This window comes from Klebsiella sp. Ech2A (genome assembly GCF_030078455.1).
In the GTDB taxonomy this organism is placed as follows: domain Bacteria; phylum Pseudomonadota; class Gammaproteobacteria; order Enterobacterales; family Enterobacteriaceae; genus Klebsiella; species Klebsiella terrigena.
The window spans coordinates 1-54,381 of the sequence record NZ_JAQGFU010000016.1 but is presented as its reverse complement, the minus strand read 5'-3'; the positions used below and the strand labels follow the sequence as shown (position 1 = coordinate 54,381).

Sequence of the window (54,381 nt, the reverse complement as noted above, 5' to 3'; positions counted from 1 at the left end):
GACCACTGATGGTCGAAGGTGACCGGCAGCGCATCGTAAATCCTGCGCGCGAAGGTAAATGCGGCGGGGAAGAAGCGGGTCAGGGCCGGGTCGTGCTGGCTGAGCAAAGGATACAGGGCTCCCTGACGGTTGCCGGATGCGCCTTTGGCGGGGGCATCGTCGGCGCAATAGAGCGTCACCTGCCAGCCGCGGCGCAGCAGCGCGAGCGACAGCAGGGCGCTGGCAATCCCGCCGCCGATAATCGCCACCTCGCGTTTTTCGCTGGCGGTGCGGGCAAACCACGGCGCGCGCGCGAGCAGGTTCAGCTCGCGGCTCATCTCGCCGATCAGCATCTCTCGCTTGCGGCCGAAGCCTTTATGCTTATGCATGGTGAAGCCGGCTTCCTGCAGGCCGCGACGCACGAAGCCCGCGGAGGTAAAGGTCGCCAGGGTCCCGCCCGGTTTTGCCAGCCGGGCCATGGCCGCGAAGAGCTCTGGCGTCCACATATCCGGGTTTTTTGCCGGCGCAAACCCGTCGAGAAACCAGGCGTCGACCTGCTGGTTGAGGGAGTCATCAAGCTCAAGGGTCAGCTCGTTGATATCGCCGAACCATAAATCGAGGGTCACGCGTCCGTCGTCAAGCAGCAGCCGGTGGCAGCCGGCAACGGGCAGCGGCCACTGGGCCTGCAGCTGCTCCGCCCACGGAGCCAGCTCCGGCCAGTGCCGGTGGGAGAGGGCCAGATCGGCGGCGGTGAGCGGAAATTTTTCGAAACTGATGAAATGTAATCTTTGCAGGGTAGCTTCGGGGTAGTCACGGTGAAAAACGTCGAACGCCTGCCACAGCGTAAGGAAGTTGAGGCCGGTGCCGAATCCGCTCTCCGCCACCACAAACAGCGGCTGGGAATGAACGGGAAAGCGTTCACCGAGGCGGTTGCCGCCGAGAAAAACGTAGCGGGTCTCTTCCAGACCGTTGTCATTGGAAAAGTACACGTCGCCGAAATCTCGGGAAACAGGTGTACCCTCAGCGTTGAATTCCAGGTTGGCAGGTTGTATGGCGTTTTGTTTCACGTAAGTTACTCGAATCTCAAGGCGTAGAACGATCTTAACGATGTGTGCCGGGAGGCGCAAATTTATACACAAAATGGCTGATCGGACTTGTTCGGCGTACAAGTGTACGCTATTGTGCGACTCGAAACTTAAAATAGTGCGACTTACAGAGGTATTGAATGAAACGTGCAGTTATTACTGGCTTGGGCATCGTTTCCAGCATCGGTAACAACCAGCAGGAAGTCCTGGCATCTCTGCGTGAAGGACGTTCAGGGATCACTTTCTCTCAGGAATTTCAAGATTCAGGTATGCGCAGCCACGTATGGGGCAACGTTAAGCTGGATACCACCGGTCTGATCGACCGTAAAGTGGTTCGCTTTATGAACGATGCCTCCATCTACGCCTATCTCTCAATGCAGCAGGCTGTAGAAGATGCTGGATTGAAAGAAGAAGTTTATCAAAATAACCCGCGCGTCGGTCTGATCGCCGGTTCCGGCGGCTCTTCAAAATACCAGGTGTTTGGCGCAGATGCGATGCGTAGCCCGCGCGGCCTGAAGGCCGTTGGCCCGTACGTGGTGACCAAAGCGATGGCCTCTGCCGTTTCTGCCTGCCTGGCCACGCCGTTCAAAATCCACGGCGTCAACTACTCTATCAGCTCCGCCTGTGCGACTTCCGCACACTGTATCGGCAATGCCGTAGAGCAGATTCAGCTGGGCAAACAGGATATCGTTTTTGCCGGCGGCGGCGAAGAGCTGTGCTGGGAAATGGCCTGCGAATTCGACGCAATGGGCGCGTTGTCCACCAAATACAACGAAACTCCGGACAAAGCGTCCCGTACCTATGATACGCACCGCGACGGTTTCGTTATCGCTGGCGGCGGCGGTATGGTTGTCGTTGAAGAGCTGGAGCACGCTCTGGCGCGCGGCGCACACATTTATGCGGAAATCGTCGGCTACGGCGCAACGTCCGATGGCGCCGACATGGTTGCCCCGTCTGGCGAAGGCGCAGTCCGCTGCATGCACATGGCGATGCAGGGCGTTGACACCCCGATTGATTACCTGAACTCCCACGGTACCTCAACGCCGGTTGGCGACGTGAAAGAGCTGGGCGCAATCCGTGAAGTCTTCGGCGATAACAGCCCGGCAATCTCCGCAACGAAAGCGATGACCGGCCACTCGCTGGGCGCCGCTGGCGTACAGGAAGCGATCTACTCTCTGCTGATGCTGGAACACGGCTTTATCGCCCCAAGCATCAACATCGACGAGATGGACGAGCAGGCCGCAGGCCTGAACATCGTGACTAAGCCGACCGAACGTGCGCTGACCACCGTGATGTCCAACAGCTTCGGTTTTGGCGGCACCAACGCCACCCTGGTGATGCGTAAACACGACGCATAGTCAGTCAGTAATTGAAAAGGGAGCCAGCAGGCTCCCTTTTTGCATTATTGAGAGAGCCTGGCGCAGGGAGGTACACTCACCTCGTCTTATTCTGCGAACTGGAGTAAAGCATGTCCGCAGCGACAAAAACAACGAATCTCTCTTCGGCGAATATTTCGCTATTTCGCATTACGTTCTCCGTCTTTCTGACCTACATGACCGTCGGCCTTCCGCTGCCGGTGATCCCTCTTTTTGTGCACCACGAGCTCGGTTTTGGCAACACGATGGTTGGCATCGCCGTTGGAATACAGTTTCTGGCGACGGTTCTGACGCGAGGCTACGCCGGTCGCCTCGCCGACCAGTACGGGGCGAAACGCTCGGTGCTGCAGGGGATGCTCGCCTGCGCGCTGGCCGGCGCCGCGTGGCTGCTGGCGGCGCTCCTGCCGGTATCGATTGTGGCGAAATTTGCGCTGCTGGTGCTGGGCCGGCTGATCCTTGGCTTTGGCGAAAGCCAGCTGCTAACCGGTAACCTGAGCTGGGGGCTGGGCCTCGTCGGGCCGACGCGCTCGGGGAAAGTCATGTCATGGAACGGAATGGCCATCTACGGATCGCTGGCGGCCGGCGCCCCGCTGGGGCTGCTGATTTACACGCAGTACGGCGTTGCCGTGCTGGCCTGCGTCACCATGGCGCTGCCGCTCCTTGCCCTCGCCATTAACGGCACGGTCCGCAAGGTTCCGGCGCACGGCGGCGAACGTCCGTCGCTGTGGAGCGTTGTCGGTATGATCTGGCGTCCGGGGATTGGCCTTGGCCTGCAGGGCGTCGGATTTGCGGTGATTGGTACCTTCGTCTCGCTCTATTTTGCCAGCAACGGCTGGGCGATGGCCGGCTTTACGTTGACCGCTTTTGGCGGCGCCTTCGTGCTGATGCGCATCCTGTTTGGCTGGATGCCCGATCGCTTCGGCGGGGTGAAGGTGGCGACGGTCTCGCTGCTGATTGAGGCCGCTGGCCTGACGCTGCTGTGGCTGGCGCCGGATGCCTGGACCGCCTTAGCCGGCGCCGCGCTGACCGGCTGCGGCTGCTCGCTTATCTTCCCGTCGCTGGGCGTGGAGGTGGTGAAGCGCGTTCCGCCACAGGTGCGGGGCACCGCGCTGGGGGGCTATGCGGCGTTCCAGGATATTTCATACGGTATTAGCGGCCCGCTGGCCGGACTGCTGGCGACGTCTCTGGGCTACTCGTCCGTCTTCCTGGCGGCGGCGGTCTGCGCCGCGCTGGGTATCGTCGTCACCCTGGTATCACTACGCAAGTAGGCCTATGGCTCGGCCCTCGGTGAGTGAGGGCCGGCCGCCTTGCGCGGGCGTTACCGTAACGGTGACATTAGCCGCCCCGTTTCTCTGGCGGCAGGCGCTACGCAACCATCAGCCATATCAGCGCCAGCGCGGCCAGCGCCAGCAGGATAAGCCACGGCTTTTTGAGCCGCACGCAGAGCGGGGTGGCCTCCGTTTGCAGCGAGGGGATCGCCAGGGTTTCCTGGGCGCGCGCCACCCGCAGCACGAAAACTTTGTTTAACAGCGTCAGTACCTGGCTGGAGCTCAGCGCCGACTGCGGCGTCACCTGCCAGCTATTGCGGGCAAAATCGGCGATCTTCTGCCACTCCTGCGCTTCAAGCGGCTGCTTCAGCGCGGCCTGCAGCGAGTTGAGCGTCGGGCTGGCCTGGGTGCTTAGCGTTTGCCGCGCCTGAAGCCAGTAGGAGAGCGGGGTAAAATGCGTTGCCGGGATCAGCTCGCCGGTTTTCACGCCGCACAGCTCCAGCATCGATTGCCAGATAAGCTTGCCGGGCTCGCCGGTTGCGGCGGCAAGGCGGGTCACCAGCTGATTCAGCGTGTTGTGTTCCGCCGGCAGCAGCGGGCGCAGCGTAGGCTGACGCTGTTGGGGCGCCGGAATCGACAGCCGGCCGTTTTGCAGCAGCTGCAGCACGTTCTCAAGCTGCTGCTGGGTCAGCGCGTGTAGCGTAGTTTGCCCATAATTCTGGCGAATATAATCGCTCACCGCCTGACGGTTGTTGCCCTGGCTCAGCAGCTCGCCGAGCTGCGCCAGAGTCTGACGGTGGCGATGGTTTTGCTGCGCAACGGTCAGGCGCTGGTTCAGGTGACTTTCGGCGGCGGCAAAGTGGCATGCCAGCAGCGGCGCATCGCCTTTCAGTCCCAGATCGTGCTTGATTCCGGCCCACACTTCCGCGTTCTGCTGCGATGTTAGCGCCACCAGGCGGGTGATCAGTCGCTCGAGAACGGTGCGTTGTTGGGTGGTCAGCGAAAGCTCCCCGGCGACGGGCGCACCGGAGGGAGCCGTCCCCGGAGGGCGATCGGACATACCTGAAACGGGTTGTGTCATGATTAATCCTTTCCGTATTACTGTACTGAGGCCCGGTGATGATGTTCCTGGCGGCGAGATTATGGCACACTTCCCCGGTTTACTCTCGTTCTCAGACAGGTACTGAACCGTGAAAATCCTCGTTGATGAAAATATGCCCTATGCCCGTGAGCTTTTTAGCCGTTTGGGCGAGGTGAGGGCGGTCCCCGGCCGCCCAATTCCGGCTGAAGCGCTGACCGATGCCGACGCGCTGATGGTCCGCTCCGTCACTAAAGTCAATGAAGCGCTGCTTGCCGGTAAGGCTATTCAGTTCGTCGGCACCGCGACCGCGGGCACCGATCATGTCGATCAGGCGTGGCTCCAGCAGGCGGGGATCGGATTTTCCGCCGCGCCGGGCTGCAACGCGATTGCGGTAGTTGAGTATGTTTTCTCGGCGCTGCTGATGCTGGCCGAGCGCGACGGCTTTGCGCTGACCGATCGTACCGTTGGGATCGTCGGGGTGGGCAACGTCGGCGGACGGCTGCAAAAACGTCTTGAAGCGCTGGGGATTAAAACGCTGCTTTGCGATCCGCCGCGCGCGGATCGCGGTGATGAGGGCGATTTCCGCAGCCTCGACGAGCTGGTTCAGCAGGCCGATGTGCTGACGTTCCACACGCCTTTATATAAAGAAGGGCAGTACAAGACGCTGCACCTCGCGGATGAGGCGCTGATTAGCCGCCTGAAGCCGGGAACGGTGTTAATTAACGCCTGCCGTGGTCCGGTGGTGGATAACGGCGCGCTGCTGAAGTGCCTGCAGGCCGGGCAGCCGCTGAGCGTGGTGCTGGACGTCTGGGAGCCGGAGCCGGATCTTAACCTTGAGCTGCTGGATCGCGTGGATATCGGTACCGCGCATATCGCGGGCTATACCCTTGAAGGGAAAGCGCGCGGGACGACCCAGGTGTTTGAAGCCTACAGCGCGTTTATCGGTCATCCGCAGCAGGTTGCGCTGGATACCCTGCTGCCGGCGCCGGAGTTTGGCCGTATCACCCTCCACGGCGCGCTCGATCAGGCAACCCTGAAAAGGCTGGTCCATTTGGTGTATGATGTGCGTCGCGACGATGCGCCGCTGCGAAAAGTGGCCGGTGCTGCGGGTGAATTTGACAAGCTGCGCAAAAATTACCAGGAACGCCGTGAATGGTCTTCGCTGTACGTACAGTGCAGCGATGAGCAGGCGGCGACGCTGTTGCGACAGCTCGGCTTTAATGCCATACATCATCCTGTTCGTTAATATCTTCTTAATGACCCTGTTGGATACTCCTGCAGGGTCGCTTTTTTCCGGAGTAAACCACCATGTCTGAAGGCTGGAATATTGCCATACTGGGCGCAACGGGCGCCGTTGGCGAAGCCCTGCTCGAAACCCTTGCTGAACGTCAGTTCCCGGTGGGTGATATTTACGCCCTGGCGCGTAACGAAAGCGCGGGCGAACATTTGCGCTTCAACGGTAAGTCGGTCATCGTACAGGACGCCGCGGAGTTTGACTGGACCCAGGCCCAGCTGGCCTTTTTCGCCGCCGGCGTCGAAGCTACGGCGGCCTATGTTGATGAGGCGACTAACGCTGGCTGTCTGGTTATCGACCTCAGCGGCCTGTTCGCGCTGGAGCCGGACGTTCCGCTGGTCGTGCCGGACGTCAACCCATTCGTACTGGCTGATTACCGCAATCGTAATGTTATTGCCGTGGCCAACAGCCTGACCAGCCAGCTGCTGGCCGCGCTGAAGCCGCTGATTGACGAAGGCGGCCTGTCGCGTATTCAGGTCACCAGCCTGCTCTCCGTTTCAGCCCGCGGTAAAAAAGCGGTTAGCGCGCTGGCAGGGCAGAGCGCTAAGCTGCTCAACGGCATGCCGATTGATGAAGATGATTACTTTGGCCGCCAGCTGGCGTTCAATATGCTGCCGCTGCTGCCCGATCGCGAAGGCAGCGTGCTGGAAGAGCGCCGTATCGTCGATGAAGTGCGGAAGATCCTCCAGGACGAAGGGCTGATGATCTCCGCAAGCGTGGTCCAGTCGCCGGTATTCTACGGCCATGCGCAGATGGTTAATTTCGAAGCCATGCGCCCGCTGGCCGCAGAAGAGGCGCGCGATGCCTTTGCGCGCGGGGAAGATATCGAGCTGTCCGAAGCGCACGAGTTCCCGACTCAGGTTGGCGACGCCTCCGGCACCACCCAGCTCTCCGTCGGCTGCGTACGCAACGATTACGGGATGCCGGAGCAGATTCAGTTCTGGTCCGTTGCCGACAACGTCCGCTTCGGCGGCGCGCTGATGGCGGTCAAAATCGCCGAGAAGCTGGTGCAGGAGTATTTTTACTGATGTCTGAGATGGAGCAGCTGCCGGTCTATAAAATCGCGCTGGGCATCGAGTACGACGGCAGTAAATATTACGGCTGGCAGCGGCAGAACGAAGTACGCAGCGTGCAGGAGAAGCTGGAAAAGGCGCTCTCGCAGGTGGCGAATGAACCGATTAACGTCTTCTGCGCGGGCCGCACCGACGCCGGCGTTCACGGCACCGGCCAGGTGGTGCATTTTGAAACGCGCGCGCTGCGTAAAGACGCGGCCTGGACGCTGGGCGTGAATGCGAATCTGCCTGGTGACATTGCCGTGCGTTGGGTGAAACATGTGCCGGACGCGTTCCACGCGCGCTTCAGCGCAACGGCGCGCCGCTACCGTTACGTTATCTATAACCACCGGCTGCGCCCGGGGGTATTAAGCCAGGGGGTGACCCATTATCACCAGCCCCTGGACGCCGAGCGGATGCAGCGCGCGGCGCAGTGCCTGCTGGGCGAGAATGATTTTACCTCGTTTCGCGCGCAGCAGTGCCAGTCGCGTACGCCCTGGCGCAACGTGAAGCATATTAGCGTTACGCGTTACGGCGCATATGTGGTGGTCGATATCAAAGCAAACGCCTTTGTACATCATATGGTAAGGAACATTGTCGGCAGCCTGATGGAAGTAGGGGCCGGTAACCAGCCAGAGAGCTGGATTGCAGAACTTCTGGCGGCAAAAGACAGGAAGCTAGCCGCCGCGACGGCCAAAGCCGAGGGATTGTATCTGGTGTCGGTTGATTATCCGGCCCATTTCGATCTGCCGGTGATGCCGATGGGCCCGCTGTTTCTGGCGGACTGACGTATACGCCTCATCCTTCAGGCCGCCGCTTTGCCGGCCGCGCTGGTTTTCCCGGGCCCGCTTTTTTGCGCGCGCTCCGGGAGCCGTCGCTCGGCCGCCTGGCTGCGCCGCGAAGGATTTTACGTATTGCTATTAAGGACTAAAACGGTATGGACCTGATCCGCTTTTTAATTGATTTCATCCTGCATATAGATGTACACCTGGCCGAACTGGTTGCCGAGTACGGTATCTGGGTTTATGCCATTCTGTTTTTGATTTTGTTTTGCGAAACGGGTCTGGTGGTGACACCGTTCCTGCCGGGAGATTCGCTGCTGTTTGTTGCCGGGGCGCTGTCTGCGCTGCCGACTAACGATCTGAACGTGCATCTGATGGTGGTGCTGATGGTTATCGCGGCGATTGTCGGCGATGCCCTGAACTACACGATCGGCCGGCTGTTCGGGGAAAAGCTCTTCAGTAATCCTGACTCAAAAATCTTCCGCCGCAGCTATCTGGACAAGACCCACGCGTTCTACGAGCGTCACGGCGGCAAAACCATTATCCTCGCTCGCTTCGTGCCGATTGTCAGAACCTTTGCGCCATTTGTGGCGGGAATGGGCCACATGTCCTATCGTCATTTTGCGGCCTATAACGTTGTTGGCGCGCTGCTGTGGGTGCTGCTGTTCACCTACGCGGGCTACCTGTTTGGCGATTTACCGATCGTCCAGGAAAACCTGAAGCTGCTGATTGTGGCTATTATTCTCCTGTCCGTGCTGCCGGGAGTGATTGAAATCATTCGCCACAAGCGCGCGGCGGCGAAGCAGTCAAAATAACTTCTGTAGCGTCATCTTCTTCGGGCAGAGCGCCGCCGCCCGAAGAGTGAAGTGTGAGCGGTACGACCACTTTTTTATCCCATGTGACGGGATGTTATGATTTAATGTGCAACATTCATGGTCTGTAAGGGTCAAAAATGGCATTATGCGCCCCTTACGACAAAACTGGCATCGACCAGGTTCAGGCAGAAAGGTTATCAATGAGCTGGATTGAACGAATTAAAAGCAATATAACTCCCACCCGCAAGGCAAGCATTCCTGAGGGTGTATGGACCAAGTGCGACAGTTGCGGTCAGGTATTGTACCGCGCAGAACTGGAGCGCAACCTGGAGGTTTGCCCTAAGTGCGATCACCATATGCGTATGTCGGCGCGTAATCGCCTGCATAGCCTGTTGGACGAAGGTTCCCTCGTGGAGCTGGGAAGCGAGCTCGAGCCGAAAGATGTGCTGAAGTTCCGCGATTCGAAAAAATACAAAGACCGCCTGGCGTCGGCTCAAAAAGAGACCGGCGAGAAAGATGCGCTGGTGGTCATGAAGGGCACCCTGTACGACATGCCGGTTGTCGCCGTTGCTTTTGAATTCGCCTTTATGGGCGGTTCGATGGGCTCGGTGGTAGGTGCGCGCTTCGTACGTGCCGTTGAGCAGGCGTTGGAAGACAACTGCCCGCTGGTTTGCTTCTCAGCGTCCGGCGGCGCGCGTATGCAGGAAGCGCTGATGTCGCTGATGCAGATGGCGAAAACGTCAGCCGCGCTGGCGAAAATGCAGGAGCGCGGTTTACCGTATATCTCGGTGCTGACCGACCCGACGATGGGCGGCGTATCGGCGAGCTTTGCGATGCTCGGCGATCTCAACATCGCGGAGCCGAAAGCGCTGATCGGCTTTGCCGGTCCTCGCGTTATCGAGCAAACCGTACGCGAAAAGCTGCCGCCAGGATTCCAGCGCAGCGAGTTCCTGATTGAAAAAGGGGCGATCGACATGATCGTACGTCGCCCTGAAATGCGCCTGAAGCTGGCCAGTATTCTGGCGAAGCTGATGAATCTCCCGGCACCGTGCCCGGAGGTTCCTCATGAAGGCGACGCGGTGCCGCCGGTACCGGATCAGGAACCAGAGGCCTGATAATGCAGAGGGCAGGCCTGACGGTGCTGCCCTTTTTTTATATTCAAATAGCTACGCGACATCATCCTGACCTGACCGCTTTGCGGCACGCTGAAGGATGAGCGTATTTACCGTTAACTCTTGCGGACATCATGGAAAAAGAACCTATTCCTCAGGCCACGTCGCCCCTGGCTACGTGGCTTTCTTATCTGGAGCATCTGCACAGCAAAACTATCGATCTCGGGCTGATGCGGGTGAACGAAGTTGCCGGACGGATGGCGGTAGTGAAACCCGCACCGTTCGTCTTTACGGTGGCGGGAACCAACGGTAAGGGGACCACCTGCCGTACGCTGGAGTCGGTGCTGATGGCGGCGGGCTATAGGGTCGGCGTCTACAGTTCCCCGCATCTGGTGCGCTATACCGAACGCGTTCGCGTGCAGGGAGAGGAGCTGCCGGAAGCGGCGCATACCGCCTCTTTCGCCGAAATCGAAGCCGCGCGCGGTGAAATCTCCCTGAGCTATTTTGAGTTCGGTACGCTCTCCGCGCTGTGGCTGTTTAAGCAGGCGCAGCTGGATGTCGTTATCCTTGAGGTCGGGCTCGGCGGTCGCCTTGATGCGACAAATATCGTTGATGCCGACGTGGCGGTGGTGACCAGCATTGCGCTCGATCATACCGACTGGCTGGGGCCGGATCGCGAAAGCATTGGTCGCGAAAAGGCCGGTATTTTCCGCTCAGGCCGGCCGGCCATCGTCGGTGAGCCGGATATGCCCCATACCATCGCCGACGTTGCGGCCGAAAAAGGCGCGGTGCTGCGGCGTCGCGGCGTCGACTGGCGCTACGCGAGCGGCGAGCAGGGGTGGGGTTTCAGCGACCAGCAGGGGACGCTGGCGGTACTGCCGCTGCCTCAGGTACCCATGCCGAATGCGGCTACGGCGCTTGCCGCACTGCGCGCCAGCGGGCTGACGGTGAGCGAGCAGGCGATTCGCGACGGCATTAGGCAGGCGATGCTGCCCGGGCGTTTCCAGATAATTGGCGAGGCGCCGCGCGTGATCCTCGACGTTGCCCATAATCCGCACGCGGCGGCGTATCTGGCCGGGCGTCTCAAAAGCCTGCCGAAAACGGGGCGCGTGCTGGCGGTTATTGGTATGCTGCATGATAAGGATATTGCCGGTACGCTGGCAAACCTGATGGCTGAGATTGATTGCTGGTACTGCGCGCCGCTGGAAGGGCCGCGTGGAGCTACGGCGGAGCAGCTGCTGGAGCATTTGCGTACGGGGAGAGCCTGCGCAGACGTCGCTCAAGCATGGCATGCGGCCATGGCCGATGCCGGACCTGAAGATACGGTGCTGGTGTGTGGCTCATTCCACACGGTAGCGCACGTAATGGAAGAAATAGACGCGGGGAGAATCGGTGGCGAGTAAGTTTCAGAACCGTTTAGTCGGGACGATTGTGCTGGTGGCGCTGGGGGTCATTATTCTCCCGGGGCTGCTTGACGGTCAGAAAAAACACTATCAGGATGAGTTTGCGGCGATCCCGCTGGTGCCAAAACCGGGCGATCGCGATGAGCCTGATATGCTACCGGCGGCAACGCAGGCCTTGCCTGCCCAGCCTCCGGAAGGGGCGGCAGAAGAGGTGAGGGCCGGAAATGCGGCGGCGCCGTCGCTGGATCCGTCGCGCATCCCGGTAAACAATAACAGCTTTGACGATGTCCAGGAGCCGGTTGTCGCGCCCAAGCCGCAGCCGAAACCTCAGGCCCAGCCGAAGCCGCAACCTCAGCCGCAGCCTAAGCCGGTCGAGAAGCCTCAGCAGCCGCAGCAGCAGCAGCAAACTGTCGCCCAGACGCCGGCGCCGAAGCCAGCTGAAATTCCTGCGCCGACCGGCAGAGCCTACGTGGTGCAGCTGGGCGCGTTGAAAAATGCGGACAAGGTCAACGAAATCGTCGGTAAGCTGCGCTCCTCCGGGTTCAAGGTTTACACGTCGCCTTCAACGCCGGTGCAGGGGAAAATCACCCGTATTCTGGTTGGCCCTGATGCGTCGAAAGATAAGCTGAAAGGCCAGCTTGGGGATCTGAAGCAGCTGTCGGGTCTGAGCGGCGTGGTGATGGGATACACGCCAAACTAGCCTTGCTATTCAGTCTGATAGCGTTGAGAACGCCGAGGCTTGTGCCGGGCAATGAGGCATTCTTCCTTGTGCGGTCAGGGGCAGGCAGAACGGTGGGCCGTCGGGCCCTCCACCCCGCTTGCTGTCGGCGAGCGAAGGGGCTGAATCCCTTACCTGACGCGCCCTGCAGAGGCGAAAGGCAGTATGGCGTTGAATGTTTTTTCAGCGCCATTTTTATTTCTGTAGGGCACGGAAATCCCTACGCAAACGTTTTCTTTTTCTGTTAGAATGCGCCCCGAACCGGACGACAGGGCGTAAAATCGTAGGATGTATATGGTCTGGATTGATTACGCCATTATTGCGGTGATTGGTTTTTCCTGTCTGGTAAGCCTGATCCGCGGCTTTGTTCGTGAAGCGTTATCGCTGGTAACCTGGGGATGTGCTTTCTTTGTTGCCAGTCATTACTACACTTACCTGGCTGTCTGGTTCACGGGCTTTGAAGACGAAATGGTCCGCAATGGGATTGCTATCGCGATACTGTTTATCGCAACGCTTATCGTCGGCGCTATCGTTAACTATGTGATTAGCGCACTGGTAGAGAAAACCGGCCTGTCGGGTACCGACAGGGTGTTGGGGATCTGTTTTGGCGCCCTCCGCGGCGTGCTGATTGTCTCAGCGATCCTGTTCTTTCTCGATAGTTTTACCGGTATGGCGAAGAGCGAAGACTGGCAAAAGTCGGAGCTTATCCCGCAGTTCAGTTTCGTTATCAGATGGTTTTTTGACTATCTGCAGAGCTCGTCAAGTTTCTTGCCCAAAGCATAAGCGTTGGGATGTAGCTGAACGAGGAAAAGACGTATGTGCGGTATTGTCGGTATCGCCGGTGTTATGCCGGTCAACCAGTCGATTTATGACGCGTTAACGGTGCTCCAGCATCGTGGCCAGGATGCCGCAGGCATCATCACCATTGATGCAAATAATTGCTTCCGCTTGCGTAAGGCAAACGGGCTGGTGAGCGATATTTTTGAGGCTCGCCACATGCAGCGTATGCAGGGCAACATGGGGATCGGCCACGTCCGTTACCCTACGGCTGGCAGCTCCAGCGCCTCCGAGGCTCAGCCTTTCTACGTTAACTCGCCGTATGGCATTACGTTGGCGCATAACGGTAACCTGACCAACGCGCACGAGCTGCGTAAAAAGCTGTTTGAAGAAAAACGCCGCCACATCAACACCACCTCCGATTCTGAAATTCTGCTCAATATTTTCGCCAGCGAGCTGGATAACTTCCGCCATTATCCGCTGGAAGCCGACAATATCTTTGCGGCAATTGCGGCGACCAATCGGCAGATTCGCGGCGCCTATGCCTGCGTGGCGATGATTATCGGCCACGGTATGGTGGCGTTTCGCGATCCGAACGGTATTCGCCCGCTGGTGCTGGGCAAGCGCGATATTGGCGACGGCCGTACCGAATACATGGTGGCCTCCGAAAGCGTGGCGCTGGATACGCTGGGCTTCGAGTTCCTGCGCGACGTTGCGCCGGGTGAAGCGGTGTACATCACCGAAAAAGGCCAGCTGTTTACCCGCCAGTGCGCGGAGAACCCGGTCAGCAACCCGTGCCTCTTTGAGTACGTCTATTTTGCCCGTCCGGACTCCTTCATCGATAAGATCTCCGTCTACAGCGCGCGCGTGAATATGGGGACCAAGCTGGGCGAGAAGATTGCCCGCGAATGGGAAGATCTGGACATTGACGTGGTCATCCCGATTCCGGAAACCTCCTGCGACATCGCGCTGGAAATTGCCCGTATTCTCGACAAGCCTTATCGTCAGGGCTTCGTCAAAAACCGCTACGTCGGCCGTACTTTTATCATGCCGGGCCAGCAGCTGCGTCGTAAATCAGTACGTCGTAAGCTCAACGCTAACCGCGCCGAGTTCCGTGATAAAAACGTCCTGCTGGTCGATGACTCCATCGTTCGCGGCACCACCTCGGAACAGATTATCGAGATGGCGCGCGAAGCGGGCGCGAAGAAGGTCTATCTGGCCTCCGCTGCGCCGGAGATTCGCTTCCCGAACGTCTACGGCATCGATATGCCGACGGCCACCGAGCTGATTGCCCACGGTCGTGAAGTTGATGAAATTCGGCAGATCATCGGCGCTGACGGCCTAATCTTCCAGGATCTGAACGATCTGATCGACGCCGTGCGGGCCGAGAATCCCGATATTCAGCAGTTTGAGTGTTCGGTATTTAACGGCGTGTACGTCACTAAGGACGTCGATCAGCAGTACCTGGATTATCTCGACTCCCTGCGTAACGACGATGCCAAAGCGGTGCAGCGTCAGAACGAAGTGGAAAACTTAGAGATGCATAACGAAGGCTAAACCACGCCTTTGTTGTCAAAGCCCGCCGTCGTCAGACTGCGGGCTTTTTGTTTTTCGGGCCCCGGTTAGCGGGCCACCGGACTTGCGTCCGGTGCTATAATCCGGCAAAGTCTGCGACTCTAAGCAGAAGGGGCAACCATCGTGAAACGACTTATCATTGGAATTTCTGGCGCCAGCGGTGCCGTTTACGGCGTGCGGCTGCTCCAGATATTGCGCGATGTCGCGGATGTTGAAACCCATCTGATCATGAGCCAGGCGGCGCGGCAGACTCTGGCGCTGGAGACCGACTACTCGCTGCGTGAAGTTCAGGGGCTGGCCGACGTCGTCCACGATGCCCGCGATATCGCCGCCAGCATCTCTTCCGGCTCGTTTAAAACCGCCGGGATGGTGATACTACCCTGCTCGATGAAAACGCTTTCAGGCATTGTTCATAGCTATACCGATGGTCTGCTGACCCGCGCGGCGGACGTGGTGCTGAAAGAGCGTCGTCCGCTGGTGCTCTGCGTGCGCGAAACGCCGTTCCACCTCGGACACCTGCGTCTGCTGGTCCAGGCGGCGGAAATGGGCGCGGTTATCATGCCCCCGGTTCCGGCCTTCTATCATCGTCCGCAAACCCTGGACGACGTGATCAACCAGACGGTCAATCGCGTTATCGATCAGTTCGATATCACGCTGCCGCAGGACCTGTATGTCCGCTGGCAGGGGGCCTGATCGCGCACTAAAATAGTGCGCTTTATGATTCTTTGCGCCCCGATGGTGCAATTTTGTCGCCCCGATCAAATCCTCAACATTTAATTTGTTTTTTTGCGTTTCGACGCTGCGGTTTCTCCGTTAATACTGGTATCTTCCCTTTCAAGACAATCCTGCAACTTTATATTAACAAATTTAACGCTGTTTCCAGCACGCACTGAGAAAATGGCACAAAAACTGCAGGATACGTCGGCACTACACATAACTAACAACGCACCGCATAACAACATCACGACACTTAAGGGTATTGTATGAAGAAGACGATCCTGGCCCTCTCTTTAATTATGGGAATTAGCAGTGCTTCCAGCGTCTTTGCAGCTCTGCCGCAAAGCATCCGCATCGGTACCGATGCCACCTACGCGCCATTCTCCTCTAAGGACGCCAAAGGTGATTTCGTCGGCTTTGACATCGATTTGGGTAACGAACTCTGTTCGCGTATCAAGGTAAAATGTACCTGGGTAGGGAGTGATTTTGATTCACTGATCCCTTCGCTGAAGGCGAAGAAAATTGACGCCATCATCTCTTCATTATCGATTACCGAAAAACGTCAGCAGGAGATAGCCTTCTCTGACAAGCTGTATGCCGCAGACTCCCGTCTGATTGCGCCGAAAGGCTCCCCCATCCAGCCGACCCTGGAGTCGCTGAAGGGCAAGCACGTTGGCGTACTGCAGGGCTCTACTCAGGAGTCTTACGGTAACGAACGCTGGCGCAGTAAAGGCGTAGACGTGGTGGCCTATCAGAACCAGGACCTGATCTATTCTGACCTCGCCGCCGGCCGCCTTGACGCCGCGCTGCAGGATGAAGTAGCCGCCAGCGAAGGGTTCCTCAAACAGCCTGCAGGTAAAGATTTCGCCTTTGCCGGTCCCTCAGTCAAAGACAAACAGTTCTTCGGTGATGGCACCGGCATTGGCCTGCGTAAGACGGACGGCGAGCTGAAGGCCGCCTTCGACAAAGCGTTGGGCGAAATGCGTAAAGACGGCACCTACGACAAGATGGCGAAGAAGTACTTCGACTTTAACGTTTACGGTGACTAAGCATGCCGCGGGCCCGGTATACCGGGCCCTTTAGCGTGGCGATAGCTATCGATGCCCCCTATTGGTGCATTCGTCGTGTCGGCGTCTCCTTTTGGTGCAAAAAATGCATAGTTAAGCGTTTCTGATGCGAAAAAATTTGCTCCCCGGCGCAGAAAGTTTTGCCATATCGGGGAGAAAAGTGGCACGATAACTGGCTTAAGTACTTCTAATAAACCCATTAGAATGACAGTTTGTTGAGGATAGTTATGAAAAAACTGGCGTTGTCTCTTTCCTTAGCGCTGGCCCTTTCCAGCGTTTCCACGGTATTCGCAGCAATTCCGCAAAAGGTTCGTATCGGTACAGATCCCACTTATGCCCCGTTTGAATCGAAAAATGCGCAGGGTGAGTTGATTGGTTTTGACATCGATCTGGCCAAAGAGCTGTGTAAGCGCATCAATACGCAATGTACCTTCGTTGAAAACCCGCTGGATGCGCTGATCCCCTCTTTAAAAGCGAAGAAAATCGATGCGATTATGTCTTCGCTTTCTATTACTGAAAAACGCCAGCAGGAAATTGCTTTCACCGACAAACTTTATGCTGCGGATTCCCGCCTGGTGGTGAAAAAGGGCAGCGATATCACGCCGGATCTGACTCGCCTGAAGGGCAAGCGTATTGGCGTGCTGCAGGGCACCACCCAGGAAACTTACGGCAACGAGCACTGGGCGCCAAAAGGGATTGAGATTGTCTCCTATCAGGGCCAGGACAATATCTATTCCGACCTGACCGCTGGCCGCATTGACGCTGCGTTCCAGGATGAAGTGGCCGCAAGCGAAGGCTTCCTCAAGCAGCCGGTAGGTAAAGACTATCAGTTCGGCGGCCCGTCCATTAAGGACGAGAAGCTGTTTGGCGTCGGCACCGGCATGGGCCTGCGTAAAGACGACAACGAGCTGCGTGAAGCGCTGAACAAAGCCTTCGCTGAAATGCGCAAAGATGGCACCTACGACAAGCTGGCGAAAAAATATTTCGATTTTAACGTGTACGGCGACTAACCATCACGCGTACGCCACCGCGCGTCTCTTTGCGCGCGGTGGTCGATGATAGACAGGGCAGACAGCATGCTGTACGGGTTTTCACAGGTAATATTGCAGGGCGCTCTTGTCACGCTGGAGCTGGCCCTTAGTTCGGTTGTGCTGGCGGTCCTGATTGGTCTGGCCGGCGCCGGCGCGAAGCTATCGAGCAATCGACCGCTGGCGCTGGTATTTGAAGGCTACACCACTTTAATTCGCGGCGTGCCGGATCTGGTGCTGATGCTGCTGATTTTCTACGGGCTGCAGATTGCGCTCAACACGCTCACCGATGCGCTGGGGATGTCGCAGTTTGATATCGACCCGATGATTGCAGGCATCATCACGCTGGGCTTTATCTACGGCGCGTACTTTACGGAAACCTTCCGTGGCGCCTTCCTCGCGGTACCGAAAGGACATATCGAAGCGGCGACCGCCTTTGGTTTCAGCGGCGGACAGACGTTTCGGCGCATTCTGTTCCCGGCGATGATGCGCTATGCGCTGCCGGGGATCGGCAACAACTGGCAGGTTATCCTGAAAGCCACGGCGCTGGTTTCGCTGCTGGGGCTGGAAGATGTGGTGAAAGCGACGCAGCTGGCGGGGAAAAGCACCTGGCAGCCGTTCTATTTTGCCATCGTCTGTGGCCTGATTTATCTCGTATTTACAACGATTTCCAATGGTGTGCTGCTGCTGCTTGAACGCCGTTATACCGTGGGCGTGAAGAGGGCTGACCTGTGATTGAGATTATTCAGGAGTACTGGAAATCCCTGCTGTGGACCGACGGCTACCGCTTTACCGGCGTCGCCATCACCCTGTGGCTGTTAATCTCCTCGGTGGTGATGGGCGGCGTGCTGGCGATTTTTCTCGCCATCGGGCGCGTCTCCAGCAATAAGTACATTCAGTTTCCGATCTGGCTTTTTACCTATATTTTCCGCGGTACGCCGCTCTACGTGCAGCTGCTGGTGTTTTACTCCGGTATGTATACGCTGGAAATTGTCAAAGGTACCGAGCTGCTGAACGCCTTCTTCCGCAGCGGCCTCAACTGTACGGTGCTGGCGCTGACGCTGAATACCTGTGCCTATACGACGGAGATTTTTGCCGGGGCGATTCGTTCGGTTCCCGCCGGTGAAATTGAAGCGGCGCGGGCGTATGGTTTTTCATCGGTCAAGCTGTATCGCTGCATTATTCTCCCCTCCGCGCTGCGCATCGCGCTGCCGGCGTACAGTAATGAAGTGATTCTGATGCTGCACTCCACCGCGCTGGCCTTTACCGCTACGGTGCCGGATCTGCTGAAAATTGCCCGTGATATTAACTCGGCGACCTATCAGCCGTTTACCGCCTTCGGCATTGCCGCGGTGCTGTACTTAATTATCTCGTATGTGCTGATTAGCCTGTTCCGCAAGGCGGAAAAGCGCTGGCTACAGCATATAAAACCTTCTTCGACGCACTGAGAACGCCATGTCCGACAATAAATTAAACGTTATCGATCTCCATAAACGTTACGGCGAGCATGAGGTGCTGAAAGGTGTCTCGATGCGGGCAGAAGCCGGGGACGTTATCAGCATCATCGGCTCATCGGGTTCCGGTAAAAGTACCTTTTTGCGCTGCATTAACTTCCTTGAGAAACCGAGTGAAGGCACGATCGTTGTTAGCGGGCAGAATATTGGCCTGGTGCGCGATAAGGATGGTCAGCTCAAGGTTGCGGATAAAAACCAGCTGCGCCTGCTGCGCACCCGTCTGACGATGGTATTCCAGCATTTCAACCTGTGGAGCCACATGACGGTGCTGGAAAACGTCATGGAAGCGCCCATTCAGGTGCTGGGGCTGAGCAAGCAGGAAGCGCGAGTGCGGGCAGAGAAGTACCTGGCGAAAGTCGGTATTGACGAGCGTCAGCAGATCAAATATCCGGTGCATCTCTCCGGCGGTCAGCAGCAGCGCGTTTCCATTGCGCGGGCGCTGGCGATGGAGCCTGAAGTCCTTCTGTTCGACGAACCGACCTCCGCGCTTGACCCTGAGCTGGTGGGGGAAGTGCTGCGCATTATGCAGCAGCTGGCGGAAGAGGGAAAAACGATGGTGGTGGTGACCCACGAAATGGGCTTCGCCCGCCACGTTTCCTCGCACGTTATTTTCCTCCATCAGGGGAAAATTGAAGAGGAAGGCCATCCTGACGAGCTTTTCGGTAATCCGAAAAGCCCGCGTCTGCAGCAGTTCCTCAAGGGTTCGTTGAAGTAAATTTCACGTTCTCCCCGGCGGGGTTAACCCTGCCGGGACAGGATCGGCGCTCCAGGCGATAGATCCAGTCATCGTAGTCAACGCCGTCCAGATGCCAGGCCTTCTCGAGGATCTGGATCCGCCGGAAACCGTGCTTTTCCAGCAGCCGCGAAGAACCTGAATTATCCCCGATGACCCACGCATTAATCGCGTTAACGCCGAGCCGGGCAAATCCATAGCGGCAAATTTCCTCCAGCGCTTCGCTGGCATAGCCATGACCCTGAGCCTCAGGCAGCAGGGCGTAGCCGACGTCGGCTTCGTGCGGATTTTTACTGCTGATGCGCAGGCCGATGTCGCCAAGGGCCTTGCCGCAGCCATCGCGAAGTACGAATACGCCGGATGCTTCGCGCCGCGCATTGAAGACGTTTCGCAGCGCCTCCTCGTCAAGGATCGGCCCCATAAAGCGCATCACCTGAGGGTCGCTGCGCAGGCGCAGGAAAAAGGGCCAGTCGGATTCGGTGAACGGGGAGAGCACCAGGCGCGAGGTGGTTAGCGTAATCATAAGCGGGCCATGACGGGGGATCGTCCGTTAACCTTAACACCAGAAAGTCCCGGATAACACGATCCTGTCCCGATCGTTGCGGCGGTTACTCGGCACTCGGAGAGGCTGGCTGCGGCTTGTCGAGCCCGTGAAAATAGTGCATCACGGTTTCGCTCTGCTGAGAGGCCCGCAGCTGCAGGGCCAGATTCAGGCTGTCGAGGACCTCCGCGTGTACCACCAGCGGTGAGTCTGCCGCAATTCTCGCTTCCGCGACCAGCCAGCTGACAATGGTTTTCCAGCGCCACAGCGGCGAGTTGCCTTTTACGCGCTGTACGGGACCGGGGAATTTGCCGGAGCCGCGCGCCCCGTCTTTCAGCAGGGCAACGGCCTGTCGTGAAAGACCGGTGAGTTCGGCGATATCGCTTAGGCCCACCAGCGTGGCGTCAACGGACTCGACCCGGGCGTTCAGCTTCGATGCGGATTCGATGTTATCGATGGCAGACAGAATCGCCCGTTCGAGCGATTCGCTTTCGCGATCGAACTCCAGATACACCGCCGTTCCGTAAAAACAAACCAGCGCGTCGGCACAGCCGGCGCGATACAGCGCGTCCTCGAGATCCGGCGTGTGGGCGCTAACGCCTGATAGCGTCAGGGTAAAATTATAGAGGGTCATAGTTTGCGATCCTTATGATTAAACCAGGCCGTCGACGTTGAACGACAGCGGTCGACGATCCTGATAATTTGCCTCGCGTGGTTCTCGGGAACGGCAGGAGTTGACCAGATGCTCATCATGTGTTCGCGATGATTGGCCGTACCGCACATGAGCCGTCCGAAGCAGTGCGCGCTTTTCCCGCCAGCAATAAAAATCCACCCCCGGGCGCGAGCATAGTCGATGGCTGCCCTAATGTGCTTATCCGGATGTTCCTTCATCAATGTGTCCTCTGATACTGAGCGTTATGTTGACGGATGTCAACAGTGTTGTGCTGAAAAAACAAACACCGGGACGTTATGACAGAGAGCAGGAAAGGACGCTGGAACGAGCTTCACGGCGATAAGTGAACGGCGGCGGGAGATTGGATTACTGCGAGAGAGCTTCCACGGGCGGCAGGCGAGGAGGAGAGTCCGGGAGAGCGGTAAATCTCCCGGGATTAAATTGGGTTAGCCAAGGACGTCTTTTAGCGCTTCTTCTAAATCGTACCAGCGAAAGCCAAAGCCCGCGGCTTCCAGGCGTTTTGGCAACGCGCGCTGGCCGCCGAGCACCAGTACCGAAGATTCCCCCATAAGCAGGCGTATTGCCGCCGCCGGGACGCGAAAAATGGCCGGGCGATTGAGCGCGTGGCCAAGCGCGTGGGCGAACTGTTCGTTGCGTACCGGATAAGGCGAAACCATGTTAAAGGGGCCGCGCAGGTCGTTATCCAACAGCCACAGAATAGCGTTAACCATATCGTCGATGTGGATCCACGCCAGATACTGCCTGCCGCTGCCGATAGGGCCGCCAAGGCCGAGCTTAAAGGCAGGGGTCATTTTGGCAAGGATGCCGCCTCTCGATGCCAGCACAACGCCGGTTCGCAGCAGGCAGACGCGGGTGCGGTCGCTTTGCGCTTCGCAGGCCAGCTGTTCCCAGCGGGCGCAGAGTTTGTGGGTGAACTCATTGTGCGGCGGCTCTTCTTCGGTGACAACAACCTCCCCCAGGTCGCCATAATAACCTGCCGCAGAGCCGCTAATCAGCACCGCAGGCGGGGTGTCGCTGGCGTTGATGAGCGCCACCAGCTTTTGCGTGATATCCCAGCGGCTGTGGCACAGGCGCTGCTTTTGCTCCGCCGTCCAGCGCTTGTCGGCGATAGGCTCGCCCGCCAGATTGATAACGGCGTCAATGTCGTTGAGGTGCTGGTGATTGTCAAAGCCGCGCCACAGCGTGACGCGGGGATCGAGCCGGGCACGGGCTTTTTCCGGGCTGCGCGTGGATACCGTTACGTTATGCCCCAGCTCAAGCAGCCGGGGGATGAGATGCCGGCCAATCAGGCCGGTACCGCCGGTAAGCAGAATCTTCATAGCGCCTCCCTAAGAAGCCTACCGCCGCCAGCTCATAGTCATGGATACCGAGTCGGCGTAGCGTAGTGCATAAAGTTTATCGATCTCAACTTCAGCATAAGTGACCCAGTGATGTTCGCATGCGATGTCGAGCACATCCTGAGTTAATTTTTCCAGTAAGGAGAAGCGGTTATTCTCAATATGGCTGATGATACGCTTGGTGATGGTGCGGTAATTCAGCGCATCGTTGATATCTTCGCTGTTGCGGGATTGATCCGCCGGGTAGTGGATGGCGACGTTAACCACCACATCCTGACGGTTAGCGATCTCTTCCTCTTTAATACCAATAAAAGTACGCAAGCGTAGGTTCTTTATACGAATAATGGCGTCTGGCTGAGACATTGCAGGCTTCCTTCGTGTTGTCATTTCCGCAATCATACATGAAAGCAGGTCGTGCGAGCAGGGGGTTAATATTGTTGAATTTTCAGCAACGCCTGGGCGGTTGCAGGGCGCTGGCGAATACGCTCGAACCAGTTATGCACCGCCGGGAAGTTTGCCAGATCGATACGCTGGCGCTGATGCGCGCTAATCCACGGCCAGCAGGCGATATCGGCAATGCTGTAGCGTTCGCCGCCGAGCCACGGGCTGACCTCCAGGCGTCGGTTGAGCACGCTATATAGGCGCTGCGTTTCCACCTGATAGCGCTCAATGGCGTAGGGAACCGTCTGCGGCGCCGAATGATTAAAATGCTGATTTTGCCCAAGCATCGGCCCCAGTCCGCCCACCTGCCAGAACAGCCACTGCAGCGTAACGTGGCGCTCGCGCAGCTCGCCGCTCAGCAGCTTTGCCGATTTCTCGGCGAGGTAGAGCAGAATGGCCCCGGATTCGAACAGGCTCAGCGGCGCTCCGCCGTCAGCGGGAACGTGGTCAACTATCGCCGGGATTTTATTGTTGGGTGAAAGGCTGAGAAACTGCGGGCGGAACTGTTCGCCCTTGTTGATATCGACCCGAATCAGCCGATAGGCCAGCTCAGCCTCTTCGAGGAACAGAACGATTTTTTGGCCGTTTGGAGTGGGTGCGTAGTAAAGATCGATCATGATGTCTCCCGCCGTCGTGGGTCGCCAGTTTTCGAGTATAGGTGACCTGGCGTATTACGGGAGCGCAGGGGGGAAATTCAGCGCGCCGCGGTGGAAGGTGCCCGCATTTCGCGCACCAGGGCGATAAACGCCTGCAGCCCCGGCGGGATATGGCGGCGGCCAGGGTAGTAGAGGGAGAGGCCGCCAAAAGAAGGGCACCAGTCGTCCATCACGCTGACGAGCCTGCCGCCGGCAAGATCGTCCTGGATAAACCAGTCAGAAATAAACGCCAGCCCGATCCCCGCCAGCGCCGCGCGGTGAATGGCCTGCATCTCGCTAAGAATAATGCGCGGCGGGACGTTAAGCGCCATTTTTTGCCCATCCCGCTCGAGCTCCCAGCGATAAATTCCGCCGTGCGACATACGCATGCCGATCCCCTGATGATGCATAAGATCGTCCGGGCCTTGCGGAACGCCGTGCCGGGCAAAATAGTCCGGGGTGCCGACGATCAGCATCCGCGCGTCGGGCGTCAGGGCGACGGCAATCATGTCCTGCGGCAGCGACTCCACCAGGCGGATCCCCGCGTCGTAGCCTTCGGCAACGATATCCACCAGCCGGGATTCGGTGGTGATATCCAGGCGCATGGACGGATAGCGCTTGAGGAAGGTCTCGAAAATATCAAACAGCAGGGCAACGCTTTCGCGCGGCGCGTTGATCCGCAGCGTTCCGCTCGGCATTTCAGGCCGGGTGGCGACCTCCTCTGAGGCGCGCTGGATTTCGGCTACGGCGGGCGCGATGCGCTCAACGTAACGCTGTCCGGCTTCGGTCAGCGCGACGCTGCGGGTCGTACGATTGAACAGGCGCACGTTCAGGCGGGCCTCCAGTCCGGCAACGGCGTTGCTGACGGCGGTCGCCGACATACCCAGCTCCCGGGCCGCTGCCCGAAAGCTTTGCCGGTGCGCGACGGCGAGGAGGACTTCGAGTTCGGTAATACCGCTACGCTGCATAATTATCCCGATTTTCGTAACAGACTGTGTTGATTATACCCACTTATCGCGGCAATACGACGACCCTATACTGCCGGGTATCCAACAAGGTGGGGAGAGCGTTATGCAGAACATCAACCAAATTTATATCAACGGCCAGTTTGTCACGCCGCACGGTAGCGAAGAGTTTGCGCTGTTTAATCCGACGACCGAAGCGACGATTGGCCGGGTCCGACTGGCTGACGAACGGGACGCGGAGCGGGCGATTGCTGCGGCAAAGGCGGCGTTTCCGGCGTGGTCGCGAACGACGAAAGAGGAGCGCCTGGCGGTGCTGGAACGCATGTATCTTGCCGTTCAGGTGCGGGAGGCCGACCTGCTGGAAGCGATTGTCACTGAATACGGCGCACCGGCTTCCCGCTCGCAGTGGATGGCGGCGTGGCCGGCGCAAACCATCAGGCAGGCGATGGCGGCGCTGGAGCGCTTTGAGTTCGTTGAGCAGGCCGGGCGTGCCCGGGTGGTGATGACGCCGGTCGGCGTCGCGGGATTGATTACGCCGTGGAACAGCGATGCCGGTTTTATTTGCAGCAAGCTGGCGACGGCGATGGCGGCGGGCTGTACGGCGGTGATTAAGCCGAGCGAGATGAGCGCCTGGCAGACGCAAATTATTAGCGAAGCGCTGCACGCGGCCGGGATCCCGGCGGGCGTATTTAATCTCGTCACCGGTCGCGGCGAGGTCGTGGGGGATGTGATTAACCATCACCCCGATATCGCAAAAATTTCGTTTACCGGCTCCACCGCCGTCGGCAAACATATTATCGAAAGCGGGGCGCAAACGCTCAAGCGCGTGACGCTGGAGCTGGGGGGCAAGTCGCCCACCGTGATTCTTGATGATGCGGATATCGAGCAGGCGGTTCCGCTGGCGCTGGCGGCCGGGTTTATGAACAGCGGGCAGGCGTGCGTTGCCGGCACGCGTATTTTGGTTCCCGCCCGGCGCCAGGCCGAGTTTGAGCAGGCTATCGTGCAGGCCGTGGAAGCCGACTATACGTCTGGCGACCCACGCGATCCGCGGACCGCGATAGGCCCGATGGTCAGCCATAAGCAGTGGCAGCGGGTGCAGGATTATATCCGCCTTGGCCAGCAGGAGGGCGCCCGGGTGCTGACGGGAGGCGTTGGCCGGCCGCAGGGCATGGAAAAAGGCTGGTGCGTTAAACCGACGGTGTTCAGCGATGCGCATAATCAGATGCGTATCGCGCGGGAAGAGATTTTTGGTCCGGTGCTGGTCATTATCCCTTATCAGGACGAGGCTGAAGCGATTGCGATCGCTAACGACACCGCGTACGGACTGAGCGCGCTGGTATTATGCGGCGATCGCCAGCGCGGGACGGAGGTGGCGCTGGCGATTGAGTCCGGGCGCGTGCTGGTCAATACCCTCGAACATGAGCCGCAGGCGCCGTTTGGCGGGTTCAAGCAATCCGGGGTGGGGCGTGAAATGGGGAGATGGGGAATGCAGGCCTATCTGGAGCCGAAAACGCTGCTCGTTGGCTAGTGCAAAATCCTCATGGTGCGGTAAGTGACATCCCTCAGAAGACAGGATATGTTGCTTTATCGCCCCATTATTAATTGAGGATGCCATGAGCCAGCCGGTCATTACCCTGTGGTCCGATTCCGATTTTTTCTCTCCGTACGTGATGTCAGTCTACGTTTCCCTGCAGGAGAAGAGCCTGCCTTTTACGCTTAAAACCGTCAATCTGGACAGCGGCGAACACCTGCAGGCGGGCTGGAAGGGATACTCCGCCACCCGGCGCGTGCCGCTGCTGGAGGTCGACGATTTCTCCCTCAGCGAATCATCCGCGATTAGCGAATATCTCGACGAGCGCTTTGCCCCGCCGGAGTGGGAGCGGCTCTATCCCCACGATCTGCAAAAGAGGGCCCGCGCCCGCCAGGTTCAGGCCTGGCTGCGCAGCGATCTGCTGCCCATTCGCGAAGAGCGCTCTACCGACGTTATCTTCGCCGGACAAAAGAAACCGGCCCTTAGCGCGGCGGGGCGCAGGAGCGCGGAAAAACTCTTCGAGACCGCTTCCGGGCTGCTGGCCCACGGCGGTACCAATCTGTTCGGCGAATGGTCAATTGCCGATACCGATCTCGCGCTAATGCTCAACCGGCTGGTGCTTAACGGCGATGAGGTGCCGGAGCGGCTGGCAGATTACGCCGCCTTCCAGTGGCAGCGGGCGTCCGTTCAGCGCTATGCCGCACTGTCGGCCAAACGCGCCGGCTGATTCGCCTTCGCGGTTCCGCTATCATGGGGCATCGTAATGCGTGGAGATGAAAAAATGCGGCTGATGTTTGCATCGGATATTCATGGCTCTCTGCCCGCCGCCGAGCGCGTGCTGGAACGGTTCGCGCAGAGCGGGGCGCAGTGGCTAATTATTCTGGGTGATGTGCTCAACCACGGGCCGCGTAACGCTCTCCCTGAGGGCTACGCGCCGGCAGAAGTTGCCGGGAAGCTCAATGGCGCCGCGGCGCGCATTATTGCCGTACGCGGCAACTGCGACAGCGAAGTCGATCAGATGCTGCTGGACTTTCCCATCACCGCGCCCTGGCAGCAGGTTCTGACTGAACGGTGTCGGCTATTTCTGACTCACGGGCATCTGTACCGCCCCGAAAAATTGCCGCCGCTCTGCGCTGGCGATGTCCTGGTTTATGGTCATACTCATATTCCGGTAGCCGAGAAGCGCGGCGATATTTTTCTCTTTAACCCCGGTTCCGTGAGCATCCCCAAAGGGGGATTTCCCGCCAGCTATGGCCTCCTTGAAGGGGATCGGCTGCAGGTTTTAGCACTCGATGATCATCAGGTTATTGCAGAGGTGGCAATTAACCCGTAATTTACCCCCAACCGTAAAGACGCGCCGCAAGAGCGCTTTAAAAAGTAAGGTTTCCTGATGGCGGAACAGAACGATTTGGCAAGCACAGAATGGGTAGATATCGTTAATGAAAACAATGAGGTGATAGCGCAATCCAGCCGCGAGCAGATGCGCGCGCAGTGCCTGCGCCATCGTGCAACCTACATTGTCGTGCATGATGGGATGGGCAAAATTCTGGTGCAGCGTCGTACCGAGATAAAAGATTTTCAGCCGGGCATGCTGGACGCCACCGCCGGTGGCGTGGTGCAGGCCGACGAGCAGCTGCTGGATTCAGCGCGTCGCGAGGCCGAAGAGGAGCTGGGCATTGCCGGCGTACCCTTTGCCGACCACGGCCAGTTCTACTACGAAGATAAGCACTGCCGCGTCTGGGGAAGCCTGTTTAGCTGCGTGTCGCACGGTCCCTTTGCTTTGCAGGAAGAGGAGGTCAGCGAAGTGTGCTGGCTGACGCCGGAAGAGATCACCGCCCGCTGCGATGAGTTCACCCCGGATTCGTTAAAAGCGCTGGCGCTGTGGATGACCCGCAATGCCAACAACGAGTCGGCAAAACCGGAAAAGCAGGAAGAGGCCGAGTAGCCCCCTAGCAGCTATCCCGCAGGCATAAACTGGAGACGATGGGTTTTCTGCCGCTCCAGTTTCCTTCATTAAGGCGCTCCAGAAGCGCGCGTCCAGCTTCAATACCAATCTTGTGATGCGGTACCGCCATCGTGGTTAGCGGCGGCTGGCAAACCCGGCTGACATCGCTATCGCCGAAGCCGACGACCGCCAAATCGTCCGGGACTTTAATACGCCGACGCTGGCATTCGTACAGCGCGCCGCACGCCAGCTCGTCGGAGACGCAGACCAGCGCATCCAGCTCCGGCCACGCCAGCAAAAATTCCGGTAGCTGCGAAGCGCCGGTGGAAAAACTGGGGGGAAGCGCGGCGTTAATCACCCTATTCGGCGACATATGGTGGCGCAGCATCGCTTTGTACCACCCCTGCAGATGCTGCTGAAAAATCCACTGCTCCTGGTTGGCGCACAGCAGGCCGATATTCTGATAGCCGCGATGGATAAGCATTTCGGTGAGCTCGAACATGGCGGCAACGTTATCAATGCCGATGTTCATGTCAATCGGGTCGGCGCGCATGGCGCCCATCTCCATCACCGGAATCGACGCATTATTCAGCCAGTGGCGTACGGTATCGCTATGTTCAACGCTGAGCAGAATGGCGGCCGCAATGTTCGACGCCAGCAGCGTTTCCAGCAGCTTCTCTTCCTGTTCAAGACGATGCTGCGACTCCGCCAGCATGATCTGATAACCCGCCGGCTGCAGCACCTGCTGAAGCCCGGCAAACATCGCGGAGCAGCCCGCTTCGGCAAGATTTGGCACCACCATGGCTATCGTTCTTGAGGAGGCGGAAGCCAGCGCGCTGGCGGCCAGATTGGGCATATATCCCAGCTCCTGCACCGCGGCTTCGATTTTTTCACGAAGCTTGTCGGAAACCTGCTCCGGCGTGCGCAGCGCACGCGAGACGGTCATCGTGCCCACGCCGGCAAGCTGGGCAACATCGGCGATCGTCACCTTACCGGTACTACGCCGTTTTCGGGTTAGAGACATACACATTCCTGCTGAACAGACGCTTTTCATTAGCATCCATCACTTTACGTTTCAGGGAGTATACGCCTTAAATCCACATTTTTGCTGCGTTTTCATATGATGATTGCGAATTGATAGCGCTATCACAATTTTGAATGTTATCTGTTGGTAGCGCTATCTTTGTGATCGCTGTCGCAGCTAACTGCTGTGCGCTTGAATAAAGTTTGCCCATCTTTTGCTAAAAGACGGGGAAGATAAAATGCTCAGTAAATGGATCTTTGATGCCACTATCACGCTCCGGCAGAGCGTAGAAGAGTGGCCTCAGGCTCTTGAGGTGTGTGCCAGGCCGCTGCTCGAGGCCGGCGTGATTGCGCCCGAGTACGTGACCGCGATTGTGGAACAACATGTGAAGCTGGGACCCTACTATGTGCTGGCGCCGGGGCTGGCAATGCCGCATGCGCGGCCGGAAGAGGGGGCCAGAGGCCTCGGCCTTTCGCTGCTGAAGCTGGAGCAGGGCGTGTCGTTTGGTTCAGAAGAGTTCGACCCGGTCGATATTATTATTATGCTGGCGGCACCCGACAAGCATAGTCATATCGAGATGATTTCCGCGCTGGCTGAATTATTTTCCAGCGACGAAGATATGGAGCAATTACATCAGGCGAAAACCCTGGAGGAAATTAAAACGATAATCGCGCGATTCTGAACTTATTCATAACCTGATTTATAACCCATTACGCCCGGCGTGATGCGGACCAACTGTACCCTAAAAGGTGATAACAATGAAAATTATGGCGATTTGTGGTTCTGGCCTGGGCAGTAGTTTTATGGTTGAAATGAATATTAAAAAAGTGCTTAAAAAGCTCGAAATTGAAGCGGAAGTTGAACACTCCGATCTCTCATCGGCAACGCCGGGAGCGGCAGATTTATTCGTGATGGCTAAAGACATCGCCGCCAGCGCCAGCGTGCCGGAAAGCCAGCTGGTGGTGATTACCAACATCATCGACATCAATGAACTCGAAGCGCAGCTGCGCGCGTGGTTCGCCAAACAATAACTATTTGTAGCGAGGCGGATATGTTTATCCTTGAAACGCTGAATTTTGTTGTTGATATTCTGAAGGTGCCCTCGGTGCTGGTGGGGTTAATTGCGCTGATCGGCCTGGTGGCACAAAAAAAATCATTTTCTGACGTCGTCAAAGGAACGATTAAAACCATTCTGGGCTTTATTGTTTTGGGCGGTGGGGCGACGGTATTAGTCGGCTCACTGAATCCGCTGGGAGGCATGTTTGAACACGCCTTTAATATCCAGGGGATTATTCCAAATAACGAGGCGATTGTTTCTATTGCCCTCGAAAAATACGGTGCATCAACCGCGCTAATTATGGCCTTTGGGATGGTCGCGAATATTATCGTCGCCCGCTTTACGCGGCTGAAGTATATCTTTCTGACCGGGCATCATACCTTTTATATGGCCTGTATGATCGGCGTGATCCTTACCGTGGCGGGCTTCGAAGGCGTGGGGCTGGTGTTTACCGGCTCGCTGATCTTAGGCCTGGTGATGGCGTTCTTTCCGGCGCTGGCGCAGCGCTATATGAAGCGAATTACCGGAACCGATGATATTGCCTTCGGCCACTTCGGGACCCTGGGCTACGTGCTTTCGGGCTGGATTGGCAGCGTCTGCGGAAAAGGCTCCCGTTCCACCGAAGAGATGAATCTGCCGAAGAACCTCAGCTTCCTGCGCGACAGCTCCATCTCTATCTCCCTGACGATGATGATTATCTACCTGATCATGGCCGTGAGCGCGGGACGTGAGTATGTGGAAAGCACCTTCAGCGGCGGCCAGAACTATCTGGTCTACGCCATCATCATGGCGATTACCTTCGCCGCCGGGGTGTTCATCATCCTGCAGGGGGTGCGTCTGATCCTCGCGGAAATCGTGCCGGCGTTTACCGGCTTCTCAGAAAAACTGGTGCCGAACGCGCGTCCTGCGCTGGACTGCCCGGTGGTTTACCCGTATGCGCCCAACGCGGTGCTGATCGGCTTCCTGTTCAGCTTCCTCGGTGGTCTGGTAGGGCTGTTCCTGCTCGGACAAATGAATCTGGTGCTGATTCTACCGGGCGTCGTGCCGCACTTTTTCACCGGCGCGACGGCGGGAGTCTTCGGCAACGCCACCGGCGGTCGTCGGGGGGCAATGATTGGCGCCTTTGCCAACGGCCTGCTGATCCCCTTCCTGCCGGTGCTGCTGCTGCCGGTTCTGGGGGCGATTGGTTTTGCCAATACCACCTTCTCTGACGCCGACTTCGGCGCAATCGGCATCGTGCTTGGCAACCTGGCGCGCTATCTGTCGCCGTTTGCGATTACGGGTCTTGTTGTGGCGCTGTTCGCTCTGCTGGTTGCGTACAACGTCTTTGCGAAGAAGAAATCTGCGGGCAATGGCGCGCAGGAGAATACCGGAGCCAAATCATGAATGTGCAAGAAGTGACCCAACTGGCGCGCGACATTCGCGTCGCCACGCTTAAATCGTTGACCAAACTGGGTTTTGGCCACTATGGCGGCAGCATGTCGGTGGTCGAAACGCTGGCGGTGCTGTACGGCGCTGTGATGAAAATCGACCCCGCCGACCCGGACTGGCCGGAGCGCGACTACTTTGTGCTGTCAAAAGGCCACGCCGGTCCGGCGCTCTACAGCACCTTAGCCATCAAGGGCTATTTCCCGATGGAAGAGCTCAGCACGCTGAACCATAACGGTACCCGTCTGCCAAGTCACCCGGACCGCCTGAAAACGCGGGGAGTCGATGCGACCACCGGTTCGCTGGGGCAGGGGATTTCCATCGCCGGCGGCATGGCGCTCTCGCATAAGCTGGCCGGGCGCCCGAATCGGGTATTCTGCATTGTCGGCGACGGCGAGCTCAACGAGGGGCAGTGCTGGGAGGCGTTTCAGTTTATCGCCCACCATCGCCTGAATAACCTGACGGTGTTTGTTGACTGGAACAAGCTGCAGCTTGACGGCACGCTCGACGAAATTATCCGCGCCTTCAACCTCGAGGAGAAGTTCCGCGCCTTCGGTTTTGACGCCATCACCGTGAAGGGGGACGATATCGTCGGGCTGCTGGAGGCGGTACAGCCCGTTCCGGCCGCCGATGCCCGTCCGCGGGTGGTGATCCTTGACAGCATAAAGGGGCAGGGCGTGCCGTATCTCGAGCAGCTCAGCAACTCCCATCACCTGCGCCTGACGGATGAGATGACTGCGGCGCTGAACGAGACGATTCGTCAACTGGAGGCCGCACATGATTAACGTCGCACCCGCAGGACAAAAAGACGCCGTGGAAATGCGTAAAGTGTACGCCGGATTTGTTGCCCGGCAGATTGAGGCCGGAAGCGATATTATCGCCCTCGAGGCCGACCTGATGAGCTCGATGGCAATGGACGGCGTGGCGCGGGATTATCCGCAGCACGTGATCAACTGCGGCATTATGGAAGCCAACGTTATCGGGACCGCCGCCGGCCTGTCGCTGACCGGACGCCAGCCGTTTGTTCATACCTTTACCGCGTTTGCCAGCCGCCGCTGCTTCGACCAGCTGTTTATGGCTCTGGATTATCAGCGTAACAACGTCAAGGTGATTGCCTCCGACGCCGGCGTTACCGCCTGCCATAACGGCGGCACCCATATGTCGTTTGAAGATATGGGGATCGTTCGCGGCCTGGCGCACTCGGTGGTGCTGGAGGTCACCGATGCGGTGATGTTCGACGATATCCTGCGCCAGCTGATGACGCTCAACGGTTTCTACTGGGTACGCACCATCCGCAAGCAGGCGCCGAGCGTTTACGCCCCGGGCTCAACGTTTACCATCGGCAAGGGCAACGTGCTGCGGGAAGGCGAAGATATTACCCTGATTGCCAACGGCATTATGGTGGCCGAGGCGCTGGAGGCGGCGCGACAGCTTGAGCAGGAGGGCGTCAGCGCGGCGGTAATCGATATGTTTACCCTCAAGCCTATCGACCGCATGCTGGTGAAAAATTATGCCGAGAAAACCGGGCGCATCGTGACCTGCGAAAACCACAGCATTCACAACGGGCTGGGCTCTGCCGTCGCCGAGGTGTTGGTGGAAACCTGTCCGGTGCCGATGCGCCGCGTGGGGGTGAAGGAGCGCTACGGTCAGGTCGGTACCCAGGATTTCCTGCAGAAGGAGTATGGCCTGACGGCCCATGACATAGTGTCGGCGGCGAGAGAGCTGCTGTAAATAAAAAAGGCGACCACGTGGTCGCCTTTGTTTTTACCGACCGGCGCAGGCGCCGGCGGAGAGTATTACTGCTGCTGCTGAGACGACTGAATCGCGGTCAGCGCGATGGTGTAGACGATATCGTCTACCAGCGCGCCGCGGGACAGGTCGTTCACCGGCTTACGCATACCCTGCAGCATCGGCCCGATGGAGATCAGGTCGGCAGAACGCTGTACGGCTTTGTAAGTGGTGTTACCGGTGTTCAGATCCGGGAAGATGAACACGGTCGCGCGGCCGGCAACCGGAGAGTTCGGCGCCTTGGATTTTGCCACGTCAGCCATAACGGCGGCATCGTACTGCAGCGGGCCGTCGATCATCAGGTCAGGACGTTTTTCCTGCGCCAGACGCGTCGCTTCACGCACTTTTTCGACGTCGCTACCGGCGCCGGAGGTGCCGGTGGAGTAGGAGAGCATCGCCACGCGCGGTTCAATGCCAAAGGCAATTGCGGAGTCTGCGGACTGAATCGCGATCTCTGCCAGCTGTTCTGCGGTTGGGTCCGGGTTAATCGCGCAGTCGCCGTACACGTAAACCTGTTCCGGCAGCAGCATGAAGAACACGGAGGAGACCAGAGAGCTGCCCGGAGCGGTTTTGATCAGCTGCAGCGGCGGACGGATGGTGTTGGCGGTGGTGTGTACCGCGCCGGATACCAGGCCGTCGACTTCGTCCTGTTCCAGCATCAGGGTGCCGAGAACCACGTTATCTTCCAGCTGCTCGCGGGCAACCGCTTCGGTCATCCCCTTGCTCTTACGCAGTTCGACCAGGCGAGCCACGTAGCTTTCACGAACCACTTCCGGATCGACGATTTCGATACCAGAACCCAGCTCTACGCCCTGAGCGGCGGCAACGCGGTTGATCTCATCCGGGTTACCCAGCAGCACGCAGGTCGCGATACCGCGTTCTGCGCAGATTGCCGCGGCTTTAACGGTACGCGGCTCGTCGCCTTCCGGCAGAACGACGCGTTTGCCCGCTTTGCGCGCCAGCTCGGTGAGCTGGTAGCGGAAGGCCGGCGGAGAGAGGCGACGGCTGCGCTCGGAGGTCGCAGTCAGGGACTCGATCCAGTCGGCGTTGATGTAGCTTGCCACGTATTCCTGAACTTTCTCGATGCGCTCGTGATCGTCAACCGGCACTTCCAGGTTGAAGCTCTGCAGGCTCAGAGAGGTCTGCCAGGTGTTGGTGTTAACCATGAATACCGGCAGGCCGGTGGCAAACGCGCGTTCGCACAGCTTGCTCACGCGGGCGTCCATTTCGTAGGCGCCGGTCAGCAGCAGGGCGCCGATTTCCACGCCGTTCATTGCCGCCAGGCAGGCCGCAACCAGGACGTCAGGACGGTCGGCGGAGGTCACCAGCAGGGAACCCGCGCGGAAGTGTTCCAGCATGTGCGGAATGCTGCGCGCGCAGAAGGTTACCGATTTCACGCGACGGGTGTTGATGTCACCTTCGTTGACGATGGTGGCATTCAGGTGGTGCGCCATGTCGATTGCGCGGGTGGCAATCAGATCGAAACTCCACGGCACCGCGCCGAGGATCGGCAGCGCGCTGCCGGTCGCCAGCTGAGCCGGGTCGATTTTGACCACTTTGGCTTTGGAAGAGTCATCAAAAATTTCTGACAGGTCAGGACGGGTACGCCCCTGCTCGTCAACCGGCGCGTTCAGCTTGTTGACGATAACGCCGGTAATGTTGGTGTTCTTCGCGCCGCCGAAGCTGTTGCGGGTCAGTTCGATACGCTCGTTCAGCTGCTCCTGGGTGTCGGTACCCTGAGACATCACGAAGACGATTTCAGCGTTCAGGGTTTTGGCGATTTCGAAGTTCAGCGACTGGGCAAACTGGTGCTTACGCGTCGGAACCAGGCCTTCTACCAGCACGACTTCAGCATCCTGAGTCGCGGCGTGGTAGTTAGCGATGATCTCTTCCATCAGCACGTCTTTCTGGTTGCTGGACAGCAGCGACTCGACGTGGCTCATCTTCAGCGGCTCTGCGGCCGGAAGGTTGGAATTCGCGCGCACGATGGCGGTCGTCTGGTCAGGCGCATCGCCGCCAGCACGCGGCTGCGCGATAGGTTTAAAGACGCTCAGGCGAACGCCTTTACGTTCCATAGCACGGATAACACCGAGGCTGACGCTGGTCAGGCCTACGCTGGTTCCGGTAGGGATTAGCATGATTATACGGGACACGATATATCCTCTTTCGTTACCGCCAGTATCAGGCGGGATACAAAACTGCACCCCCAGCTTCCCGTCATACTTCAAGCTGCATATGCGTTGGCTTTTGCCCTTGCGGGCTGCCGCGACGATGGATTTGCCGCTCACCCCGGTCGCGTACTGCTCTTACGCTCCCGGGGATTTGCTGCGTCGCCGCTTTCCTGCAACTCGAATTATTGAGGGTTATCGCTGGCGGTGTGCAATCAGGCGGTCAGACGGTTGGCGTCTTGCGCGATAACCAGCTCTTCGTTGGTCGGGATGACCAGTGCAGGGCGGGTACCTTCTTTGTTGATGAAGCCGGACTTGCCGAAACGGGCTGCCAGGTTGCGTTCATGGTCAACATCGAAGCCCAGTACGCCCAGTTTGCCCAGAGACAGTTCACGCACCATCGCCGCGTTTTCACCGATGCCGCCGGTGAAGATAACCGCGTCCAGACGACCATCCATCAGCGCGGTGTAGGAGCCGATGTACTTCGCCAGGCGATGGCAGTAAACGTCCATCGCGCGCTTAGCGTCTGCTTTATCCGCGTAGTTGTCTTCAACATAACGACAGTCGCTGGTGACTTCAGTCAGGCCGAGCAGGCCGGACTCTTTGGTCAGCATTTTGTTGATAGCATCAACGCTCATGCCCAGGGAGTCGTGCAGATGGAAGATGATTGCCGGGTCGATATCACCTGAACGGGTACCCATGACCAGGCCTTCCAGCGGGGTCAGACCCATAGAGGTATCAACGCACTGGCCGTTACGGATAGCGGAAACAGAACCACCGTTGCCCAGATGGCAGGTGATGATATTCAGCTCTTCAACCGGTTTGTTCAGGACTTTTGCTGCTTCCTGAGTCACGTAGAAGTGGCTGGTGCCGTGGGCGCCATAGCGACGGACGCCGTGCTCTTTGTAGAGGCTGTACGGCAGGGCGTAGAGGTAAGACTCTTCCGGCATGGTCTGATGGAACGCGGTGTCGAACACGGCAACGTTCTTGTCTTTCAGGTGCGGGAAGGATTTCAGCGCTTCAGCAATACCGATCAGATGCGCCGGGTTGTGCAGCGGTGCGAAAGAGGCGGAATCTTTGATGCCCTGAATGACGGAATCGTCAATCACCACGGAACTGGTGTATTTCTCACCACCGTGAACGATACGATGGCCAATTGCGGTCAGCTGAGCAGACAGTTCTGGTTTTTGTGCCAGAATAGTGTTAACGATAAAGTTAAGCGCTTCACTGTGAGCGGCGCCAGCGCCTAAATCTGCTTCTTGTTTGCTGCCATCCATTTTCCATTTGATACGCGCTTCAGGAAGATGGAAACATTCGGCTAAACCGGACAGATATTCGTCACCGTTGAGAGCATCAAGGATAGCAAATTTCAGTGAGGAACTACCGCAGTTCAGAACCAGTACTAGCTTACTCGACATGGAAGTACCTTTTATGATACGTGGTTAAAAAAACGTCATAGAGTCACAAAGCGTAGCGCAGGATGACATCGACATTTATGATTAACATCATGCCTTGTTCTGTTTCCGGGCACGATGAGATAAGTACATTTGATTTTATGCCATTTTGGATAATTTTCAGACAATGGCAGAATATGCGATAATTTGACTAACCTGGTAAAAGGGTCTATCGCCCTTTCAGGTGGGCACAGGATACCTGATTGCCGCACCCATTGCCAAAATGTTTTGAACGTTGTCATGCGCAGTTGGTGTTTTGCACAAATATTTTAAGATTTATATGTAAAGTTGAGGTAAAGCCATGTCGACACCCGAGAATCGCCCCGTTAGCTTTTTCAGCTTGTTTCGCCGCGGGCAGCATTACACAAAGACCTGGCCTTTAGATAAACGCCTCGCCCCTGTGTTTATTGAAAACCGCATAATTCGCGCCACCCGCTACGCGATTCGCATCATGCCGCCGGTCGCCGTCTTTACCCTGTGCTGGCAAATTGCCCTCGGCGGCCAGCTGGGTCCGGCGGTTGCCACGGCGCTGTTTGCGTTGAGTCTGCCGATGCAGGGACTGTGGTGGCTGGGTAAACGTTCGGTGACGCCGCTGCCGCCGTCTGTATTGAACTGGTTTTATGAGGTTCGCGGCAAGCTGCAGGAGGCGGGACAGGCGCTGGCGCCGGTTGACGGTAAGCCGGATTACCAGGCTTTAGCTGACACGCTTAAGCGCGCCTTCAAACAACTGGATAAAACTTTCCTGGATGATTTGTAATTCCCTAAGGAAAACGCATATAAAAGAAGGCGCATAATTAATGCGCCTTCTTTTTTCACGCCGTAAAGTGCCACAGGAGTCAAAAAATGGAAATGACCAATGCGCAGCGCCTGATTTTATCCAATCAGTACAAGATGATGACGATGCTCGACCCGGATAACGCTGAGCGCTATCGTCGTCTGCAGACCATCATCGAGCGTGGCTACGGGCTGCAGATGCGCGAACTGGACCGTGAGTTCGGCGAGCTGACCGAGGAAACCTGCCGTACCGTCATCGATATCATGGAAATGTATCATGCGATGCACGTCTCCTGGACTAACCTCAAGGACGGCAGCGAAATCGACGAACGTCGGGTGACATTCCTGGGGTTCGACGTGGCCACCGAAGCGCGCCTCCTCGGCTACGTGCGCTTTATCGTCAACGTCGAGGGGCGCTACAGCCACTTTGACGCCGGCACTCACGGCTTCAATTCGCAAACGCCGATGTGGGAAAAATATCAGCGTATGCTGGCCGCCTGGCACTCATGCCCGCGCCAGTACCATTTGAGCAGCAACGAAATTAATCAAATTATCAACGCCTGATGGAGGTTTCCGTGCAGTGTAAAGGTTTTCTGTTCGATCTGGACGGGACGTTAGTCGATTCTTTGCCGGTGGTGGAACGCTCGTGGTGTACGTGGGCGGATCGTTTCGGCATCCCGCATGATGAAGTGCTGAACTTTATCCACGGCAAGCAGGCGATAACCTCTCTACGCCATTTTTTACCCGGGCGTAGCGAAGAGGAGATTCAGGCGGAATTCCGCTACCTCGAAGCGGTAGAGGCGCAGGATACCGACGGCATTACGGCGCTGCCGGGGGCGGTTGCGCTGCTGACTCAGCTGGATAGCGCAGGCATCCCGTGGGCTATCGTCACCTCAGGTTCGGTGCCCGTCGCCCACGCGCGCCATCGCGCGGGGGGCCTGCCCGACGCTAAAATTTTCGTCACGGCGGAGCGGGTTAAGCACGGCAAGCCGGCGCCCGATGCCTATCTGCTCGGGGCCGAGCTGCTGGGGCTGGCGCCGCAGGCGTGTGCGGTGGTTGAGGACGCGCCGGCGGGATTACTTTCCGGGTTAAGCGCCGGATGCCGTACGATTGCCGTTAACGTGCCTGCCGACGCGCCGCGTCTCGATGAAGCAGACTTTGTGCTGACCAGCCTCGAAGAGCTGGAGATTGTCCGCCAGCCGGACGGCAACGTTAGCGTTACGCTTAAAGCATAATCTCATGATTTAGCCCCGCGCTGGCGGGGCTTTTTTGTGCCACAATTTCGACTCCATCTTCAGACAAGGATAAGTTGTGAACGGTGAACTGATTTGGGTGCTGTCTCTTCTTGCCGTTGCGGTCGTGCTGTTTGCCACCGGAAAAGTGCGCATGGATGCTATCGCGCTGCTGGTGATCGTCGCCTTCGTCCTCAGCGATACGCTGACTCTCAGCGAAGCGTTTTCCGGTTTTAGCGATCCGAACGTTATTCTTATCGCCGCGCTGTTTATCATCGGTGACGGCCTCGTGCGCACCGGCGTCGCAAGCAAAGTCGGCAGCTGGCTGGTGAAGGTAGCGGGCAGCAGCGAAACAAAAATGCTGATCTACCTGATGCTGACCGTCGCCGGGCTGGGCGCGTTTATGAGCTCCACCGGAGTGGTGGCTATTTTTATTCCGGTGGTGCTGAGCGTTTCCGCACGCATGAATACCTCCCCGTCGCGCCTGATGATGCCGCTGAGCTTTGCCGGGCTTATCAGCGGAATGATGACCCTGGTGGCCACGCCGCCTAACCTGGTCGTGAACAGCGAGCTGATACGCGAAGGGCTGCAGGGCTTTAGCTTCTTTAGCGTGACGCCCATTGGCCTGGTGGTTTTGGTGCTGGGCGTTTTCTACATGTTGGCGGTTCGTTTTATGCTGAAAGGCGACGAGAGCGAGCTGTCGCGCGACGGGCGTAAGAGAAGCACCTTTCGCGATTTAATCAAAGAGTACCATTTAACCGGCAGGGCGCGTCGCCTGGCGATCCGCCCCGGTTCGCCGATGATTGGCCAGCGCCTCGACGATCTTAAGCTGCGCGAGCGCTACTGCGCTAACGTGATCGGCGTGGAGCGCTGGCGTCGTTTTCGCCGGGTGATTGTGAACGTTAACGGGGTATCCGAGTTCCGCGCCCGCGACGTTCTGCTGATTGACATGTCGGCTTCGGACGTCGATTTGCGCCAGTTCTGCGGGGAGCAAATGCTTGAGCCGATGGTGCTTCGCGGGGAGTATTTCTCCGACCAGGCGCTGGATGTCGGCATGGCGGAGGTGACGCTGATCCCCGACTCGGAGCTTATCGGTAAAACGGTACGTGAAATCGCCTTCCGCACCCGCTTTGGTCTCAATATCGTCGGCCTGAAGCGGGACGGTAAAGCCCTCGATGGCGCGGTGGTCGATGAGTCCCTGCAGCTTGGGGATATCATGCTGGTGGTCGGCAACTGGCGGCAGATTGCCCTGCTGGCGAAGCGCGGGCGTGATTTTGTGGTGCTAAATATGCCGGTCGAGGTGAACGATGCCTCACCGGCCCATAGCCAGGCGCCGCACGCTATTTTCTGCCTGGTGCTGATGGTGGCCCTGATGCTCACCGATGAAATTCCCAACCCCATCGCCGCTATTATCTCCTGCCTTTTGATGGGCAAATTTCGCTGCATCAACGCCGAGAGCGCCTATAAGGCGATTCACTGGCCGAGCATTATTCTGATCGTTGGGATGATGCCCTTTGCGCTGGCGCTGCAGAAGACCGGCGGCGTGGATTTAGTGGTTCAGGGACTGATGGACGTTGCCGGCAGCAAAGGACCCTATTTAATGCTGGGCTGCCTGTTTGTGATGTGCGCGGCCATCGGCCTGTTTATTTCAAACACCGCAACGGCGGTGCTGATGGCGCCGATTGCGCTGGCGGCGGCGAATTCAATGGGCGTGTCGCCTTATCCCTTTGCCATGGTGGTGGCGATGGCGGCTTCGGCGGCGTTTATGACCCCGGTATCTTCACCGGTTAACACCCTGGTACTGGGTCCCGGTAAATACTCGTTCAGCGATTTTGTGAAGATCGGCGTGCCTTTTACCGTGCTGGTGATGGTGGTTTGCGTGCTGCTGATCCCGGTCCTGTTCCCGTTCTGAGCCCCGTTTCCTCATGGCCCGGCCGTCGGCCGGGCTGGCGTCGATTTTACAGCGGGGAGTCCTGGCTGATTTCATCCAAAGAGAGATGAAAGCTCGGGACAAACACCCGCATAAAATAATCCATTTCATCGCTGCGGCGGGATTCCAGCGTTTTCTCGAGCCGGCCTTTGGCCAGTAAAAATTCGTTATTTCCAGCCGACAGCTCTTCGAGGCATTTCAGATAGGCGCAGAGCGCATCGGCCTGCTTGACGATTGATTTTTCCTCTTCGCTGTAGCTGTGTTCATCAATCAGCGGCGCAAAAATATCGCGCAGTTCGTCGGGAACCATATCGATCAGCTTCTGCTGGGCAATTTTCTCAATGGCCTTATATTCCTGGGCGATCTGCGAGTTGAAATATTTTACCGGTGTCGGCAGATCGCCGGTTAAAACTTCCGACGCATCATGGTACATCGCCAGCAGCGCAATGCGCTCGGCGTTAACGTTGCCCGCAAACTTACGATTCTTAATTGCCGCCAGCGCATGGGCGACCATGGCGACCTGCAGACTATGCTCGGACACGTTTTCGGTGCGCACGTTGCGCATCAGCGGCCAGCGGTTAATCAGCTTCAGGCGGGAGAGGTGGGCAAAGAAATGACTCTGACTCATAAGGACCCTTAATCAGTGACGACATCGGGTTCCATTGTGCGCAGGGATTGCCGCCGGATGCAAATACCGGCGGCGGGTTCGACTTATCAGAGCTGGTGATAGCCGGAGAGGAAGCGGCCGAAACGTGAAATGGCCATTTCCAGATCGTCTTCGCGAGGCAGGGTCACGATACGCACGTGATCCGGCCACGGCCAGTTAAAGGCGGTACCCTGAACCAGCAGCACTTTCTCCTGCAGCAGGAAGTCGAGAACCATCTTCTGATCGTCGTGGATGTTAAAGCGCTTAGCGTCAATTTTCGGGAACATATAGAGCGCGCCTTTCGGCTTCACGCAGGAGACGCCCGGGATCTCGTTAATCAGCTCCCAGGCGCGGTTACGCTGCTCGTACAGGCGCCCGCCGGGAACAATAAACTCGCTGATGCTTTGATAGCCGCCAAGCGCCGTCTGAATGGCATGCTGTGCCGGAACGTTGGCGCACAGGCGCATGGAGGCCAGCATTTCCAGGCCTTCGATATAGCCCTTAGCGTGTTTTTTCGGTCCGTTCAACACCATCCAGCCCTGGCGGAAGCCGGCGACGCGATAGGTTTTTGACAGGCCGTTAAAGGTAATCGTCAGCAGATCGGGAGCCAGCGCGGCGATCGAGTGGTGCTGAGCTTCGTCGTACAGGATCTTGTCGTAGATTTCATCAGCAAAGATGATCAGATTATGCTGGCGAGCAATTTCGACGATCTCCAGCAGCAGCTCTTTTGAATAGACCGCGCCGGTCGGGTTGTTCGGGTTAATAATCACGATCCCGCGGGTGCGTGGGGTGATTTTTGCGCGAATATCGTCGAGATCCGGGAACCAGTCGGCGGACTCATCGCAAAGATAGTGCACTGCTTTACCGCTGGAGAGCGATACCGCCGCCGTCCACAGGGGATAATCCGGCGCCGGGACCAGCATTTCGTCACCGCTGTTCAGCAGCGCCTGCATGGCCTGAACAATCAGCTCCGATACGCCGTTGCCGATATAAATATCTTCAACCGTCACGTCGCGCATGCCGCGGGCCTGATAGTGCTGCATGATAGCTTTGCGCGCCGAGTAGAGGCCTTTAGAGTCGCAGTAGCCCTGGGCGGTCGGTAAATTACGAATGACGTCAACGAGGATTTCATCCGGGGCATCGAAGCCAAACGGCGCCGGGTTGCCGATGTTCAGCTTGAGGACTTTATTGCCTTCTTCTTCAAGGCGCTTCGCTTCTTTGAGTACCGGGCCGCGGATGTCGTAACAGACGTTGTCTAACTTGCTGGATTTTTCGATAGGGGACATGAATCTTTGCCTTTTTAGCTGTTATCGCCACTCCCTGCCGTGGAAGTCAGCTCGGAACAATGTACTCTTCATCCCCGCTGTTTTGAAGGGTTAGCAGGAGAAGATTTCGCTAATGTTCTTTTTTTAGGGTAATCGATTTATCTGTTGATTAGCTTTAGTGTTTATAGAATATGCCTGTAAGTCGTATTTTATTGGTCAGATCTTGTGGTTTTATCGCCATATGATGAGCGTTTATCTGGTTTCAGGCGGCGGGGAGGTCCTGCGCTGATACTTTTTTGCTCACAAAAAAGCACTATGCTTTTAACTGACGGGGGAAGACTGTAGCGGTAATGTTAAATATACTTAATAAAAACATCTAAGAGATTAATGAGTCTTATTTTTTGGCAATGAATAATCCTGGTTTTGTTAATTTAATTAAAGTCCTGAAAAAATGTTTAAAATTATCTTTAATAATACTGATTTGCCCTTATAAATAAGACGGTTTTCGGTTAGGATGTCGTTGTTAATATCAAATAAACCTCGTAAATAATGCGGTTTTTATTATTAATACATTGTTATTGCAGGCTTTTTGTTTGTCGTTCAGCAAGCTTTTGCGCAGGCAGACTGCGTATTGACGTGCAGGGCTGCGCTGTAGATGGCTTTTTTGAATCAGGTCACATAAAGCGGCTCGCCGTAATTAGAAAAAGCTTAGGCGTACGAACAAAATATGACTCAGAGGTTCCGCACAATTGACGCGGACGAGCACTTTCAAATGCAATAACGTTCTTCCAGCTGTCGTCCGTTTCCTTTTTGCGGATGACACGAGGCTCAAGGAATAGCCGGAAACCTGGAGCACAGCATCAACAAGGCAGGTCAGCGATAGCTACCTGTGAGTGAAGCAACATGATAAATGCAAATCGTCCAATACTAAATCTCGACCTCGATCTGCTGAGAACGTTTGTTGCCGTTGCCGATTTGAGTACGTTTGCTGCCGCCGCTGTGGCGGTGCGCCGTACCCAGTCTGCGGTGAGCCAGCAGATGCAGCGGCTGGAGCAGCTGGTCGGAAAAGAGCTCTTTGCCCGCCACGGGCGCAATAAGCTATTAACTGAGCAGGGCATTCAGCTGCTCGGCTATGCGCGTAAAATTCTGCGCTTTAACGACGAAGCCTGCATGTCGTTGATGTTTAGCAGCCTGCAGGGGACGTTGACTATTGGCGCTACCGACGAAACGGCGGATACCATTTTGCCGTTTTTGCTTAATCGGATTGGCAGCTTCTACCCGAGGCTGACCCTCGAAATTAAGGTTCTCAACCATGCCGAGGCGATGGAGAGGCTGGCAGACGGCGCGATAGATCTCGCGTTGACCACCCATCAGTCTGACAGCTTTGAAATGCTGACGCTGCGCACGTCGCCAACCCTGTGGTACTGCGCGGCGGACTACGTACTGCCGCACGAGGCGTCGGTACCGCTGATCCTGCTTGAGGGGCCCGGGCCCTTCCGGGATGATATTACCTCGGCGCTCAATAGCGCGAAGACGCCGTGGCATTTGGCCCACTCGGCATCCTCACTGGCGGGCGTTAAAGCGGCGGTGAAAGCCGGGCTTGGCGTGACGGCGCGGCCGGTTGAGATGATGAGCCCCGAGCTGCGGGTGGTTGGCAAGAGCGACGGCCTGCCGGGATTACCGGATACTCGCTACGTTTTGAGCTGCGATCCGCAGAGCGTGAGCGAACTGGCGCAGGCCATCTTTCAGTCCCTGAGCCAGGACCATAATCCCTGGTCGTCGGACCCGCTCTTTACCCCCGAAGGGGGAGGCCATACCCTCATCTCCTGAGGGGGATTTAAGCCACATTGGTCACAAAAAGCTGGTAACAAAATGTAAATGCAAAAAGGAGCCGCTGAGGTGAGATTTAGACCCTGCGGTTCTTTTTTTTCTTATTTTACAGTGATTTTTAATACATTGTTGTTTTATTGTTATAAGTATCAGATGGTTAGCGGCAATCCGGCCGACACTTCTCTACTTTTCCCTGCACTTTCAATAGTTCATGCTAATGTTAAAAAACCGGCCAGTTTGTTGCTGTTTTTTTGGTTTAATTAACAAAAGCGTGTCACAGATCAAGAAAATACCCCTCCTTAGGGGGAGGAATCGAGGCTAAATCCTGTCAAAATAGACGGGTAATTATGATTTACAATGGAAACGGACACGATTCAACAACACTAAATCCAATTGGTATGCAAGGTTATTTCGCATAAAAGGGCATTTAATGTTAATGAAAAAAACCTAATGTAAATTAATGTTGTTAAAACTTTTGTTGAAGTTGACAAAAGGTTAAAGAAAGGGGTAAAAAGCCAGCGCATATGGCCTTCTACGATAAGTAGGGACGCTTTTTTGCAAGGTTATTTTTTTTATTCCTCCCCGTGAAACGCTGTGGCGTTCATCTGCCAGTAAGAGCAGAGGGTTTAGCGCTACACTTTTTTGGTTAAGCAATGCGTATGTCAACATCCACTGAAGTCATCGCTCATCATTGGGCATTCGCTATATTTCTCATCATTGCCATCGGCCTGTGCTGCCTGATGCTTGTCGGGGGCTGGTACCTCGGCGGTCGCGCGCGCGCGCGAAGCAAAAACACGCCGTTTGAATCGGGGATCGACTCCGTTGGTTCGGCTCGCTTACGTCTTTCTGCGAAGTTTTATCTGGTTGCCATGTTCTTCGTTATCTTCGACGTGGAAGCCCTGTATCTCTACGCATGGTCGACCTCTATCCGTGAAAGCGGTTGGGTTGGCTTTGTGGAAGCCGCAATTTTCATTTTAGTGCTACTGGTTGGTCTGGTTTATCTCGTACGTATCGGCGCACTGGACTGGACGCCTGCGCGTTCCCGTCGCACGCTGGTTAACTCAGAAACAGACAGTCCCACTAACCGTCATATGCAGTAAAAGCGAGGCAATAAGATGGATTATACGCTCACCCGCATAGATCCTAACGGTGAGAACGACCGTTACCCCCTGCAAAAACAGGAGATCGTAACTGACCCCCTGGAGCAAGAAGTCAACAAAAGCGTGTATATGGGGAAACTCGAACACGCGCTGCATGACATGGTGAACTGGGGCCGTAAGAACTCAATCTGGCCCTATAACTTCGGCCTTTCTTGCTGCTACGTAGAAATGGTGACGTCATTCACTGCGGTGCATGACGTCGCGCGTTTTGGCGCAGAAGTTCTGCGTGCCTCTCCTCGTCAGGCTGATCTGATGGTGGTCGCGGGCACCTGCTTCACCAAGATGGCACCGGTTATTCAGCGTCTTTACGATCAGATGCTGGAGCCGAAATGGGTTATTTCCATGGGGGCGTGTGCCAACTCCGGCGGTATGTACGATATTTATTCTGTCGTGCAGGGCGTAGATAAATTTATTCCGGTTGATGTTTACATCCCGGGCTGTCCGCCGCGTCCGGAAGCTTATATGCAGGCGCTGATGCTGCTGCAGGAATCTATTGGTAAAGAACGTCGTCCTCTCTCGTGGGTGGTTGGCGATCAGGGCGTTTATCGCGCCAACATGCAGTCGGAACGTGAGCGTAAACGCGGCGAACGCATTGCAGTGACCAATCTGCGGACTCCGGACGAGATTTAATTTGCGCCTGCGGGCGGCGGCAAAATACTTCGCAAATCAATCTACAACAGCGCGAAGCGTCGCCCGGCAGTCACCACGGACCTTTTGCAATGGTGAACAATATGACCGATTTAAACGCGCATGACGCCGCACCAGCCTGGCAAACCCGCGATCACCTTGATGACCCGGTGATCGGCGAACTGCGCAATCGTTTTGGCCCGGATGCCTTTACCGTTCAGCCAACTCGTACCGGCGTACCGGTAGTTTGGGTGAAGCGCGAGCAGCTGCTCGAGGTGGCCGATTTCCTGAAGAGATTGCCAAAACCTTACATCATGCTGTTCGATCTGCACGGCATGGACGAACGTCTGCGCACCCACCGTGACGGGCTACCCGCCGCGGATTTCTCCGTTTTCTATCACCTGATTTCTATTGAACGCAATCGCGATATCATGCTCAAGGTAGCATTATCCGAAAACGATCTGCGCGTTCCGACATTGACCAAACTGTTCCCTAACGCCAACTGGTATGAGCGTGAAACGTGGGAAATGTTTGGCATCGATATCGAAGGCCACCCGCACCTGACGCGCATCATGATGCCGCCGACCTGGGAAGGCCACCCGCTGCGTAAAGACTATCCGGCACGCGCCACCGAATTCGACCCGTTTGAGCTGACGAAAGCGAAACAGGATCTGGAAATGGAAGCGCTGACCTTCAAGCCGGAAGAGTGGGGCATGAAGCGCGGGACCGAAAATGAGGACTTTATGTTCCTTAACCTCGGCCCGAACCACCCCTCCGCGCACGGTGCTTTCCGTATCGTTCTGCAGCTGGATGGCGAAGAGATCGTCGACTGCGTTCCGGATATCGGCTACCACCACCGCGGCGCTGAAAAGATGGGCGAGCGCCAGTCGTGGCACAGCTACATTCCTTACACCGACCGTATCGAATATCTCGGCGGCTGCGTCAATGAGATGCCGTACGTGCTGGCGGTAGAAAAGCTGGCGGGTATTACCGTGCCGGATCGCGTCAACGTGATTCGCGTGATGCTCTCCGAGCTGTTCCGCATCAACAGCCACCTGCTGTATATCTCCACCTTTATTCAGGACGTTGGCGCCATGACGCCGGTGTTCTTTGCCTTTACCGATCGCCAGAAAATCTACGATCTGGTAGAAGCCATCACCGGTTTCCGTATGCACCCTGCATGGTTCCGCATCGGCGGCGTCGCGCATGACCTGCCGCGCGGCTGGGATCGCCTGCTGCGTGAATTCCTTGAGTGGATGCCAAAGCGTCTGGATTCCTACGAAAAGGCCGCGCTGCGTAACAGCATTCTGATTGGCCGTTCGAAAGGGGTGGCCGCTTACAATGCGAAAGAAGCGCTGGAGTGGGGCACCACCGGTGCTGGCCTGCGCGCCACCGGCATTGGCTTCGACGTGCGTAAATGGCGTCCGTATTCAGGCTATGAAAACTTCGACTTTGAAATCCCGACCGGCGGCGGCATCTCCGACTGCTACACCCGCGTGATGTTAAAAGTCGAAGAACTGCGCCAGAGCCTGCGCATCCTTCAGCAGTGTCTCGATAATATGCCGGAAGGGCCGTTCAAGGCGGATCACCCGCTGACTACGCCGCCGCCGAAAGAGCGCACGCTGCAGCATATCGAAACCCTGATCACCCACTTCCTGCAGGTTTCCTGGGGCCCGGTCATGCCGGCCAACGAATCCTTCCAGATGGTTGAAGCGACGAAGGGTATTAACAGTTACTACCTAACCAGCGACGGCAGCACCATGAGCTATCGCACCCGTATCCGCACGCCGAGCTATGCGCACCTGCAGCAGATTCCGGCGGCGATTCGCGGCAGCCTGGTATCCGATCTTATCGTATATCTGGGTAGTATCGATTTTGTTATGTCAGACGTGGACCGCTAATTATGCACGAAAATCAACAACCACAAACCGAGGCTTTTGAGCTGAGTGCGGCAGAACGTGAGGCAATTGAGCACGAGAAGCACCACTACGAAGACCCGCGTGCGGCGTCCATCGAAGCGCTGAAGATCGTTCAGAAACAGCGTGGCTGGGTGCCGGATGGCGCGATCTATGCGATCGCCGACGTGCTGGGTATCCCGGCAAGCGACGTGGAAGGCGTAGCCACCTTCTACAGCCAGATCTTCCGTCAGCCGGTTGGCCGTCACGTTATTCGCTACTGCGACAGCGTGGTGTGTCACATCACCGGCTATCAGGGGATTCAGGCAGCACTTGAGCAAAAGCTGAATATCAAGCCGGGTCAGACAACGTTTGATGGCCGCTTTACCCTGTTACCGACCTGCTGTCTGGGTAACTGTGATAAAGGCCCAAGCATGATGATTGATGAAGACACCCACAGTCATCTGACGCCGGAAGGAATTCCTGATTTGCTGGAGCGGTATAAATGAAAAACGTTATCCGAACTCCCGAAACGCATCCGCTAACCTGGCGCCTGCGCGATGACAAACAGCCGGTATGGCTGGATGAGTATCAGAGCAAAAACGGCTACGAGGGCGCCCGTAAGGCGCTGCTGGGCCTGGCGCCGGATGAGATCGTCAACCAGGTGAAAGACGCCGGCCTGAAAGGGCGCGGCGGCGCGGGCTTCTCCACCGGTCTGAAGTGGAGCCTGATGCCGAAAGACGAATCCATGAACATCCGTTACCTGCTGTGTAACGCCGATGAGATGGAGCCGGGCACCTATAAAGATCGCCTGCTGATGGAACAGCTACCGCACCTGCTGGTGGAAGGCATGCTGATCTCCGCGTTTGCGCTGAAAGCGTACCGCGGCTACATCTTCCTGCGCGGCGAGTATATTGAAGCGGCGGTCCATTTACGCCGCGCCATTGCCGAAGCGACCGAAGCCGGTCTGCTGGGCAAAAATATTCTTGGCACCGGTTTCGATTTCGAACTGTTCGTACACACCGGGGCAGGGCGCTACATCTGCGGCGAAGAGACGGCGCTGATTAACTCCCTCGAAGGTCGTCGCGCCAACCCGCGCTCCAAGCCGCCGTTCCCGGCGAGCTCCGGCGTGTGGGGTAAGCCGACCTGCGTCAACAACGTCGAAACCCTGTGTAACGTCCCGGCCATTCTGGCCAACGGCGTCGAATGGTACCAGAACATCTCTAAGAGCAAAGATGCGGGTACCAAGCTGATGGGCTTCTCCGGTCGAGTGAAGAACCCGGGCCTGTGGGAGCTGCCGTTCGGCACCACCGCGCGTGAAATCCTCGAAGATTATGCCGGCGGTATGCGCGATGGCCTGAAGTTTAAAGCCTGGCAGCCGGGTGGCGCGGGTACTGACTTCCTGACCGAAGCGCATCTCGATCTGCCGATGGAGTTCGAAAGTATTGGCAAGGCGGGCAGCCGTCTGGGGACGTCGCTGGCGATGGCCGTTGACCACGAGATCAATATGGTATCGCTGGTGCGCAACCTTGAAGAGTTCTTCGCCCGCGAGTCCTGCGGCTGGTGTACGCCATGTCGCGACGGCCTGCCGTGGAGCGTGAAGATCCTGCGCGCCCTTGAGCGCGGCGAAGGCCAGCCGGGAGATATCGAGACACTTGAGCAACTGTGTCGATTCCTTGGGCCGGGTAAAACCTTCTGCGCGCATGCGCCAGGCGCGGTCGAACCGCTGCAAAGCGCCATTAAATATTTCCGCGACGAATTCGAAGCAGGCATTAAGCAGCAGTTCAGTAATACCCATGCAATCAACGGGATTCAGCCGAACCTGCTTAAGACGCGCTGGTGATTCCCACCGACTCATTCAGCCTGCGTCAAGACGGCAGCTGAGTGAGGAAGTGGTAACGATTTTTTTAATTTGGAAGCATGCTAATGGCTACGATTCATGTAGACGGCAAAGAATACGAGGTCAACGGAGCGGACAACCTGCTAGAGGCTTGTCTCTCTCTCGGTCTTGATATTCCATACTTTTGCTGGCACCCGGCGCTCGGCAGCGTCGGCGCTTGCCGCCAGTGTGCGGTGAAGCAATATCAAAACGCGGAAGACACGCGTGGTCGCCTGGTGATGTCCTGTATGACACCGGCATCGGACGGCACTTTTATTTCTATTGACGACGGCGAAGCGAAGCAGTTCCGCGAAAGCGTGGTTGAGTGGCTGATGACCAACCACCCGCACGACTGTCCGGTCTGCGAAGAGGGCGGTAACTGCCACCTGCAGGATATGACCGTGATGACCGGTCATAGCTTCCGTCGCTATCGCTTTACCAAGCGCACCCACCGCAATCAGGATCTGGGGCCGTTCATCTCGCACGAAATGAACCGCTGCATCGCCTGCTACCGCTGCGTACGCTACTACAAAGACTATGCTGACGGCACCGATCTGGGCGTTTATGGCGCTCACGACAACGTCTACTTCGGTCGCCCGGAAGACGGCGTGCTGGAGAGCGAATTCTCCGGCAACCTGGTTGAAGTCTGCCCGACCGGCGTATTCACCGATAAGACGCACTCCGAGCGCTACAACCGTAAATGGGATATGCAGTTTGCGCCAAGCATCTGCCAGCAGTGTTCCATCGGTTGCAACATCAGCCCGGGTGAGCGTTACGGCGAGCTGCGTCGTATCGAAAACCGCTATAACGGCACCGTCAACCGCTACTTCCTCTGCGACCGCGGGCGTTTCGGCTATGGCTACGTGAACCTGAAAGACCGTCCGCGTCAGCCGGTTCAGCGCCGCGGCGACGATCTGATCGCCCTCAACGCCGAGCAGGCCATGCAGGGCGCGGCGGATATTCTGCGCCAGTCGAAAAAAGCGATCGGCATCGGCTCCCCGCGCGCCAGCCTCGAAAGCAACTTTGCGCTGCGCGAGTTGGTCGGCGCCGAGAACTTCTATACCGGCATTGCTAAAGCCGAGCAGGAACGTCTGCAGATGATGCTGACGGTGCTGCGCGACGGCGGTATTCATACCCCAGCGCTGCGCGACATTGAATCCTACGATGCGGTACTGGTGCTGGGTGAAGATCTTACCCAAACCGGCGCCCGCATTGCGCTGGCCGTACGCCAGGCGGTGAAAGGTAAAGCGCGTGAGATGGCCGCGGCGCAGAAAGTCGCCGACTGGCAGATTGCCGCGATCCTTAATATCGGCCAGCGTGCGAAGCATCCGCTGTTTGTCACCAATATCGACGACACCCGTCTGGACGACGTCGCCGCGTGGACCTACCGCGCGCCGGTTGAAGATCAGGCGCGGCTGGGCTTTGCCATTGCGCACGCGCTGGATGAAACCTCGCCGGCGGTGGAAGGCCTGAGCAAAGATCTGCAGGGCAAAATTGACGTGATCGTCCAGGCGCTGGCCGGGGCGAAGAAACCGCTGATCGTCTCCGGCACCAACGCCGGCAGCATCGAGATTATTCAGGCCGCGGCGAACGTCGCTAAGGCGCTGAAAGGTCGCGGCGCGGACGTCGGCGTGACGATGGTGGCCCGCGCGGTGAACAGCGTCGGTCTGGGTATGATCGGCGGCGGTTCGCTGGAAGAGGCGTTGAGCGAGCTGGAAAGCGGCGCCGCCGATGCGGTTATCGTGCTGGAAAACGATCTGCATCGTCACGCTTCCGCCGCGCGCGTAGACGCTGCGCTGGCCAAAGCGCCGCTGGTGATGGTCGTTGACCATCAGCGCACCGCGATCATGGAAAAAGCGCATCTGGTGCTCTCTGCGGCAAGCTTTGCAGAAAGCGACGGTACGGTGGTCAACAACGAAGGCCGCGCCCAGCGTTTCTTCCAGGTTTATGACCCGGCCTACTACGATGCGAATACCGTGATGCTGGAGAGCTGGCGCTGGCTGCATTCGCTGCACAGCACCGTCGACAACCGTCAGGTTGACTGGACGCAGCTGGACCACGTGATTGACGCGGTGGTGGCTAAGCTGCCGCAGCTGGCAGGCATTAAAGATGCCGCGCCGGACGCGAGCTTCCGCATTCGCGGTCAGAAGCTGGCCCGTGAACCGCATCGCTACAGCGGCCGCACGGCGATGCGCGCCAATATCAGCGTGCATGAACCGCGCCAGCCGCAGGACAAAGACACTATGTTTGCCTTCTCGATGGAAGGGAACAACCAGCCGTCCGCTCCGCGTTCGCAAATTCCGTTTGCGTGGGCGCCGGGCTGGAACTCCCCGCAGGCGTGGAACAAATTCCAGGATGAAGTGGGCGGTAAGCTGCGCCACGGCGATCCGGGCGTGCGCCTGATTGAGGCTTCCGCCGAGGGTCTGGATTACTTCACCGCGGTGCCGGAAAGCTTCCAGGCCGAAGAAGGGAAATGGCGGATTGCGCCGTACTACCATCTTTTCGGCAGCGACGAGCTGTCGCAGCGCTCGCCGGTGTTCCAGAGCCGCATGCCGCAGCCGTATCTCAAGCTTAACCCGGAAGATGCCGCGAAGCTTGGCGTCAACGCCGGGGCGATGGTCTCCTTCAGCGTGGAGGGGCATCTGCTCAGCCTGCCGCTGATTATCTCTGCGGGCCTGACGGCAGGGCAGGTTGGCCTACCGATGGGCATGCCTGGCATTGCGCCGGTTCTGACCGGAGCGCGTATTGATACTCTGCAGGAGGCAAAAGCATGAGTTGGTTAACACCGGATCTCATCGACATTCTGTTAAGCATCCTGAAGGCGGTGGTCATTCTGCTGGTGGTTGTCACCTGCGGCGCGTTTATGAGCTTCGGCGAACGTCGTCTGCTCGGGCTGTTCCAGAACCGCTATGGACCTAACCGAGTCGGCTGGGGCGGTTCGCTGCAGCTGGTTGCCGACATGATCAAAATGTTCTTTAAAGAGGACTGGGTTCCGCGCTTTACCGATCGCGTGATCTTTACTCTGGCACCGGTTATTGCCTTTACCTCGCTGCTGCTGGCCTTTGCTATCGTGCCGGTCAGCCCGTCGTGGGTGGTGGCCGACCTGAACATCGGCATTCTGTTCTTCCTGATGATGGCAGGCCTGGCGGTCTACGCGGTGCTGTTTGCCGGCTGGTCGAGTAACAACAAATACTCGCTGCTGGGCGCGATGCGCGCCTCCGCGCAGACGCTGAGCTACGAAGTGTTCCTCGGCCTCTCCCTGATGGGCGTGGTGGCGCAGGCGGGATCGTTCAATATGGGCGATATCGTCAACAACCAGGCGCATCTGTGGAACGTTATCCCGCAGTTCTTTGGCTTTGTTACCTTCGCGATTGCGGGCGTGGCCGTGTGTCACCGTCACCCGTTTGACCAACCGGAAGCCGAGCAGGAGCTGGCCGATGGCTACCACATTGAATATTCCGGCATGAAGTTCGGCCTGTTCTTCGTCGGTGAATATATCGGGATTGTCACCGTATCGGCGCTGATCGTGACGCTGTTCTTCGGCGGCTGGAATGGCCCATGGTTACCTCCGTTCATCTGGTTCGCGCTGAAAACCGCGTTCTTCATGATGATGTTCATTTTGATCCGCGCATCATTACCGCGTCCACGCTATGACCAGGTAATGTCCTTTGGCTGGAAGGTATGCCTGCCATTAACGCTGATCAACTTGTTGGTAACGGCGGCTGTCATTCTCTGGCAGGCGCAATAAGGGGTGAATTGACCATGACCTTAAAAGAATTATTGGTGGGGTTCGGCACCCAGGTCCGCAGTATCTGCATGATCGGGATGCACGCCTTCGCCAAACGTGAAACCCAGATGTATCCGGAAGAGCCGGTATATCTGCCGCCGCGCTATCGTGGCCGCATCGTGCTGACGCGCGATCCGGACGGCGAAGAGCGCTGCGTTGCCTGTAACCTGTGTGCGGTAGCGTGTCCGGTAGGCTGTATCTCTTTGCAAAAAGCAGAGACCAAAGACGGCCGCTGGTACCCGGAGTTTTTCCGCATCAACTTCTCACGCTGCATTTTCTGCGGTCTGTGTGAAGAAGCGTGCCCAACCACGGCGATTCAGTTGACCCCGGACTTCGAACTGGGTGAATACAAGCGTCAGGATCTGGTGTACGAAAAAGAGGATCTGCTGATTTCCGGTCCGGGTAAATACCCGGAATATAACTTCTACCGGATGGCGGGTATGGCAATCGACGGCAAAGATAAGGGCGAAGCAGAGAACGAAGCTAAGCCTATCGACGTCAAGAGCCTGTTACCGTAAGGAGAGGGCAATGGAATTCGCTTTTTATATCTGTGGCCTTGTCGCCATCCTCGCAACCCTGCGGGTGATCACCCACACCAATCCGGTGCACGCGCTGCTGTACCTGATTATTTCGCTGTTAGCGATTGCCGGCGTGTTCTTCGCGCTGGGCGCGTACTTCGCCGGGGCGCTGGAGATCATCGTCTACGCCGGGGCCATCATGGTGCTGTTCGTCTTCGTGGTGATGATGCTTAACCTTGGCGGCAGCGAAATTGAGCAGGAGCGTAAGTGGCTGCAGCCGGGGATCTGGATCGGCCCGGCCATCCTCTCCGCGGTGCTGCTGGTGGTTATCGTTTATGCCATCCTCGGTCTTAACGATCAGGGCATTGAAGGCAACGCGATAAGCGCGAAAGAGGTTGGTATTGCGCTGTTTGGCCCGTACGTACTGGCGGTGGGGCTGGCCTCCATGCTGCTG

The 54,381-nt window shown here is 57.4% G+C and carries 55 protein-coding genes; 40 read left to right on the top strand and 15 right to left on the bottom strand.

What is annotated here, in order from left to right; all coding sequences use genetic code 11:
• The coding region (gene mnmC2 / locus PFH44_RS06175) for a tRNA (5-methylaminomethyl-2-thiouridine)(34)-methyltransferase MnmC2 (protein ID WP_283824576.1) at positions 1-1,046 on the bottom strand (1,046 nt) is incomplete at its 3' end.
• A 158-nt stretch (positions 1,047-1,204) separates the two neighbouring features.
• Between mnmC2 and fabB the strand changes: the two genes are divergently transcribed.
• Entirely contained in the window at positions 1,205-2,422 is a 1,218-nt protein-coding gene (fabB, locus tag PFH44_RS06170) for a beta-ketoacyl-ACP synthase I (protein WP_045856114.1), read from the top strand.
• A gap of 110 nt (positions 2,423-2,532) precedes the next feature.
• Positions 2,533-3,708: an MFS transporter gene (locus PFH44_RS06165; RefSeq protein ID WP_283824575.1), complete on the top strand. Its 1,176-nt coding sequence runs from the start codon at positions 2,533-2,535 to the stop codon at positions 3,706-3,708.
• A 97-nt stretch (positions 3,709-3,805) separates the two neighbouring features.
• On the opposite strand, the gene flk is transcribed toward PFH44_RS06165, so the two are convergent.
• Positions 3,806-4,789, bottom strand: a complete 984-nt coding sequence (gene flk / locus PFH44_RS06160; RefSeq protein ID WP_283824574.1) for a flagella biosynthesis regulator Flk — start codon at positions 4,787-4,789, stop codon at positions 3,806-3,808.
• A gap of 109 nt (positions 4,790-4,898) precedes the next feature.
• On the opposite strand from flk, the gene pdxB reads away from it, so the two are divergent.
• The 10 genes from pdxB (at position 4,899) to PFH44_RS06110 (ending at position 15,010) form a co-directional block, all read left to right on the top strand.
• Positions 4,899-6,035 (top strand): 4-phosphoerythronate dehydrogenase PdxB, encoded by a 1,137-nt coding sequence (gene pdxB, locus PFH44_RS06155; protein WP_076945809.1) that lies wholly within the window; start codon positions 4,899-4,901, stop codon positions 6,033-6,035.
• A gap of 62 nt (positions 6,036-6,097) precedes the next feature.
• Entirely contained in the window at positions 6,098-7,111 is a 1,014-nt protein-coding gene (locus PFH44_RS06150) for an aspartate-semialdehyde dehydrogenase (protein ID WP_045856106.1), read from the top strand.
• Positions 7,111-7,923, top strand: a complete 813-nt coding sequence (gene truA, locus PFH44_RS06145) for a tRNA pseudouridine(38-40) synthase TruA (RefSeq protein ID WP_045856104.1) — start codon at positions 7,111-7,113, stop codon at positions 7,921-7,923. Before PFH44_RS06150 ends, truA begins: the two co-directional genes overlap by 1 nt.
• Positions 7,924-8,072: 149 nt before the next feature.
• Positions 8,073-8,732, top strand: a complete 660-nt coding sequence (locus PFH44_RS06140) for a DedA family protein (RefSeq protein WP_045856102.1) — start codon at positions 8,073-8,075, stop codon at positions 8,730-8,732.
• Positions 8,733-8,932: 200 nt separating this feature from the next.
• On the top strand, positions 8,933-9,847 hold the full coding sequence (gene accD, locus PFH44_RS06135) for an acetyl-CoA carboxylase, carboxyltransferase subunit beta (RefSeq protein WP_041146597.1): 915 nt from the start codon (positions 8,933-8,935) through the stop codon (positions 9,845-9,847).
• Between the two features lie 131 nt (positions 9,848-9,978).
• Entirely contained in the window at positions 9,979-11,247 is a 1,269-nt protein-coding gene (folC, locus tag PFH44_RS06130) for a bifunctional tetrahydrofolate synthase/dihydrofolate synthase (RefSeq protein ID WP_283824573.1), read from the top strand.
• Positions 11,237-11,947 carry a cell division protein DedD gene (dedD, locus tag PFH44_RS06125; RefSeq protein ID WP_045856097.1) on the top strand — a complete coding sequence of 237 codons (711 nt, stop codon included), beginning with the start codon at positions 11,237-11,239 and terminating at the stop codon, positions 11,945-11,947. Before folC ends, dedD begins: the two co-directional genes overlap by 11 nt.
• Positions 11,948-12,259: 312 nt before the next feature.
• Positions 12,260-12,748: a colicin V production protein gene (gene cvpA / locus PFH44_RS06120; protein ID WP_041147709.1), complete on the top strand. Its 489-nt coding sequence runs from the start codon at positions 12,260-12,262 to the stop codon at positions 12,746-12,748.
• A gap of 33 nt (positions 12,749-12,781) precedes the next feature.
• Positions 12,782-14,299: an amidophosphoribosyltransferase gene (gene purF, locus PFH44_RS06115; protein ID WP_045856095.1), complete on the top strand. Its 1,518-nt coding sequence runs from the start codon at positions 12,782-12,784 to the stop codon at positions 14,297-14,299.
• 141 nt (positions 14,300-14,440) lie between these two features.
• Positions 14,441-15,010, top strand: coding sequence for a UbiX family flavin prenyltransferase (locus PFH44_RS06110; protein WP_283824572.1), 570 nt, complete (start codon positions 14,441-14,443; stop codon positions 15,008-15,010).
• An 80-nt stretch (positions 15,011-15,090) separates the two neighbouring features.
• On the opposite strand, the gene PFH44_RS06105 is transcribed toward PFH44_RS06110, so the two are convergent.
• Positions 15,091-15,252, bottom strand: a complete 162-nt coding sequence (locus PFH44_RS06105) for a hypothetical protein (RefSeq protein ID WP_161795682.1) — start codon at positions 15,250-15,252, stop codon at positions 15,091-15,093.
• 48 nt (positions 15,253-15,300) lie between these two features.
• On the opposite strand from PFH44_RS06105, the gene argT reads away from it, so the two are divergent.
• The 5 genes from argT to hisP all read left to right on the top strand — a co-directional run bounded on the left by argT (position 15,301) and on the right by hisP (position 19,358).
• Positions 15,301-16,083, top strand: coding sequence for a lysine/arginine/ornithine ABC transporter substrate-binding protein ArgT (gene argT, locus PFH44_RS06100; protein ID WP_045856090.1), 783 nt, complete (start codon positions 15,301-15,303; stop codon positions 16,081-16,083).
• 245 nt (positions 16,084-16,328) lie between these two features.
• Positions 16,329-17,111, top strand: a complete 783-nt coding sequence (gene hisJ / locus PFH44_RS06095) for a histidine ABC transporter substrate-binding protein HisJ (protein WP_041146591.1) — start codon at positions 16,329-16,331, stop codon at positions 17,109-17,111.
• A 66-nt stretch (positions 17,112-17,177) separates the two neighbouring features.
• Complete coding sequence (locus PFH44_RS06090; RefSeq protein ID WP_041146590.1) at positions 17,178-17,864, top strand: histidine ABC transporter permease HisQ; 687 nt, start codon at positions 17,178-17,180, stop codon at positions 17,862-17,864.
• Positions 17,861-18,577 carry an ABC transporter permease gene (locus PFH44_RS06085; protein ID WP_045856087.1) on the top strand — a complete coding sequence of 239 codons (717 nt, stop codon included), beginning with the start codon at positions 17,861-17,863 and terminating at the stop codon, positions 18,575-18,577. Before PFH44_RS06090 ends, PFH44_RS06085 begins: the two co-directional genes overlap by 4 nt.
• A gap of 7 nt (positions 18,578-18,584) precedes the next feature.
• Positions 18,585-19,358 (top strand): histidine ABC transporter ATP-binding protein HisP, encoded by a 774-nt coding sequence (hisP, locus tag PFH44_RS06080; protein WP_041146588.1) that lies wholly within the window; start codon positions 18,585-18,587, stop codon positions 19,356-19,358.
• On the opposite strand, the gene PFH44_RS06075 is transcribed toward hisP, so the two are convergent.
• From PFH44_RS06075 to PFH44_RS06045, 7 genes are all read right to left on the bottom strand, one after another.
• Positions 19,339-19,899 (bottom strand): GNAT family N-acetyltransferase, encoded by a 561-nt coding sequence (locus tag PFH44_RS06075; RefSeq protein ID WP_045856085.1) that lies wholly within the window; start codon positions 19,897-19,899, stop codon positions 19,339-19,341. The genes hisP and PFH44_RS06075 overlap by 20 nt on opposite strands.
• Before the next feature lie 85 nt (positions 19,900-19,984).
• Positions 19,985-20,551: a helix-turn-helix transcriptional regulator gene (locus tag PFH44_RS06070; protein ID WP_283824571.1), complete on the bottom strand. Its 567-nt coding sequence runs from the start codon at positions 20,549-20,551 to the stop codon at positions 19,985-19,987.
• Positions 20,548-20,808: a hypothetical protein gene (locus PFH44_RS06065; RefSeq protein WP_045856081.1), complete on the bottom strand. Its 261-nt coding sequence runs from the start codon at positions 20,806-20,808 to the stop codon at positions 20,548-20,550. Before PFH44_RS06065 ends, PFH44_RS06070 begins: the two co-directional genes overlap by 4 nt.
• Before the next feature lie 228 nt (positions 20,809-21,036).
• Positions 21,037-21,930, bottom strand: a complete 894-nt coding sequence (locus tag PFH44_RS06060) for a TIGR01777 family oxidoreductase (protein WP_045856080.1) — start codon at positions 21,928-21,930, stop codon at positions 21,037-21,039.
• Between the two features lie 18 nt (positions 21,931-21,948).
• On the bottom strand, positions 21,949-22,311 hold the full coding sequence (gene folX, locus PFH44_RS06055) for a dihydroneopterin triphosphate 2'-epimerase (protein ID WP_041146583.1): 363 nt from the start codon (positions 22,309-22,311) through the stop codon (positions 21,949-21,951).
• A gap of 65 nt (positions 22,312-22,376) precedes the next feature.
• A complete protein-coding gene (yfcG, locus tag PFH44_RS06050) occupies positions 22,377-23,006 on the bottom strand; it encodes a GSH-dependent disulfide bond oxidoreductase (RefSeq protein WP_045856078.1) in 630 nt (209 codons plus the stop codon).
• Between the two features lie 77 nt (positions 23,007-23,083).
• Positions 23,084-23,992, bottom strand: coding sequence for a LysR family transcriptional regulator (locus tag PFH44_RS06045; protein WP_045856076.1), 909 nt, complete (start codon positions 23,990-23,992; stop codon positions 23,084-23,086).
• A gap of 103 nt (positions 23,993-24,095) precedes the next feature.
• On the opposite strand from PFH44_RS06045, the gene PFH44_RS06040 reads away from it, so the two are divergent.
• The 4 genes from PFH44_RS06040 (at position 24,096) to yfcD (ending at position 27,465) form a co-directional block, all read left to right on the top strand.
• Positions 24,096-25,517 (top strand): aldehyde dehydrogenase family protein, encoded by a 1,422-nt coding sequence (locus PFH44_RS06040; RefSeq protein ID WP_283824570.1) that lies wholly within the window; start codon positions 24,096-24,098, stop codon positions 25,515-25,517.
• An 85-nt stretch (positions 25,518-25,602) separates the two neighbouring features.
• On the top strand, positions 25,603-26,247 hold the full coding sequence (yfcF, locus tag PFH44_RS06035; RefSeq protein WP_045856072.1) for a glutathione transferase: 645 nt from the start codon (positions 25,603-25,605) through the stop codon (positions 26,245-26,247).
• A 54-nt stretch (positions 26,248-26,301) separates the two neighbouring features.
• A complete protein-coding gene (gene yfcE, locus PFH44_RS06030) occupies positions 26,302-26,853 on the top strand; it encodes a phosphodiesterase (RefSeq protein ID WP_283824569.1) in 552 nt (183 codons plus the stop codon).
• Positions 26,854-26,910: 57 nt separating this feature from the next.
• Positions 26,911-27,465, top strand: coding sequence for an NUDIX hydrolase YfcD (yfcD, locus tag PFH44_RS06025; RefSeq protein WP_045856070.1), 555 nt, complete (start codon positions 26,911-26,913; stop codon positions 27,463-27,465).
• Between the two features lie 4 nt (positions 27,466-27,469).
• On the opposite strand, the gene PFH44_RS06020 is transcribed toward yfcD, so the two are convergent.
• The gene (locus PFH44_RS06020; protein ID WP_041146577.1) at positions 27,470-28,489 is read right to left on the bottom strand and encodes a LacI family DNA-binding transcriptional regulator; all 1,020 of its coding nucleotides are present in this window, start codon (positions 28,487-28,489) and stop codon (positions 27,470-27,472) included.
• Between the two features lie 238 nt (positions 28,490-28,727).
• On the opposite strand from PFH44_RS06020, the gene PFH44_RS06015 reads away from it, so the two are divergent.
• The 5 genes from PFH44_RS06015 to PFH44_RS05995 all read left to right on the top strand — a co-directional run bounded on the left by PFH44_RS06015 (position 28,728) and on the right by PFH44_RS05995 (position 32,705).
• Positions 28,728-29,171: a PTS sugar transporter subunit IIA gene (locus tag PFH44_RS06015; RefSeq protein ID WP_045856068.1), complete on the top strand. Its 444-nt coding sequence runs from the start codon at positions 28,728-28,730 to the stop codon at positions 29,169-29,171.
• Between the two features lie 76 nt (positions 29,172-29,247).
• Positions 29,248-29,520 (top strand): PTS sugar transporter subunit IIB, encoded by a 273-nt coding sequence (locus PFH44_RS06010; RefSeq protein ID WP_041146575.1) that lies wholly within the window; start codon positions 29,248-29,250, stop codon positions 29,518-29,520.
• Positions 29,521-29,540: 20 nt separating this feature from the next.
• Entirely contained in the window at positions 29,541-30,932 is a 1,392-nt protein-coding gene (locus tag PFH44_RS06005) for a PTS ascorbate transporter subunit IIC (protein ID WP_283824568.1), read from the top strand.
• A complete protein-coding gene (locus tag PFH44_RS06000) occupies positions 30,929-31,759 on the top strand; it encodes a transketolase (RefSeq protein ID WP_283824567.1) in 831 nt (276 codons plus the stop codon). Before PFH44_RS06005 ends, PFH44_RS06000 begins: the two co-directional genes overlap by 4 nt.
• Positions 31,752-32,705 carry a transketolase family protein gene (locus PFH44_RS05995; protein WP_045856062.1) on the top strand — a complete coding sequence of 318 codons (954 nt, stop codon included), beginning with the start codon at positions 31,752-31,754 and terminating at the stop codon, positions 32,703-32,705. Before PFH44_RS06000 ends, PFH44_RS05995 begins: the two co-directional genes overlap by 8 nt.
• 65 nt (positions 32,706-32,770) lie before the next feature.
• Here the strand turns inward: PFH44_RS05995 and pta are convergent, their stop codons facing one another.
• Complete coding sequence (gene pta, locus PFH44_RS05990) at positions 32,771-34,915, bottom strand: phosphate acetyltransferase (protein ID WP_283824566.1); 2,145 nt, start codon at positions 34,913-34,915, stop codon at positions 32,771-32,773.
• A gap of 230 nt (positions 34,916-35,145) precedes the next feature.
• Complete coding sequence (ackA, locus tag PFH44_RS05985; protein ID WP_045856058.1) at positions 35,146-36,348, bottom strand: acetate kinase; 1,203 nt, start codon at positions 36,346-36,348, stop codon at positions 35,146-35,148.
• A 337-nt stretch (positions 36,349-36,685) separates the two neighbouring features.
• Here ackA and yfbV point away from each other — a divergent pair, with 337 nt between their 5' ends.
• From yfbV to PFH44_RS05965, 4 genes are all read left to right on the top strand, one after another.
• Positions 36,686-37,141 (top strand): terminus macrodomain insulation protein YfbV, encoded by a 456-nt coding sequence (gene yfbV, locus PFH44_RS05980; RefSeq protein ID WP_041146569.1) that lies wholly within the window; start codon positions 36,686-36,688, stop codon positions 37,139-37,141.
• Positions 37,142-37,227: 86 nt separating this feature from the next.
• Positions 37,228-37,722, top strand: a complete 495-nt coding sequence (locus PFH44_RS05975) for a YfbU family protein (RefSeq protein WP_041146568.1) — start codon at positions 37,228-37,230, stop codon at positions 37,720-37,722.
• A gap of 11 nt (positions 37,723-37,733) precedes the next feature.
• Positions 37,734-38,393: a sugar phosphatase gene (locus PFH44_RS05970; protein ID WP_076945850.1), complete on the top strand. Its 660-nt coding sequence runs from the start codon at positions 37,734-37,736 to the stop codon at positions 38,391-38,393.
• Positions 38,394-38,469: 76 nt separating this feature from the next.
• A complete protein-coding gene (locus PFH44_RS05965; protein WP_283824565.1) occupies positions 38,470-40,302 on the top strand; it encodes an SLC13 family permease in 1,833 nt (610 codons plus the stop codon).
• Positions 40,303-40,348: 46 nt separating this feature from the next.
• On the opposite strand, the gene yfbR is transcribed toward PFH44_RS05965, so the two are convergent.
• The gene (yfbR, locus tag PFH44_RS05960) at positions 40,349-40,948 is read right to left on the bottom strand and encodes a 5'-deoxynucleotidase (protein WP_045856054.1); all 600 of its coding nucleotides are present in this window, start codon (positions 40,946-40,948) and stop codon (positions 40,349-40,351) included.
• 86 nt (positions 40,949-41,034) lie between these two features.
• Positions 41,035-42,252 carry an alanine transaminase AlaA gene (gene alaA, locus PFH44_RS05955; RefSeq protein WP_041146565.1) on the bottom strand — a complete coding sequence of 406 codons (1,218 nt, stop codon included), beginning with the start codon at positions 42,250-42,252 and terminating at the stop codon, positions 41,035-41,037.
• Positions 42,253-43,134: 882 nt separating this feature from the next.
• On the opposite strand from alaA, the gene PFH44_RS05950 reads away from it, so the two are divergent.
• The 10 genes from PFH44_RS05950 to nuoJ form a co-directional block, all read left to right on the top strand.
• Positions 43,135-44,061, top strand: a complete 927-nt coding sequence (locus PFH44_RS05950) for a LysR family transcriptional regulator (RefSeq protein WP_283824564.1) — start codon at positions 43,135-43,137, stop codon at positions 44,059-44,061.
• 653 nt (positions 44,062-44,714) lie between these two features.
• Entirely contained in the window at positions 44,715-45,161 is a 447-nt protein-coding gene (gene nuoA / locus PFH44_RS05945; RefSeq protein WP_283824563.1) for an NADH-quinone oxidoreductase subunit NuoA, read from the top strand.
• A 15-nt stretch (positions 45,162-45,176) separates the two neighbouring features.
• Complete coding sequence (nuoB, locus tag PFH44_RS05940; RefSeq protein WP_002913178.1) at positions 45,177-45,851, top strand: NADH-quinone oxidoreductase subunit NuoB; 675 nt, start codon at positions 45,177-45,179, stop codon at positions 45,849-45,851.
• Positions 45,852-45,940: 89 nt separating this feature from the next.
• Positions 45,941-47,749, top strand: coding sequence for an NADH-quinone oxidoreductase subunit C/D (nuoC, locus tag PFH44_RS05935; RefSeq protein WP_041146563.1), 1,809 nt, complete (start codon positions 45,941-45,943; stop codon positions 47,747-47,749).
• A gap of 2 nt (positions 47,750-47,751) precedes the next feature.
• On the top strand, positions 47,752-48,252 hold the full coding sequence (gene nuoE / locus PFH44_RS05930; RefSeq protein ID WP_045856048.1) for an NADH-quinone oxidoreductase subunit NuoE: 501 nt from the start codon (positions 47,752-47,754) through the stop codon (positions 48,250-48,252).
• Positions 48,249-49,586, top strand: a complete 1,338-nt coding sequence (nuoF, locus tag PFH44_RS05925) for an NADH-quinone oxidoreductase subunit NuoF (RefSeq protein ID WP_045856046.1) — start codon at positions 48,249-48,251, stop codon at positions 49,584-49,586. Before nuoE ends, nuoF begins: the two co-directional genes overlap by 4 nt.
• 83 nt (positions 49,587-49,669) lie before the next feature.
• Positions 49,670-52,396 carry an NADH-quinone oxidoreductase subunit NuoG gene (nuoG, locus tag PFH44_RS05920; protein ID WP_045856043.1) on the top strand — a complete coding sequence of 909 codons (2,727 nt, stop codon included), beginning with the start codon at positions 49,670-49,672 and terminating at the stop codon, positions 52,394-52,396.
• Positions 52,393-53,370 (top strand): NADH-quinone oxidoreductase subunit NuoH, encoded by a 978-nt coding sequence (gene nuoH / locus PFH44_RS05915; RefSeq protein WP_076945791.1) that lies wholly within the window; start codon positions 52,393-52,395, stop codon positions 53,368-53,370. The genes nuoG and nuoH overlap by 4 nt, the downstream gene beginning before the upstream one ends.
• A 14-nt stretch (positions 53,371-53,384) precedes the next feature.
• A complete protein-coding gene (gene nuoI / locus PFH44_RS05910; RefSeq protein ID WP_015365590.1) occupies positions 53,385-53,927 on the top strand; it encodes an NADH-quinone oxidoreductase subunit NuoI in 543 nt (180 codons plus the stop codon).
• 10 nt (positions 53,928-53,937) lie between these two features.
• Positions 53,938-54,381: NADH-quinone oxidoreductase subunit J (gene nuoJ, locus PFH44_RS05905; protein ID WP_283824562.1), on the top strand; the 444-nt coding region annotated here is incomplete at its 3' end.

Bases quoted from the DNA above. Each gene is read 5' to 3' on its own strand.
- nuoB (WP_002913178.1), top strand. From the start codon at position 45,177: ATGGATTATACGCTCACCCGCATAGATCCTAACGGTGAGAACGACCGT.
- accD (WP_041146597.1), top strand. From the start codon at position 8,933: ATGAGCTGGATTGAACGAATTAAAAGCAATATAACTCCCACCCGCAAG.
- nuoE (WP_045856048.1), top strand. From the start codon at position 47,752: ATGCACGAAAATCAACAACCACAAACCGAGGCTTTTGAGCTGAGTGCG.
- truA (WP_045856104.1), top strand. From the start codon at position 7,111: ATGTCTGAGATGGAGCAGCTGCCGGTCTATAAAATCGCGCTGGGCATC.
- nuoC (WP_041146563.1), top strand. From the start codon at position 45,941: ATGGTGAACAATATGACCGATTTAAACGCGCATGACGCCGCACCAGCC.
- purF (WP_045856095.1), top strand. From the start codon at position 12,782: ATGTGCGGTATTGTCGGTATCGCCGGTGTTATGCCGGTCAACCAGTCG.
- PFH44_RS06140 (WP_045856102.1), top strand. From the start codon at position 8,073: ATGGACCTGATCCGCTTTTTAATTGATTTCATCCTGCATATAGATGTA.
- nuoF (WP_045856046.1), top strand. From the start codon at position 48,249: ATGAAAAACGTTATCCGAACTCCCGAAACGCATCCGCTAACCTGGCGC.
- yfcG (WP_045856078.1), bottom strand. From the start codon at position 23,006: ATGATCGATCTTTACTACGCACCCACTCCAAACGGCCAAAAAATCGTT.
- PFH44_RS05995 (WP_045856062.1), top strand. From the start codon at position 31,752: ATGATTAACGTCGCACCCGCAGGACAAAAAGACGCCGTGGAAATGCGT.
- yfcD (WP_045856070.1), top strand. From the start codon at position 26,911: ATGGCGGAACAGAACGATTTGGCAAGCACAGAATGGGTAGATATCGTT.
- nuoG (WP_045856043.1), top strand. From the start codon at position 49,670: ATGGCTACGATTCATGTAGACGGCAAAGAATACGAGGTCAACGGAGCG.
- fabB (WP_045856114.1), top strand. From the start codon at position 1,205: ATGAAACGTGCAGTTATTACTGGCTTGGGCATCGTTTCCAGCATCGGT.
- nuoH (WP_076945791.1), top strand. From the start codon at position 52,393: ATGAGTTGGTTAACACCGGATCTCATCGACATTCTGTTAAGCATCCTG.
- PFH44_RS06045 (WP_045856076.1), bottom strand. From the start codon at position 23,992: ATGCAGCGTAGCGGTATTACCGAACTCGAAGTCCTCCTCGCCGTCGCG.
- PFH44_RS06010 (WP_041146575.1), top strand. From the start codon at position 29,248: ATGAAAATTATGGCGATTTGTGGTTCTGGCCTGGGCAGTAGTTTTATG.
- PFH44_RS06005 (WP_283824568.1), top strand. From the start codon at position 29,541: ATGTTTATCCTTGAAACGCTGAATTTTGTTGTTGATATTCTGAAGGTG.
- alaA (WP_041146565.1), bottom strand. From the start codon at position 42,252: ATGTCCCCTATCGAAAAATCCAGCAAGTTAGACAACGTCTGTTACGAC.
- PFH44_RS06105 (WP_161795682.1), bottom strand. From the start codon at position 15,252: ATGTGTAGTGCCGACGTATCCTGCAGTTTTTGTGCCATTTTCTCAGTG.
- PFH44_RS06070 (WP_283824571.1), bottom strand. From the start codon at position 20,551: ATGACCCTCTATAATTTTACCCTGACGCTATCAGGCGTTAGCGCCCAC.
- argT (WP_045856090.1), top strand. From the start codon at position 15,301: ATGAAGAAGACGATCCTGGCCCTCTCTTTAATTATGGGAATTAGCAGT.
- hisP (WP_041146588.1), top strand. From the start codon at position 18,585: ATGTCCGACAATAAATTAAACGTTATCGATCTCCATAAACGTTACGGC.
- flk (WP_283824574.1), bottom strand. From the start codon at position 4,789: ATGACACAACCCGTTTCAGGTATGTCCGATCGCCCTCCGGGGACGGCT.
- PFH44_RS06020 (WP_041146577.1), bottom strand. From the start codon at position 28,489: ATGTCTCTAACCCGAAAACGGCGTAGTACCGGTAAGGTGACGATCGCC.
- PFH44_RS06065 (WP_045856081.1), bottom strand. From the start codon at position 20,808: ATGAAGGAACATCCGGATAAGCACATTAGGGCAGCCATCGACTATGCT.
- PFH44_RS06000 (WP_283824567.1), top strand. From the start codon at position 30,929: ATGAATGTGCAAGAAGTGACCCAACTGGCGCGCGACATTCGCGTCGCC.
- PFH44_RS05975 (WP_041146568.1), top strand. From the start codon at position 37,228: ATGGAAATGACCAATGCGCAGCGCCTGATTTTATCCAATCAGTACAAG.
- PFH44_RS06165 (WP_283824575.1), top strand. From the start codon at position 2,533: ATGTCCGCAGCGACAAAAACAACGAATCTCTCTTCGGCGAATATTTCG.
- yfcE (WP_283824569.1), top strand. From the start codon at position 26,302: ATGCGGCTGATGTTTGCATCGGATATTCATGGCTCTCTGCCCGCCGCC.
- yfcF (WP_045856072.1), top strand. From the start codon at position 25,603: ATGAGCCAGCCGGTCATTACCCTGTGGTCCGATTCCGATTTTTTCTCT.
- yfbR (WP_045856054.1), bottom strand. From the start codon at position 40,948: ATGAGTCAGAGTCATTTCTTTGCCCACCTCTCCCGCCTGAAGCTGATT.
- cvpA (WP_041147709.1), top strand. From the start codon at position 12,260: ATGGTCTGGATTGATTACGCCATTATTGCGGTGATTGGTTTTTCCTGT.
- PFH44_RS06090 (WP_041146590.1), top strand. From the start codon at position 17,178: ATGCTGTACGGGTTTTCACAGGTAATATTGCAGGGCGCTCTTGTCACG.
- PFH44_RS05950 (WP_283824564.1), top strand. From the start codon at position 43,135: ATGATAAATGCAAATCGTCCAATACTAAATCTCGACCTCGATCTGCTG.
- nuoA (WP_283824563.1), top strand. From the start codon at position 44,715: ATGCGTATGTCAACATCCACTGAAGTCATCGCTCATCATTGGGCATTC.
- ackA (WP_045856058.1), bottom strand. From the start codon at position 36,348: ATGTCGAGTAAGCTAGTACTGGTTCTGAACTGCGGTAGTTCCTCACTG.
- folC (WP_283824573.1), top strand. From the start codon at position 9,979: ATGGAAAAAGAACCTATTCCTCAGGCCACGTCGCCCCTGGCTACGTGG.
- PFH44_RS06150 (WP_045856106.1), top strand. From the start codon at position 6,098: ATGTCTGAAGGCTGGAATATTGCCATACTGGGCGCAACGGGCGCCGTT.
- yfbV (WP_041146569.1), top strand. From the start codon at position 36,686: ATGTCGACACCCGAGAATCGCCCCGTTAGCTTTTTCAGCTTGTTTCGC.
- PFH44_RS06015 (WP_045856068.1), top strand. From the start codon at position 28,728: ATGCTCAGTAAATGGATCTTTGATGCCACTATCACGCTCCGGCAGAGC.
- PFH44_RS06040 (WP_283824570.1), top strand. From the start codon at position 24,096: ATGCAGAACATCAACCAAATTTATATCAACGGCCAGTTTGTCACGCCG.
- nuoI (WP_015365590.1), top strand. From the start codon at position 53,385: ATGACCTTAAAAGAATTATTGGTGGGGTTCGGCACCCAGGTCCGCAGT.
- folX (WP_041146583.1), bottom strand. From the start codon at position 22,311: ATGTCTCAGCCAGACGCCATTATTCGTATAAAGAACCTACGCTTGCGT.
- hisJ (WP_041146591.1), top strand. From the start codon at position 16,329: ATGAAAAAACTGGCGTTGTCTCTTTCCTTAGCGCTGGCCCTTTCCAGC.
- PFH44_RS06075 (WP_045856085.1), bottom strand. From the start codon at position 19,899: ATGATTACGCTAACCACCTCGCGCCTGGTGCTCTCCCCGTTCACCGAA.
- PFH44_RS06060 (WP_045856080.1), bottom strand. From the start codon at position 21,930: ATGAAGATTCTGCTTACCGGCGGTACCGGCCTGATTGGCCGGCATCTC.